At 66.1% G+C, this 57,390-nt stretch carries 53 protein-coding genes and 2 pseudogenes (1 of these 55 only partly in view); 18 read left to right on the top strand and 37 right to left on the bottom strand.

All coding sequences use genetic code 11. From position 1 onward, the window contains the following. From ABIB49_RS16640 to fabF, 4 genes are all read left to right on the top strand, one after another. Window positions 1-244, top strand: partial view of an ACP S-malonyltransferase gene (locus ABIB49_RS16640; protein WP_282360308.1) — the end only. It extends 686 nt beyond the left edge of the window; 244 of the gene's 930 nt are visible here — the last part of the coding sequence; the start codon falls outside the window, past its left edge; its stop codon occupies window positions 242-244. Next, complete coding sequence (locus tag ABIB49_RS16635) at window positions 241-1,302, top strand: beta-ketoacyl-ACP synthase III (protein ID WP_354157386.1); 1,062 nt, start codon at window positions 241-243, stop codon at window positions 1,300-1,302. Before ABIB49_RS16640 ends, ABIB49_RS16635 begins: the two co-directional genes overlap by 4 nt. Window positions 1,303-1,431: 129 nt before the next feature. Then, window positions 1,432-1,677 carry an acyl carrier protein gene (locus ABIB49_RS16630; protein WP_354157385.1) on the top strand — a complete coding sequence of 82 codons (246 nt, stop codon included), beginning with the start codon at window positions 1,432-1,434 and terminating at the stop codon, window positions 1,675-1,677. Window positions 1,678-1,832: 155 nt separating this feature from the next. Next, entirely contained in the window at window positions 1,833-3,068 is a 1,236-nt protein-coding gene (fabF, locus tag ABIB49_RS16625; protein ID WP_282360310.1) for a beta-ketoacyl-ACP synthase II, read from the top strand. 123 nt (window positions 3,069-3,191) lie between these two features. Here the strand turns inward: fabF and ABIB49_RS16620 are convergent, their stop codons facing one another. From ABIB49_RS16620 to ffh, 19 genes are all read right to left on the bottom strand, one after another. Continuing rightward, complete coding sequence (locus ABIB49_RS16620) at window positions 3,192-3,695, bottom strand: DUF3145 domain-containing protein (protein WP_056426723.1); 504 nt, start codon at window positions 3,693-3,695, stop codon at window positions 3,192-3,194. Window positions 3,696-3,993: 298 nt separating this feature from the next. Further along, the gene (locus ABIB49_RS16615) at window positions 3,994-4,920 is read right to left on the bottom strand and encodes a tyrosine recombinase XerC (RefSeq protein ID WP_282360311.1); all 927 of its coding nucleotides are present in this window, start codon (window positions 4,918-4,920) and stop codon (window positions 3,994-3,996) included. Window positions 4,921-5,019: 99 nt separating this feature from the next. Continuing rightward, on the bottom strand, window positions 5,020-6,210 hold the full coding sequence (gene dprA / locus ABIB49_RS16610; RefSeq protein ID WP_283479446.1) for a DNA-processing protein DprA: 1,191 nt from the start codon (window positions 6,208-6,210) through the stop codon (window positions 5,020-5,022). Window positions 6,211-6,277: 67 nt separating this feature from the next. After that, a complete protein-coding gene (locus ABIB49_RS16605) occupies window positions 6,278-7,825 on the bottom strand; it encodes a YifB family Mg chelatase-like AAA ATPase (RefSeq protein ID WP_282360313.1) in 1,548 nt (515 codons plus the stop codon). Next, the gene (locus tag ABIB49_RS16600) at window positions 7,826-8,182 is read right to left on the bottom strand and encodes a YraN family protein (RefSeq protein WP_282360314.1); all 357 of its coding nucleotides are present in this window, start codon (window positions 8,180-8,182) and stop codon (window positions 7,826-7,828) included. Window positions 8,183-8,318: 136 nt separating this feature from the next. Continuing rightward, complete coding sequence (locus ABIB49_RS16595; protein ID WP_226773354.1) at window positions 8,319-8,645, bottom strand: DUF2469 domain-containing protein; 327 nt, start codon at window positions 8,643-8,645, stop codon at window positions 8,319-8,321. Between the two features lie 127 nt (window positions 8,646-8,772). Further along, window positions 8,773-9,438, bottom strand: coding sequence for a ribonuclease HII (gene rnhB, locus ABIB49_RS16590; RefSeq protein ID WP_354157384.1), 666 nt, complete (start codon window positions 9,436-9,438; stop codon window positions 8,773-8,775). A gap of 11 nt (window positions 9,439-9,449) precedes the next feature. Beyond that, window positions 9,450-10,292: a signal peptidase I gene (gene lepB, locus ABIB49_RS16585; RefSeq protein WP_354157383.1), complete on the bottom strand. Its 843-nt coding sequence runs from the start codon at window positions 10,290-10,292 to the stop codon at window positions 9,450-9,452. Continuing rightward, window positions 10,293-10,973, bottom strand: a complete 681-nt coding sequence (gene lepB / locus ABIB49_RS16580; RefSeq protein WP_282360317.1) for a signal peptidase I — start codon at window positions 10,971-10,973, stop codon at window positions 10,293-10,295. A 101-nt stretch (window positions 10,974-11,074) separates the two neighbouring features. Continuing rightward, complete coding sequence (rplS, locus tag ABIB49_RS16575) at window positions 11,075-11,434, bottom strand: 50S ribosomal protein L19 (protein WP_226773358.1); 360 nt, start codon at window positions 11,432-11,434, stop codon at window positions 11,075-11,077. A 230-nt stretch (window positions 11,435-11,664) separates the two neighbouring features. Continuing rightward, entirely contained in the window at window positions 11,665-12,474 is an 810-nt protein-coding gene (gene trmD, locus ABIB49_RS16570) for a tRNA (guanosine(37)-N1)-methyltransferase TrmD (protein ID WP_226773359.1), read from the bottom strand. Next, on the bottom strand, window positions 12,475-13,110 hold the full coding sequence (gene rimM / locus ABIB49_RS16565) for a ribosome maturation factor RimM (RefSeq protein WP_354157382.1): 636 nt from the start codon (window positions 13,108-13,110) through the stop codon (window positions 12,475-12,477). Window positions 13,111-13,221: 111 nt separating this feature from the next. Next, a complete protein-coding gene (locus tag ABIB49_RS16560; protein WP_253032537.1) occupies window positions 13,222-13,464 on the bottom strand; it encodes an RNA-binding protein in 243 nt (80 codons plus the stop codon). A 1-nt stretch (window position 13,465) separates the two neighbouring features. Continuing rightward, window positions 13,466-13,888, bottom strand: coding sequence for a 30S ribosomal protein S16 (gene rpsP / locus ABIB49_RS16555; RefSeq protein ID WP_104175432.1), 423 nt, complete (start codon window positions 13,886-13,888; stop codon window positions 13,466-13,468). Between the two features lie 206 nt (window positions 13,889-14,094). Next, a complete protein-coding gene (locus tag ABIB49_RS16550; protein ID WP_283479441.1) occupies window positions 14,095-14,532 on the bottom strand; it encodes a hypothetical protein in 438 nt (145 codons plus the stop codon). 226 nt (window positions 14,533-14,758) lie between these two features. Beyond that, entirely contained in the window at window positions 14,759-15,634 is an 876-nt protein-coding gene (locus ABIB49_RS16545) for a VOC family protein (RefSeq protein WP_226773363.1), read from the bottom strand. Between the two features lie 102 nt (window positions 15,635-15,736). Continuing rightward, on the bottom strand, window positions 15,737-16,819 hold the full coding sequence (locus tag ABIB49_RS16540) for an amidohydrolase family protein (RefSeq protein ID WP_354157381.1): 1,083 nt from the start codon (window positions 16,817-16,819) through the stop codon (window positions 15,737-15,739). 38 nt (window positions 16,820-16,857) lie between these two features. Next, window positions 16,858-17,607, bottom strand: coding sequence for an alpha/beta fold hydrolase (locus ABIB49_RS16535; protein WP_282360324.1), 750 nt, complete (start codon window positions 17,605-17,607; stop codon window positions 16,858-16,860). A 58-nt stretch (window positions 17,608-17,665) separates the two neighbouring features. Then, the gene (ffh, locus tag ABIB49_RS16530; protein WP_354157380.1) at window positions 17,666-19,252 is read right to left on the bottom strand and encodes a signal recognition particle protein; all 1,587 of its coding nucleotides are present in this window, start codon (window positions 19,250-19,252) and stop codon (window positions 17,666-17,668) included. Window positions 19,253-19,404: 152 nt separating this feature from the next. On the opposite strand from ffh, the gene ABIB49_RS16525 reads away from it, so the two are divergent. After that, entirely contained in the window at window positions 19,405-20,793 is a 1,389-nt protein-coding gene (locus ABIB49_RS16525; protein WP_354157379.1) for a glucose-6-phosphate dehydrogenase, read from the top strand. 98 nt (window positions 20,794-20,891) lie between these two features. On the opposite strand, the gene ABIB49_RS16520 is transcribed toward ABIB49_RS16525, so the two are convergent. After that, window positions 20,892-21,230, bottom strand: coding sequence for a P-II family nitrogen regulator (locus ABIB49_RS16520; protein WP_175320845.1), 339 nt, complete (start codon window positions 21,228-21,230; stop codon window positions 20,892-20,894). Then, the gene (locus tag ABIB49_RS16515; protein WP_282360328.1) at window positions 21,227-22,594 is read right to left on the bottom strand and encodes an ammonium transporter; all 1,368 of its coding nucleotides are present in this window, start codon (window positions 22,592-22,594) and stop codon (window positions 21,227-21,229) included. The genes ABIB49_RS16520 and ABIB49_RS16515 overlap by 4 nt, the downstream gene beginning before the upstream one ends. Before the next feature lie 247 nt (window positions 22,595-22,841). On the opposite strand from ABIB49_RS16515, the gene ABIB49_RS16510 reads away from it, so the two are divergent. Both ABIB49_RS16510 and ABIB49_RS16505 read left to right on the top strand, forming a co-directional pair. Further along, window positions 22,842-24,089 (top strand): MFS transporter, encoded by a 1,248-nt coding sequence (locus ABIB49_RS16510; protein ID WP_226776238.1) that lies wholly within the window; start codon window positions 22,842-22,844, stop codon window positions 24,087-24,089. A gap of 104 nt (window positions 24,090-24,193) precedes the next feature. Next, window positions 24,194-25,885, top strand: a complete 1,692-nt coding sequence (locus ABIB49_RS16505) for a glycoside hydrolase 5 family protein (protein WP_226776178.1) — start codon at window positions 24,194-24,196, stop codon at window positions 25,883-25,885. Window positions 25,886-25,983: 98 nt separating this feature from the next. Here ABIB49_RS16505 and ftsY read toward each other — a convergent pair whose 3' ends face one another. Both ftsY and smc read right to left on the bottom strand, forming a co-directional pair. Next, window positions 25,984-27,195, bottom strand: coding sequence for a signal recognition particle-docking protein FtsY (ftsY, locus tag ABIB49_RS16500; RefSeq protein ID WP_226776179.1), 1,212 nt, complete (start codon window positions 27,193-27,195; stop codon window positions 25,984-25,986). A 77-nt stretch (window positions 27,196-27,272) separates the two neighbouring features. Further along, window positions 27,273-30,866: a chromosome segregation protein SMC gene (gene smc / locus ABIB49_RS16495; RefSeq protein ID WP_354157378.1), complete on the bottom strand. Its 3,594-nt coding sequence runs from the start codon at window positions 30,864-30,866 to the stop codon at window positions 27,273-27,275. 234 nt (window positions 30,867-31,100) lie between these two features. Between smc and ABIB49_RS16490 the strand changes: the two genes are divergently transcribed. Genes ABIB49_RS16490 through ABIB49_RS16480 form a run of 3 tightly spaced genes read left to right on the top strand, consistent with a single transcriptional unit; the run spans window position 31,101 to window position 35,811 of the window. Continuing rightward, window positions 31,101-32,123 carry a 3-oxoacyl-ACP synthase III gene (locus ABIB49_RS16490; protein ID WP_354157377.1) on the top strand — a complete coding sequence of 341 codons (1,023 nt, stop codon included), beginning with the start codon at window positions 31,101-31,103 and terminating at the stop codon, window positions 32,121-32,123. Continuing rightward, complete coding sequence (locus ABIB49_RS16485; protein ID WP_354157376.1) at window positions 32,117-34,843, top strand: alpha/beta fold hydrolase; 2,727 nt, start codon at window positions 32,117-32,119, stop codon at window positions 34,841-34,843. Before ABIB49_RS16490 ends, ABIB49_RS16485 begins: the two co-directional genes overlap by 7 nt. After that, window positions 34,840-35,811 (top strand): NAD-dependent epimerase/dehydratase family protein, encoded by a 972-nt coding sequence (locus ABIB49_RS16480; RefSeq protein ID WP_354157375.1) that lies wholly within the window; start codon window positions 34,840-34,842, stop codon window positions 35,809-35,811. Before ABIB49_RS16485 ends, ABIB49_RS16480 begins: the two co-directional genes overlap by 4 nt. A 72-nt stretch (window positions 35,812-35,883) precedes the next feature. On the opposite strand, the gene mutM is transcribed toward ABIB49_RS16480, so the two are convergent. From mutM to coaD, 5 genes are all read right to left on the bottom strand, one after another. Next, window positions 35,884-36,855 (bottom strand): bifunctional DNA-formamidopyrimidine glycosylase/DNA-(apurinic or apyrimidinic site) lyase, encoded by a 972-nt coding sequence (gene mutM / locus ABIB49_RS16475; RefSeq protein ID WP_226776185.1) that lies wholly within the window; start codon window positions 36,853-36,855, stop codon window positions 35,884-35,886. A gap of 9 nt (window positions 36,856-36,864) precedes the next feature. Next, complete coding sequence (rnc, locus tag ABIB49_RS16470; protein ID WP_354157374.1) at window positions 36,865-37,623, bottom strand: ribonuclease III; 759 nt, start codon at window positions 37,621-37,623, stop codon at window positions 36,865-36,867. Between the two features lie 21 nt (window positions 37,624-37,644). Continuing rightward, entirely contained in the window at window positions 37,645-37,848 is a 204-nt protein-coding gene (rpmF, locus tag ABIB49_RS16465; RefSeq protein ID WP_009356569.1) for a 50S ribosomal protein L32, read from the bottom strand. Between the two features lie 36 nt (window positions 37,849-37,884). Beyond that, window positions 37,885-38,409 (bottom strand): YceD family protein, encoded by a 525-nt coding sequence (locus tag ABIB49_RS16460; RefSeq protein ID WP_226776187.1) that lies wholly within the window; start codon window positions 38,407-38,409, stop codon window positions 37,885-37,887. A 173-nt stretch (window positions 38,410-38,582) separates the two neighbouring features. Beyond that, on the bottom strand, window positions 38,583-39,083 hold the full coding sequence (gene coaD / locus ABIB49_RS16455) for a pantetheine-phosphate adenylyltransferase (protein ID WP_226776188.1): 501 nt from the start codon (window positions 39,081-39,083) through the stop codon (window positions 38,583-38,585). A gap of 48 nt (window positions 39,084-39,131) precedes the next feature. Between coaD and ABIB49_RS16450 the strand changes: the two genes are divergently transcribed. Genes ABIB49_RS16450 through ABIB49_RS16440 form a run of 3 tightly spaced genes read left to right on the top strand, consistent with a single transcriptional unit; the run spans window position 39,132 to window position 41,976 of the window. After that, complete coding sequence (locus ABIB49_RS16450; RefSeq protein ID WP_354157373.1) at window positions 39,132-39,986, top strand: SDR family NAD(P)-dependent oxidoreductase; 855 nt, start codon at window positions 39,132-39,134, stop codon at window positions 39,984-39,986. Further along, window positions 39,986-41,194 carry an aminotransferase class I/II-fold pyridoxal phosphate-dependent enzyme gene (locus ABIB49_RS16445; protein WP_282360339.1) on the top strand — a complete coding sequence of 403 codons (1,209 nt, stop codon included), beginning with the start codon at window positions 39,986-39,988 and terminating at the stop codon, window positions 41,192-41,194. The genes ABIB49_RS16450 and ABIB49_RS16445 overlap by 1 nt, the downstream gene beginning before the upstream one ends. After that, the gene (locus ABIB49_RS16440; protein WP_354157372.1) at window positions 41,194-41,976 is read left to right on the top strand and encodes a spermidine synthase; all 783 of its coding nucleotides are present in this window, start codon (window positions 41,194-41,196) and stop codon (window positions 41,974-41,976) included. Before ABIB49_RS16445 ends, ABIB49_RS16440 begins: the two co-directional genes overlap by 1 nt. Here the strand turns inward: ABIB49_RS16440 and rsmD are convergent. The 4 genes from rsmD to ABIB49_RS16420 are packed head-to-tail and all read right to left on the bottom strand — an operon-like array spanning window position 41,973 to window position 47,029. After that, the gene (rsmD, locus tag ABIB49_RS16435) at window positions 41,973-42,602 is read right to left on the bottom strand and encodes a 16S rRNA (guanine(966)-N(2))-methyltransferase RsmD (protein ID WP_283479419.1); all 630 of its coding nucleotides are present in this window, start codon (window positions 42,600-42,602) and stop codon (window positions 41,973-41,975) included. The two genes, ABIB49_RS16440 and rsmD, sit on opposite strands and share 4 nt — an antisense overlap. 30 nt (window positions 42,603-42,632) lie before the next feature. Next, on the bottom strand, window positions 42,633-44,897 hold the full coding sequence (locus ABIB49_RS16430; RefSeq protein WP_354157371.1) for an ATP-dependent DNA helicase RecG: 2,265 nt from the start codon (window positions 44,895-44,897) through the stop codon (window positions 42,633-42,635). Continuing rightward, entirely contained in the window at window positions 44,887-45,960 is a 1,074-nt protein-coding gene (locus ABIB49_RS16425) for a DAK2 domain-containing protein (RefSeq protein ID WP_354157387.1), read from the bottom strand. Before ABIB49_RS16425 ends, ABIB49_RS16430 begins: the two co-directional genes overlap by 11 nt. A 22-nt stretch (window positions 45,961-45,982) precedes the next feature. Next, window positions 45,983-47,029: a thiamine-phosphate kinase gene (locus ABIB49_RS16420; protein WP_354157370.1), complete on the bottom strand. Its 1,047-nt coding sequence runs from the start codon at window positions 47,027-47,029 to the stop codon at window positions 45,983-45,985. 181 nt (window positions 47,030-47,210) lie between these two features. Between ABIB49_RS16420 and ABIB49_RS16415 the strand changes: the two genes are divergently transcribed. After that, window positions 47,211-47,789: a YdcF family protein gene (locus tag ABIB49_RS16415; RefSeq protein ID WP_354157369.1), complete on the top strand. Its 579-nt coding sequence runs from the start codon at window positions 47,211-47,213 to the stop codon at window positions 47,787-47,789. 77 nt (window positions 47,790-47,866) lie between these two features. After that, window positions 47,867-48,145, top strand: a complete 279-nt coding sequence (locus ABIB49_RS16410) for a hypothetical protein (RefSeq protein ID WP_354157368.1) — start codon at window positions 47,867-47,869, stop codon at window positions 48,143-48,145. A gap of 102 nt (window positions 48,146-48,247) precedes the next feature. Here the strand turns inward: ABIB49_RS16410 and ABIB49_RS16405 are convergent, their stop codons facing one another. Beyond that, window positions 48,248-48,448 (bottom strand): hypothetical protein, encoded by a 201-nt coding sequence (locus tag ABIB49_RS16405; RefSeq protein WP_354157367.1) that lies wholly within the window; start codon window positions 48,446-48,448, stop codon window positions 48,248-48,250. A 971-nt stretch (window positions 48,449-49,419) separates the two neighbouring features. Between ABIB49_RS16405 and wecB the strand changes: the two genes are divergently transcribed. Beyond that, complete coding sequence (gene wecB / locus ABIB49_RS16400) at window positions 49,420-50,562, top strand: non-hydrolyzing UDP-N-acetylglucosamine 2-epimerase (RefSeq protein WP_354157366.1); 1,143 nt, start codon at window positions 49,420-49,422, stop codon at window positions 50,560-50,562. 107 nt (window positions 50,563-50,669) lie between these two features. Here wecB and ABIB49_RS16395 read toward each other — a convergent pair. Continuing rightward, window positions 50,670-51,191, bottom strand: a pseudogene (locus ABIB49_RS16395) (transposase); the annotation flags it as partial. A gap of 496 nt (window positions 51,192-51,687) precedes the next feature. Between ABIB49_RS16395 and ABIB49_RS16385 the strand changes: the two are divergent. After that, a complete protein-coding gene (locus tag ABIB49_RS16385) occupies window positions 51,688-52,878 on the top strand; it encodes a right-handed parallel beta-helix repeat-containing protein (protein WP_354157365.1) in 1,191 nt (396 codons plus the stop codon). Here ABIB49_RS16385 and ABIB49_RS16380 read toward each other — a convergent pair. Continuing rightward, entirely contained in the window at window positions 52,859-53,623 is a 765-nt protein-coding gene (locus tag ABIB49_RS16380; protein ID WP_354157364.1) for an acyltransferase, read from the bottom strand. The two genes, ABIB49_RS16385 and ABIB49_RS16380, sit on opposite strands and share 20 nt — an antisense overlap. A 268-nt stretch (window positions 53,624-53,891) precedes the next feature. Here ABIB49_RS16380 and ABIB49_RS16375 point away from each other — a divergent pair, with 268 nt between their 5' ends. Next, window positions 53,892-55,529, top strand: a complete 1,638-nt coding sequence (locus ABIB49_RS16375) for a glycosyltransferase family 61 protein (RefSeq protein ID WP_354157363.1) — start codon at window positions 53,892-53,894, stop codon at window positions 55,527-55,529. Between the two features lie 359 nt (window positions 55,530-55,888). Here ABIB49_RS16375 and ABIB49_RS16370 read toward each other — a convergent pair. Then, window positions 55,889-56,596: pseudogene (locus ABIB49_RS16370) on the bottom strand (ISL3 family transposase). An 8-nt stretch (window positions 56,597-56,604) separates the two neighbouring features. Beyond that, window positions 56,605-57,390: IS3 family transposase (locus tag ABIB49_RS16365; protein ID WP_354157362.1), on the bottom strand; the 786-nt coding region annotated here is incomplete at its 5' end.

Here is a 57,390-nt window from a genome sequence, read left to right as displayed (position 1 = left end):
CACCGATGGTGCCGCCGCCGTCGAAAGCCTGATCGCACAGGTTTCCCGCCCGGTCCGCTGGGACCTCTGCATGGAAACACTCGTGAAGCGCGGCGTGACCGGCGTGATTGAACTGGCTCCGGCCGGAACACTCGCCGGACTCGCCAAGCGGGGTATGCCGGGTGTGAAGACCGTGACCGTCAAGACCCCGGACGACCTCTCCGCCGCCCTGGCCCTATTCGCAGAACTGGAAGGACAGGCATGAGTGTGCCCACATTAAAGCAGGCCCCGCTGCACGAGAACACCCGCGTTATGGGAGTCGGAGCCTACCGTCCCGACGTGATCGTCACCAACGAGGACGTCTGCCAGTGGATCGATTCCTCCGATGAGTGGATCCGCCAGCGGACCGGCATCATCACCCGGCACCGCGCCTCCGCTGACATCAGCGTGATTGACATGGCTGAGGGCGCTTCCCGAGAAGCCCTGCAGAAGGCCGGCATTGAGGCCTCCCAGCTTGGCGCCGTCATCGTCTCCACCGTGACGCACCCCTATGCCACCCCGTCCGCTGCGGCGAGCCTCGCAGACCGTCTGGGTGCCACACCGGCCCCCGCCTTCGATATCTCCGCCGCGTGCGCCGGCTACTGCTACGGCATCGCCCAAGCCGATGCGCTGGTGCGGTCCGGCGCTGCCGACTACGTCCTTGTGGTCGGCGCGGAAAAGCTCTCTGACGTCATCGACAACACCGAGCGAACCATCTCCTTCCTGCTCGGCGACGGCGCCGGCGCCGTCGTGATCGGCCCGTCCGAGACCCCGGGCATCGGCCCGTCGGTTTGGGGCTCGGACGGCAGCAAGTGGGACGCAATCGGCATGACCGGTTCCATGCTGGATCTCCGCGGTCCGGCCTCGGCGGGAGCGGAGGGCGGTGCTCCCGGTACCGGGGAAGCCGCCGTCGCGGATCCGGCGCTTTGGCCGACGCTCCGCCAGGACGGCCAGACGGTGTTCCGTTGGGCAGTCTGGGAGATGGCCAAAGTCGCGCAGCAGGCGCTGGACGCCGCCGGCATCACCGCCGACGATCTCGCGGCCTTCATTCCGCACCAGGCGAACATGCGGATCATCGACGAGATGGCCAAAAAACTGAAGCTTCCCGGGACGGTCATCATCGCCCGGGACATCGCCGACGCCGGCAACACTTCCGCAGCGTCCATCCCCCTGGCCACCCATCGGCTGCTGCAGGAAAACCCGCAGCTCAGCGGCGGCCTGGCACTGCAGATCGGCTTCGGTGCCGGACTGGTCTTCGGTGCCCAAGTCATCGTGCTTCCCTGAGCCCCCGGGTTCCGCCACATTCCCCCGTCTTCACATCCCGCAACAAGCCGAACCCTCGGTTTGAGTCATTCCCGCCCGAAGCTGCCGGCACAACGGCAGCCCACGGCAATAACAAGAAAAGGAGCCATCATGGCTAGCAACGAAGAGATCCTGGCCGGCCTGGCTGAAATCGTCAACGAAGAGACCGGCCTCGCCCCTGAGGCTGTCGAAATGGACAAGTCCTTCACCGAGGACCTGGACATCGACTCCATCTCGATGATGACGATCGTCGTCAACGCCGAAGAGAAGTTCGGCGTGCGCATCCCGGACGAAGAAGTCAAGAACCTCAAGACCGTCGGCGACGCCGTCAGCTTCATCGCGAACGCACAGGCCTAGTTCCGGCCCCGGCCGGTCCGGGGGCGCAAGTGCACCCCCGGACCGCGCCATGTGCACCACCACCCGCTCCACCCCCCAACGTTTTTCGCAACGCAGGCCCCGGCAGCCTTACCCAAGTCCCGGACACGGCAGGCGCACCGACAGAGAGTGATCCCATGGCACGCAAAGTAGTCATTACCGGTCTGGGTGCCACCACACCCATTGGCGGCGATGTCCCCACGATGTGGAAGAACGCGCTGAAGGGCGTCTCCGGCGCGCATACGCTCGAGGACGACTGGGTGGCCAAGTATGAGCTGCCCGTCCACTTCGCCGCCCGCGCCTCCACCCCCGCCACGGAGGTCCTGAGCCGGGTCGAGGCCAAGCGCATGGACCCGTCCACGCAGTTCGCTGTTGTCGCCGCCCGCGAAGCGTGGGCCGACTCCGGCATCACCGAAATCGACCACGACCGCCTGGCCGTGGCATTCGCCACCGGCATTGGCGGCGTCTGGACCCTCTTGGACGCCTGGGACACCCTGCGCGAAAAGGGCCCCCGCCGCGTACTGCCCATGACCGTGCCGATGTTGATGCCCAACGGCCCGGCCGCCGCCGTCAGCCTTGACTTGGGTGCCCGCGCCGGCGCCCACACTCCGGTCTCCGCGTGTGCCTCCGGCACCGAAGCTGTTCACATGGGCCTTGACCTGATCCGTTCCGGCAAGGCTGACGTCGTTGTGTGCGGTGGCGCCGAAGCCGCCATCCACCCGATGCCGATTGCCGCATTTGCCTCCATGCAGGCCCTCTCGCGCCGCAACGACGATCCCGAGCACGCCTCACGCCCCTACGACCGTGACCGCGACGGCTTTGTGATGGGCGAGGGCGCCGGCGCCCTCGTGCTCGAAGCCGAGGAACACGCGCTGGCCCGAGGTGCCCGCATCTACGCAGAACTCGCGGGCACCTCGGTCACCGCAGACGCTTACCACATCACCGCCCCGGACCCCCAGGGCCTCGGCGCCACCCGCGCGCTGAAAGCTGCAATGTTCGACGGGCGTATCCAGCCCGAGGACGTGGTTCACGTGAACGCGCACGCCACCTCCACTCCGGTCGGCGATAAGCCCGAGTACGCGGCCCTGAAGGCGGCTTTGGGCCAGCAGTTGGACAGTGTCGCGGTCTCGGCCACCAAGTCGCAGATGGGGCACCTGCTGGGCGCCTCCGGTGCGGTGGAAGCCGTGCTGACCGTGATGGCCGTGTATGACCGCAAAGCCCCGGTCACCATCAACCTGGAGAACCAGGACCCGGAAATCCCCCTCGACGTAGTTACAACAGCCCGCGACCTGCCCTCCGGCAGCATTGCGGCACTGAGCAACTCCTTTGGCTTCGGCGGCCACAACGCCGTGATCGCGGTGCGGAGCGTCTAGCTCCAACTGCCCGCACTACGCCGAAATGACAGATGGCGGCAATGTTCTTAGTGAACGTTGCCGCCATCTGTCATCTCGGCGGAGCTATGGGGATGTGGTGCGGTGACTCCTGGCTGGCGGGTCTTAGCCGACTTGGTGCAGCCAGCGTACCGGTGCACCTTCGGCGGCATGCCGGAAGGGTTCGAGTTCTTCGTCCCAGGCTTCGCCGAGGGCCAGGGAGAGCTCATGGTAAACCGCAGAAGGGTCGCCGGCACCGGATTCGTAGGCGTAGCGGATTCGGTCTTCGGAGACCATGATGTTTCCGTGCACGTCGGTGACGGCGTGGAAGATGCCAAGTTCGGGTGTGTGTGACCAGCGGCCGCCATCAACGCCTTGGCTGGGTTCTTCGGTGACTTCGTAGCGCAGGTGCGCCCAGCCTCGAAGAGCTGACGCCAATTGCGCCCCCGTGCCCGGGTTTCCGGTCCACGAAAGTTCAGCCCGGAACATTCCGGGCGCTGCTGGCTGAGCAGTCCACTCAAGATCCGTCCGCTTGTCCACAACGGAACCTATGGCCCACTCAACGTGGGGGCACAGGGCAGTTGGGGCAGAGTGAACAAACAACACACCGCGGGTTAGTGCAACAGACATTCCATCCTCCATAGCTGTAGGTACGTCTTCCCCAACGACCTCTGCCTGGATGTGTGTGTCCCTTGCTCGGTTCCGCGCTGCGGATGGTCCTCGCCAGACTATTAAATTAGGGCCCGGTTCCTGGTGCTGCTGGAGGCTAAGAGCTTCAAGCGGCACTTGAAAGTTGCCGGGCGTGAGTCTCATTCTGCCGCACGCTACCGCATTACGCCAGTGCACCGCGGCGCGTCTTTCCCGGCGCGCCGCGCAGCGTAACCTCAGGGACCGGTCCCGCTAGCCGGGCCGACGCGCGGCGGCGGGATCAGGCGCGCGGATGGGCCTGCTGATAGCTCTGCCGAAGCCGCTCGACGGAGACATGGGTGTAGATCTGGGTGGTGGCCAGGCTGCTGTGTCCCAGAATTTCCTGCACGGCGCGGAGGTCGGCCCCGCCGTCGAGCAGGTGCGTGGCGGCAGAGTGCCGGAGGGCGTGCGGTCCGGTGGCTGCGGTGTCCCCCAGAGCTTCCAAGAGGTCGTGGACCACGCTGCGGACCTGCCGCTGGTCGACCCGTTTACCGCGCGCCCCCAGGAACAGCGCGGGACCGGAGGCGTCAGTGGCTAGGACGCGACGGCCGCGGCGGAGCCAGTCGTCGACGGCGAGCGCAGCGGGAAGCCCGTACGGCACTGTCCGTTCCTTGTTGCCTTTGCCGAGTACCCGCAAGGTCCTGCGGTCGGGATCGAGGTCGTCCACGTCCAGGCCTGCCAACTCACCGACCCGGATGCCGGTGGCGTAGAGCAGCTCAACCATGGCCCGGTTGCGCAGCGGTACGGGTCCGCCCTCGGCTGCCGCTGATTCCGCATTTCCAACCAGCCGAAGGACCTGCTGCTGGTGCAGCACCCCGGGCAGCGACTTCTCCCGTTTGGGCGCCTTCAGCCGCAGCGCGGGGTCAGCGACGATGAGTTCTTCCCGGACAGCCCAGGCGGTGAAGGCGCGGGCCGTGGCGGACCGGCGGGCCAAGGTGGCACGGGAGATGCCCGCTTCGCTTTGGGCTCCGAGCCAGCGCCGCAAAGTGCCAAGCTCCAATCCTCGCAGCTCCTCCACTCCTTCAGAGGCGGCATACTCCAGAAGAGAACCGACGTCGGAGAGGTAGGCGCGCACCGTATGGGGAGATCGCCCGCGTTCGGCCTCCAGGTAACGGCCGAAGCGCTGGCCGGCGGTGGCCAGTACGGCCGGGATCTGCTGAGTGGACACTCCCCTACTCTCGCAGTAATCGCCCGGTGGTCAGGGAGCCCGACGGCGAGCCGTTGGTCGGCTGCCCTCCGTGGCACTCCCGGCCATGTCCCCGGACCCTCACCCGGCCTTCCCGGACCGCTTCCAGCCGCCGCGGTGCGCTTCGGCCAGTCCCAGGAGCCCGAGCCGGCCCAGGCCCGCGCGGACGGAATCGAGGCTGAGTCCCGCGACGGTGGTGAGCTTGTCCACCGAGGTTGTGGTTCGCAGCGGCAGCGCGTCGAGCAGGATCAGGTCCTCCAGAGTCAGCCCATCCTGGACTGCTGCGTGGCCGGTCTTGTCCTCTGGCAACGATTCGCCGCTGGGAGAGGCAAGCTCCGCAATCTCTCCCGCGTCAGTGACGCAGACTGCACCGCCTTCCCGGAGCAGCCGATGGCACCCTGCGGAGTTGGCGCTGTGCACCGAGCCGGGAACTGCCCCGACTGCCCGGCCCAACGCTTCCGCGTGGTGTGCCGTGTTCAGCGCGCCCGACCTCCACCGGGCCTCCACCACAACCGTGACCGAGGCCAGCGCGGCGATCAGCCGGTTCCGTTGCAGGAATCTGTACCGCGTCGGGGCAGAACCGGGCGGAACCTCGGCCAGGACTGCCCCCTGGTTCGCGACGGTCCGCAGCAGGTCCTCATTTCCGGCGGGATAGAAGCGGTCCACTCCCCCTGCCATCACGGCGATGGTAGGCAGGCCGCCGTCGGTTCCGCCGGCGAGGGCGGCTCGGTGGGCGTGTGCATCGATCCCGTAGGCGCCGCCCGAGATAATCGTGAACCCCCGCTGCGCCAGTGAATACGCGAGATCGCCTGTTACGGAGGCGCCGTAGGAGGTGCTGTCCCTCGAGCCAACCAGTGCAACGGATGTGGCAGGCGGCGGCAGCTCCTGTTCATTTCCTCGCCACCACAGACAGATCGGCTCCTGCAGTCCGAGGTCTGCCAACTGGCGGGGCCATAGTTCGTCGGAGGGGATGACCAGGCGCCCGCCAAGCCTCAGGATGGTGGCAAGGTCGCGTTCGGGGGCCAGGTCCTGGACTCGAGGTGCCCAGCGCTTCCGGGCCGTCGCCAGCCCCGTCCAGCCGCCGGCGGACCCGGTCTCCTCCAGGAGGAGAAATATGTCACGTTCCAGTTCCGTGCCGGCGTGAATCTCACCGGTAGCAATTCTTAGCGCATCCGCAGCGCCGGCGATGCGCACCAGAGCCAGGCCGGTGCAGTCCTGCGGCTCAAAAAGCCGCGACAACGCCGCCCGGGCGGTCCGTTCATTCTCTGTCATGGTGGCGTCCTTTTACACGATGGCTGGATAGGGGCTGCCGCTTGACCGTGCCGGCAGGCAGGGGCGCTCAGGCAGCAGGGGTTGCCTGCCGGAGGCTGAGTGCCAGCCCGATGTCGTCTGCTGCCGGGATGTCGTGGTCGGCCAGATCCGCCACGGTCCAGGCCAGGCGCAACACCCGGTCGTAACCGCGGGCGGTCAGCATCCCGCGCTCCAGGGCATGGTCCAGGATCCGGGTTGCGGGAGCACTGAGGCGGAGGGCGCCCCGGAGTACACGACCGGGCACTTGGGCGTTAGTCTCCAAGCCGAACGGCAGCAGCCGCTGAAGCTGCCGTGTCCGGGCAGCCCGGACACGGGACGCAATGGTGGCGGTATCCTCCTCCACCCCGGGCTGGCCAAAATCGGCCAACGACACCCGCTCCACCTGCAGCTGGATGTCGACCCTGTCCAGCAGTGGCCCGGACATCCGGGCCAGATACCGCCGGCGCATCGTCGGGGTACAAATGCAGTCAATTCCTTTGCCTGTGGCCTTGCCGCAGGGACACGGATTAGCCGCGAGAACAAGCTGGAAGCGGGCAGGGTACGCCGCTGTCCCAGCCGAGCGGTGCAGTACGAGTTCGCCGCTCTCCAGCGGCTGCCGGAGCGCATCCAGGACCCGGCGCTCGTATTCCGGCGCCTCATCGAGGAACAGCACACCTCGGTGCGCCCGGGAAGCGGCCCCGGGCCGTGGGAGCCCGGAGCCACCGCCTATTATGGCCGCTGAGGTGGCGGTGTGGTGGGGGTTCTCATACGGCGGCCTGCGCACCAGTTGCAGGGAGGACGAGGCCAGTGAGCAGAGCGAATGGATGGCAGTGACTTCCATTGCCTCGGCGTCACCAAGGTCCGGCAGGAGGCCGGGAAGCCGCTCGGCCAGCATCGTTTTCCCGGCTCCCGGCGGGCCGGTCAAAAGCAGATGGTGAGCGCCGGCGGCGGCGACTTCCAGGGCCCTGCGGGCATCCGCCTGGCCGGAAACGTCGCACATATCCGGTGGTGTGAGGCTCGGCCCCTCTGCTTCGGCCCGAGGTTCGCCGGTCCCGGGATCGGGCTCGAAGTCGAGGGCCAAATCCTGCGGATCAGCACCGAAATCGAAGGCCAGCCGGGCCAGGGTGGCGTAACCATGCACCCGCGCGCCGGGCACGAGTTCAGCTTCGGCGGCGTTTGCCCGCGCCACAACAATGTCGCAGTAGCCTGCCCGCACCGCAGCCATCACGGCGGGAAGAACCCCGCGGACGGGCCGCAGCCGGCCATCCAGCCCCAGTTCCGCGATGAACACTGTCCGGCCGGTGGAACGCACATCATTGGAAGCCAGCAGGACCGCCATGGCGATGGCTAGGTCGAAGCCGGAGCCGCGTTTTGGCAACGACGCCGGGATGAGGTTGGCCGTGATTTTCCGCCGGCTCAGCGGAATGCCCGAGTTCTGGGCGGCGCTGCGGATCCGTTCCTTCGCTTCGTTCAGGGACGCGTCGGGCAGACCCAAAATGATGAACGCCGGGAGGGTCTGGCCGATGTCGGCTTCGACTTCAACGATGTAGCCGTTGAGCCCCACAAGCGCCACGGAGTAGCTCCGCCCGAGAGCCACCTACCCCACCCCTTTGAGGTGTTCGATAGTGGGCTCGCCGATGCCGTCGTCGAGGACGGCAATCACATCCAGTCGGCGCAGCGGTGCCCGCCGGCTGTGGTCGCGGCACCACGCGGAAGCGAGGCGGTGCAGCCGGGCCAGTTTGTCCACGCCGACGGCTTCGAAAGGATGCCCATAGTCCAGGGAGCTGCGAGTCTTCACCTCTGCGATGACCAAGGTGTCGCCGTCGAGGGCAACAATGTCTACTTCGCCCTCGGAACACCGCCAGTTGCGGTCCAGGATCCGCATGCCGCGGGCTTCCAGGTATCCGGCCGCGAACTCCTCGCCCCGCCGGCCCAGCACGTCTTTAGCTCTCATGTAACCAGCGTGCGGCGGCGGCGCGGGGCAGCCTAGGGCGTCAGGACGCTATGTGGAAAACCACGGCGGCGAAAGCGTTGGCCAGAGGAGTGCGCTGCCGCCCCGGCAGTACCGCGGTCATCGCCGGTAAACCGGGTCAGTTCCCCAGGTCGCCGACCTTGGGAAGGCCGAGCTCCTCGTTGCGCGGGAGCTCTTCGACGTTGACGTCCTTGAAGGTAATTACGCGGACGCTCTTGACGAAGCGGGCGGAGCGGTACACGTCCCAGACCCAGGCGTCCTGGAGCGTCAGGTCGAAATAGACCTCGCCGTCGGCACTGCGGGCCTGCAGGTCAACATGGTTGGCCAAATAGAAGCGCCGTTCGGTCTCGACCACATAGCTGAACAGGCCGACAACGTCGCGGTATTCGCGGTAAAGCTGCAGCTCCATGTCGGTTTCATAGTTTTCAAGGTCCTCGGCACTCATGGTTCCATCTTGCACCATCCGGCGTGGCCCGCGCGCCACGGTCCGTCCCGCGGCGGGCCCCGGCCCCTCCCCGGCGGTCCCGCAGTCGCCCCGGCGGCAAGTTTGATAACCGGCGCCGGGGCGGTGACTAGAGCAGCTGCCAGCTCACCCGGTGGTACGGCGTGGGCCCTGCGACTCGGAGCGCATCCTTGTGTATGGCCGTGCCGTAGCCCTTGTTGACGTCCCAGCCGAAGGCCGGGTATTCGCTGTGCAGCCCGCGCATGATGCCGTCGCGTTCGACTTTGGCCAGGATGGATGCGGCCGCGACACTCAGGCACTGCATGTCCGCCTTGACCAGTGTGTGCACCGGCGCGTCGCAGCCCGGTTCCACCGGGCCGTCCTCGAACAGGGATGGCTGGGCCACCGGCGAGAGCCAGTTGTGGCTGCCGTCCAGCAGCACAACGTCAGGGGTGACCCCGGCGGCGAGGACGGCGAGCCAGGCACGGGTGCCGGCGAGCCGCAGCGCCGCGACGATGCCGACGTCGTCGATCTCTTTCGCTGTGGCGTGCCCAACGGCGTTGGCCACACTCCAGCTCCGGACCAGCGGCACCAGCCGCTCACGGTCCGCCACCTTGAGCAGCTTGCTGTCCCTAACGTCGGCGAGCAGCACCTGCCGCTCGAGGTCCACCACAGTGATTCCCACACTGACGGGTCCGGCGAGGGCACCGCGGCCCACCTCGTCAACGCCCGCGACGAGTCGGGCGCCCGCATTTCGGAAGCGGCGCTCGTAGTCGAGGGTGGGGGCTTGGGACATCGCTGCTGCCGCTACTTTCCGGCCGGCGCGGGTACGTCGCGGAACACGTCGGGGTAGTTGTCGAGGCCGCCGATGCGGTTCAGCGGCCACGCAATGACGGCCGCCCGTCCTTCGATGTCGGCGATGTTGACGAAGCCTCCGTTGCTGTCCGGGTGGGCGCGCGAGTCGGCGGAATGATTCCTGTTATCGCCCATGACCCAAACCTTGCCGTCGGGAACCACAACATCGAAGTCGCGGGCCTGGGGCACCTCGGCGGGGTTGATGTAGGACTCGTCCAGCGGCGCGCCGTTAACCATCAGCCGGCCCCCGGCGTCGCAGCAGACCACGTGGTCGCCCGGAAGCCCCACCACGCGCTTCACCAGGTGCTGCTCCGAGTTGTCCGGCAGCAGACCGATGAATGTCAGGCCGTCCTGCGCCCAGCTGAACGGACCAGCCGCCTTCTGTGCCGCAGGAACCAGCCAGCCCTGGGTGTCCTTGAACACCACGACGTCGCCGCGCTCCAGGGCGAACGGTTCCGGGACCAGAAGGTTCACAAAGATGCGGTCGTTGACGTCCAGGGTGTTGACCATTGACTCGGACGGAATGTAGAAGGCCCGGAAGAGGAAGGTCTTGATCAGGAAGGAGAGCACAATGGCGACGAGCACCACGGTGGCCACTTCCTTCACCCAAAGGAACAGCGGACTGTGCCGCTCCTGGGCTTTCGCCTTGCGGGCACGCTTCGACGCGCGACCCGCATGGGCGGGTCCGCCCGCGGCCGGAAGATCCGCAGCGTGCTCCCTGGCTGGGATTGCCGAGGAAACCCAGGGCTCGTCCTGGCCCTGCGGATCGGGATTCCGGGGTCCGGTCTCGGGCATCTACTGTCCGTTCTTCGCTGTCGTGGTGGTGGCCGCGGACGGCCGAGCTACTGCTGCAAATCTATCAAGCGGCCAAATGATCTGAACCGGCCTGCCAATCACGCGCTCCAGCGGCACCATGCCCCCGCCTGGGGCGCCCAGAAGGCTGCGGGAATCGGCGGACAGGGAGCGGTGGTCCCCCATCAGCCAGAGGCGGCCGGGCGGAACGAGCACGGAGAATTTCAGTTCGCTTGGGGCGTCCCCCCCGTACAGATAGGGTTCCGCAACTTGCTGGCCGTTCACTGTGAGGTGGCCGCCGGCGTCACAGCAGACCACGTGGTCACCGGGAAGGCCGATGACGCGTTTGACGTAGCTTTCATCTGCACCTGACACGCCGACCCAGTGCCCCACGCCGCTGAGAAAGTCCAGCACCGGGCCGTTGCCGCTGTTGAGCGGGGCGAAAGAGCCGCGGCCGTCGAAGACAACGACGTCGCCGCGGCCCACCGGCTCGGCCCGGAAGTCCGTTCGGGACACCAGGATCCTGTCCCCCTCGCGCAGGAGCGGCTCCATCGACGCGGAGGGGATGTAGTAGACGTCGAGCCAGACCGAGCGGACCAGGCCGCTGATGAGCACGGCCAGCAACACGGCCAGCAACACAAAACGCCAGCCGAGTTTCCTGGGCTGGCGTTGTGTGTGTTCCATGATCCGTATCCTCCAGCGCATTTATGACGCAAACAGCGCTGTCAAGGATGTTCCGGCGCTGGCCGGACACGGTCGGTGGACCACTAGTAGTCCAGAAGGACTTACTTTGCGGGCTGGAAGTCGCGCTTTTCCTTGATCTTCGCGGCCTTGCCACGCAGGTTGCGCATGTAGTACAGCTTGGCGCGGCGCACGTCGCCCTTGGAGACGAGCTCGATCTTGTCGATGATCGGGGAGTGCACCGGGAAGGTACGCTCCACACCGACGCCGAAGGAGACCTTGCGGACGGTGAAGGTTTCGCGGAGACCGTCGCCGTGGCGGCCCAGGACAAAGCCCTGGAATACCTGGACACGGGAGTTCTTGCCTTCGATGATGTTCACGTGAACCTTGAGGGTGTCACCCGCGCGGAACGTCGGAACATCGGTGCGCAGCGAGGCTGCGTCTACGGAATCGAGGATATGCATTGATTCACTCCTGGTGAACGCCACAGGTCCTTCACGTTAGGTCACGGCGGCCAAGCCCGGGCGCAAGAGCGGCCCGGAAATTCCCGCCGAAAAAGTGTCGCTCCGGCCCTGTCAGGAATTGACGGAGCCGGGGTGCCGCGCTGTTGGTGACGCTCCCCCTGTGGCAGGTTCGCAACCCAGCAGGCACAAGGACTAATTTTGCCACACCCGGGGCCATCCAGCCAATCCGGTTAATCGGATTGGCCGCCGGCGTCGGCGCGGCGCAGCAGGCGGCCGTCGACGACGTTGTATCCGAGGTCCGCGAAAGCGGTACGGTCCGCGCGCGGCAGCTTGCCGGCGTCGAACTCCGCAAGCAGGTCCGGACGGCGTTCGGCGGTACGCCGGTACTGTTCGTGCCGGCGCCACTGGGCGATCTTGCCGTGGTTGCCGCTGAGCAGCACCGCCGGAACCTCACGATCCCGCCAGCTGGCGGGCTTGGTGTAGACGGGGTACTCGAGCAGCCCGTCCGAGTGCGATTCCTCGACGAGGGATTCGGGGTTGCCGACGACGCCGGGCAACAGGCGTCCGATGGCCTCCACCATCGCCAGTACCGCCACTTCGCCGCCGTTGAGCACGTAGTCGCCCAGGCTCATGGGGCGTACGGCGAAGTGTTCGGCGGCCCATTCCATCACGCGCTCGTCGATGCCCTCGTAGCGTCCGCAGGCGAACACCAGCCGGTCTTCCTCCGCCAGCTTGTGGGCCGTGGCCTGGCTGAACCGCTCCCCCGCCGGCGATGGCACGATCAGGACCGGCTTCGCTGCGCCGACCGGCCGGTCCGCAGCGACGGCGGCCAAGGCCTGGGCCCAAGGTTCGGGCTTCATGACCATGCCGGCTCCGCCGCCGTACGGGGTGTCGTCAACGGTTCGGTGCCGGTCCGTGGTGAACCCGCGGAGGTCGTGGACGTTGAGCTCCAGCAGCCCGTCCTGGCGGGCCTTGCCAATCAAGGACAGTTCCAACGGTGCCAGGTACTCGGGGAAGATGCTGACGACGTCGATCCTCATTTAGGCTACGTCTCCTGCGTCGTCGGACCCGGCGGCAGCGGAAGACGCGGGGGCGGTGGCGGACCCGGCAGCATTGGTCGACGCGGGGGCGGACGCCGGCGTGTCGCCGGTCTTGGCCTCGTCCTCGGCATTGACCTCAAAGAGTCCCGGCGGCGGGGTGACCAGGACGTAGCCTTCCCCGACATTGACCTCGGGGACAATCTGCTCCACAAACGGGATCAGCACTTCGGTGCCGTCGGCAGCGGTGACTACGAGCAGGTCCTGGACCGGAAGGGTCCGGAGACCGGAGACCTTGCCGACCACCGCGTCCCCGACGCGCACCTCCAGGCCTTCGAGTTCGTGCTCGTACCAGCCTTCATCATCGTCATCATCGTCGAGTTCTTCGGTTTCAACAAAGAGTTTGGCGCCGCGGAGGGTCTCCGCCTCATTGCGGGTCTCGATTTCTTCGAACGCCAGCAGCAAAATGTCCTTGTTCCAGCGGGCACTGAGGACGGTGAGCGTCCCTGTTGTGGCCGGCTCCACCACAAACTGGGTCCCGGGGACGAAGCGGTCGCCGGGCGCATCGGTGAGCACCTGGACAGTCACTTCGCCGCGGATGCCGTGGGGCTTGCCGATTCGTGCCACCTGAAGCTGCATCTGTTCCTCTGTTCGGGTAAATGGGGATGTGGATCTAGGGGGAAAACAGTCCGGCCCCTCCACCATTATCTGGTGAAGGGGCCGGACTCAAGACAAATGCTGCTGAAAGCGTTACCGGCGGCGGTCGGTATCGACGACGTCGACCCTGACCGGTTCGCCGTCCGTCAGCGCCGCCACCACAGTGCGCAAGGCGCGTGCGGTGCGGCCCTGGCGGCCGATCACCCGTCCGAGGTCGTCCTGATGAACGCGCACTTCGAGGGTGTCCCCGCGGCGGTTGTTCTTCGCACTGACCTTGACATCCTCAGGACTGTCAACGATCCCGCGGACGAGGTGTTCGAGCGCTTCTGCCAGCAATTTACTCAGCCTCGGTGGTCTCTGCTGCTGCGTCGGCGGGGGCCTCGGCTGCGTCGTCCTTCTTGGCCTTCTTGGTGATGGCTTCCGGGATAATCACGGAACCCTTTTCCGGGGTAACGAAGGCAGCCTTGGGAGCCTTGGTCTTCAAGGTGCCCTCCTGGCCCGGGAGACCCTTGAACTTCTGCCAGTCACCGGTGATCTTGAGGATCGCGGCGACCTGCTCGGACGGCTGTGCGCCGACGCCGAGCCAGTACTGGGCACGGTCCGTGTCGACCTCGATGTACGAGGGCTCTTCGGTCGGGTGGTACTTGCCGATCTCTTCGATGGCACGGCCGTCACGCTTGGAGCGTGCGTCCATGACGACGATACGGTAGTACGGTGCGCGCATCTTGCCAAAGCGCTTAAGGCGAATCTTTACGGCCACTTTTGTGGTCACTCCTGTTTCTGAAACGGGGTCGAGCCCGGCGTTCTGCACCCGTGGGGCGGGCCATACTAGGGGGTTCTAAAAGGACAAGATCCGGACGCGGAGAGAGGGGCCACGCAGATCAAGTACCTGTCCATTGTGCCAGATCAGCGCGGGGATTTCGACTTGACACCCGCAACCGGTCCGGCCAAAGGACATCCGGCGCGTCAGGACGTCCAGACGTAGAGCCCGGACTTGCTGGCGGGGTCGACGGCGGCGGCAAGGTCGGCGAGCTGGCGGACATAGCGGACGGCTTGCTCCGCACCAAAGGGCATGTCCTCCTCGGCCGCCCAGCTTTCGGCGACGTCGTCGAGGATTTCGCCTTCACCTTCGGTCTCATAGCTGAGCAGTTCCGCCAGCGCGCGGACCATCGCCGGCGGGACCCCGAGCAGGGAATCGCTGGCGACGTCCACCATGGCCAGCTCGTAGTCGGCGCCGGCTGCGTGGACGGCGGTTCCTGCCAGGTCGCCGAGGCGCTCTATTTCAAAGTCGGTAATCTCGGCGATCCGCACCGCCGCGGGAATGGCTGCAGCCCCGCCGTCGAGTGCGGCTGCACGTTTGAGGGCTTCATCGTGGGTGGAGACAAAGACTTCGGTGAATCCCATGGAGCTCGTCCTTAGTTGTCTGGCGGCGCCGGGCCGCATTGCTGGCGTCTCTTCAGCCTAACCGCTTCACTGCAGCCGCGCCCGGGATGGACATGCCCTCCGCCGCCCGCAGCCACTGGACATATCCCCGCTATGCCCACTTCCGGCCGCGACCAGTGGACATGTCCAACTCCCCTGCCGGCCACCAGTGGACATGTCCAGAGCCTTGCCCAGCCCGCTTCCGCGCTCAGCGCACGGCGACGCGGATCCGGTTCCGCCACGGGTCCTCGAAGCGCAGTTCAGCCCCGGTGTGGTGGGACTGGACCCCTGCGGCCTTGAGGCGGTCCGCGAGGGCCCCGACGTCGTCTCCGGCCGGTACTTCGATCAGCACCTCGCCGAGCCCCAGGGTGTCCCGGCGGGGTCCGGCGCCCCGGCTGTTCCAGACGTTCATGGCCATGTGGTGGTGGTAGCCGCCGGCCGAGACGAACAGTGCTTGGCCGTGCATGGCCAGCGTTTTTTCGAATCCGAGGGTGCCGACATAAAAATCCTCGGCGGACCGGACGTCGCCGACCTGCAGGTGGACATGCCCAACGCCGGCGCTGGCCTCGCGCTGCCCGGCCACGGACTCCTCGGTGAGGAACTCTTCCAGGTAGCGCTGTGGCGGGAGGGCCAGGCTGTCCATCATCACGTTTTTGCCGTCCCAGGACCAGGCGTCACGTGGGCGGTCCCAGTACAGCTCGATCCCGTTGCCCTCGGGATCCGTGAAGTAGAAGGCTTCGCTGACCAGATGGTCGGCGCTGCCGCTGAAGGACTGCGGCTGGTACTGCGCGGCGCTGGCGACGGTGGCGGCGAGGGACTGCTGGTCCTCGAACAACAACGCGGTGTGGAAGAGGCCGGCCTCGCCGCGGGACGCGGCCCTCAGTCCGGGCGCCGGCGCGAGGTGGACCAGCGGCTTCTGCCGGCGCCCGAGGTAGAGGCCGCCGTCCTGCTCGGCCACGATGTCCAGGCCGAGGGCGCGCTGGTAGTAGTCGGTCATAAGCTTCAGGTCGCCAACCTTGAGCATCACGGCGCCCATCGTCAGGGCGGCCGGAAGGAGATCCTGGGTGCTGGCTTCTGCGGTCATGTGATCACTCCGGTGCTTTGAGGGCCACCGACGCTCGATGACCTAGATATATATCTAAAGTACTTGAAGCTTCAACTTATTCCAAGTGAGCCGGGTTTATCCCTAACGGACCGGTTCGCCGCGCAGCACGATGTGCCTCAGCTCCTGCAGTGCGGCCAGGTTGCCGCGTGGATCCTCTGTGCAGACCAGGACGTCGGCGCTGGCGCCGTCGGTGATACCGGGCGCGCCCAGCCAGTCCCGGGCGGCCCATGCGCCGGCGTCGAGCGCCGCAAGGGCCGGCAGCCCGGCTGCGTGCAGCGCCTGGATTTCATCAACGATGCGCCCATGTTTAATAACGCTTCCGGCGTCCGTCCCGGCATAGATGGCTACGCCGGCTTCGAAGGCCTCAAGGACACGTTCTGCCCGGCGCTCCCATAAGGCGCGCATATGCTCCGCGTACCGGGGAAACTTCGCCTCGGCCTGTGCGGCGATGTCGGGGAAGGTGGCGATGTTAATGAGCGTGGGGACGATCGGCACACCCTGTTCGACGAATCTCGGAAGATGCCGCGGCAGCAGGCCCGTGGCGTGTTCGATGCAGTCGATTCCGGCGTCCAGCATGTCATCCAGGGTGCTTTCGGCGAAGCAATGGGCCGTGACCCGGGCGCCTTCATCGTGGGCGGCCCAGACGGCGTCCTTGAGCACCGCCGCGGGAAACGAGGGGGCGAGGTCGCCGTCGTCGCGGTTGATCCAGTCCCCCACCAGCTTGACCCAGCCGTCGCCGGCGCGCGCCTGCTTGCGCACGGCTTCCACCAGCTCCGGGGGCTCCACCTCGACGGCGAAGCCACGGAGGTACCTCCGGGTCCTGGCGATGTGCCGGCCGGAACGGATGATGCGCGGTAGCTCCGTCCGGTGTTGGAGCCAGCGGGTGTCGTGGACGGCTCCGGCGTCGCGGACCAGCAGGGTGCCGGCGTCACGGTCGGTCCTGGCCTGTTCCTCCGCCAGCTGCGCCGGCACGTCCCCGCCCGGACCCAGTCCGATGTGGCAGTGCGCGTCAACCAGCCCGGGGATGACCCAGCCGTCGAGAACGAGGTCCGGGGCGAGTGCGGGACGGTCAAAGGTCAGCAGGCCGTCGACCGACCAGAGGCCCCGGCGTTCCCGGTCGGGGCCGGTAAGGATGGGTCCGGTGAACTCGATGATGCGGGTCATGGGATCAAGCCTATTGCGCAGGGCGCTTCCGGAAACGGCTAGGAGGCATGGGCGTGCTGTTGCCGGCCAACATCGGCGATAAACGCCCGGATCAGCCGGTTTCCCTCCGCCGAGTCCTGGGGCCTGTGCCCGCCCGCCGCTGTGCGGTGCACGGCACCGGTGTCACGCAAATAGCCTGCGATCTCTTCATACAGCGGTTCCCAGCCGCCGGTCAGCACCAAAGTGGGGACACCGGGGACGATCTGCAGCGGAGCTTCCCAGGCCGGAGCCTGGAGACGCAGGCGGCACGCCTCACGCTGGTCTTCCGGGTTCGGGTCACCGAGGCCCGCCTGGGCCGGGCTCTGGGCCGCAAACACCCGGCGGACGAATTCGCGGTGGAAGTCCTCATCGCTTAGGTGCTGGCGGACCTCGAAGAGCGGCTGCATCAGCGCCCGGTGCGCTGCCGTCGCCGGCAGCTCCGCGGTGAGTGACAGACAGGCCGGCTCCACCAGGGTCAGCGAGTGCACCAGCTCAGGCCGTTCGACGGCGGCCATCATCGCGGCGATGGCCCCCTGGGAGTGTGCCACAACGTGTCCGCCGGCCTGGCCGCGGCCGTCGTCGGCCAGGGCCCGCAGCACAATGGCGGCATCGGCGCAGAAGTCCGTTTCCAGCGGCTCCTCGACCGGGTCATACCCGTGCCGGCGCAGGAACAGGGCGTCGTAGCTCAGCGCCATACCATGCTGTTTCGGCCACGCGGCAGCGCCGAAGCTGCCCGCCCCGTGGACGAAGACTACGCGCTGCTTGAACATGGTCTAACCCTATGGCACCGGTCCGACAACGGGCCGCCGACATCGCTGCCGCCAGCGCCTATTTGCCGCCGCCGAGGAACTTGTCAAAACCCTTGGGCAGGTTCAATTGGGAGGGGTCGAAGTCTGTGCCCTGCTGCCCGAACGAGGCACCGGTCGGCAGTGCCTTGGCACCCTCGGTCCGGCGGGCCTGGGCGTCCTTGAGCTCCTGGGCGGCCTTGGCCGGGTTGCCGGAGCGGGCTTTTTTCTTGGGCGCGCTCTTTCCGCCCTTGCGGGCCCCGCCGCCACCCATCCCCGGCATCCCCGGCATTCCGGGCATGCCGCCGCCGGCAGCCATCTTCTTCATCATCTTCTGCGCCTGCATAAAGCGTTCCAGCAGGCCGTTGACCTCGGACACGTGCACACCGGATCCACGGGCAATCCTGGCCCGGCGGGAACCGTTGATGATTTTGGGTGCGACACGTTCGTGCGGCGTCATGGAACGGACGATCGCCTCGACGCGGTCGATCTCGCGCTCGTCAAACTGCTCGAGCTGCTGCCGGATGTTCTGCGCTCCCGGCATCATCATGAGCATCTTCTTCATGGAACCCATATTGCGGATCTGCTGCATCTGGGCCAGGAAATCGTCCAGGGTGAAGTCTTCCTGGTCGGCGAATTTCTTCGCCATCCGGGCAGCTTCGTCCTTGTCCCAGGACTTCTCCGCCTGCTCAATCAGGGTCAGCACGTCACCGAGATCAAGGATGCGTGAGGCCATCCGGTCCGGGTGGAAAAGCTCGAAGTCGTCCAGGCCTTCACCGGTGGACGCGAACATCACCGGCTTGCCGGTGACGGAGGATACCGAAAGCGCGGCACCGCCGCGGGCGTCTCCGTCGAGCTTTGAGAGCACAATACCGGTGAAGTTGACGCCTTCGTCGAAGGCCATGGCCGTGTTGACGGCGTCCTGGCCGATCATGGCGTCGACCACAAACAGCACTTCATTCGGAACGATGGCCCGGCGGATCTGGCGTGCCTGTTCCATCATCTCGGCGTCGACGCCGGTCCGGCCGGCGGTATCCACGATCACAACATCGTGCAGCGTCCGCTTTGCTTCTTCGACGCCGGCACGGGCGACGGCGACCGGGTCGCCGGCCGGGTGGTCCAGCTCGGTGGAGGTGGCGCCGGGGTGCGGGGCGAAGACCGGCACCCCGGCACGCTGGCCCACCACCTGGAGCTGCGTGACGGCATTGGGGCGCTGCAGGTCGCAGGCCACCAGCATGGGGCTGTGGCCCTGCGCCTTGAGGTGCTTGGAGAGCTTGCCTGCAAGCGTTGTTTTGCCGGCACCCTGGAGACCGGCCAGCATGATGATCGTGGGGCCGGTCTTCGCGAGGCGGATCCGGCGGGTTTCGCCGCCCAGGATCTCGACGAGCTCCTCGTTGACGATCTTGACGATCTGCTGGCCCGGGTTCAGCGCTGCGGAGACTTCCGCTCCGAGGGCCCGCTCGCGGACCCTGCCGGTGAATTCGCGGACCACCGGAACGGCGACGTCGGCGTCCAGGAGGGCGCGCCGGATTTCGCGGACCGTAGCGTCAACGTCCGCCTCGGTCAGGCGGCCCTTGCCACGGAGGTTCTTGAAGGTTGCTGTCAACCGGTCAGAGAGTGAATTGAACACGCGCCGTGCACTTCTTTCAGTGGATCTACAGTTGGCGGCCGGTCCGGCTCGCCAGTGTCGCGACTGAGGTTCGCCTGAACGAACCGCCTCGACAACGGGACTCGACTATCTAGGGTACCAAGACGCGCCTTGATGATGGCATGCTGACGTAGGTGACCAGTCAAAATTCAGTAAAGACCCTGCTCATCCTGGGCGCCTCGGGCGACCTGACCGGCAGGCTGCTGCTGCCGGGTCTCGCCCGGCTCGTCTCCCGGGGACGTGCCGGCGGACTGACCCTGGTGGGCGCCGGCTCGGATCCCTGGACCCCGGACCAATGGGCCGAACGCCTCGAAGAGTCCTTCGCCGACGCGAACTCCCAGGCCGGTGCAGATGGCCGGCGGGAGCTGAAGCGCATCCGCGGCACCACCAGCTACCGCCGGATCGACGTCACCGCGGCCGGGCAACTGGCCGGCCTGCTGGCGGAGCTGCAGGGGCCCGTGGCGGTCTACTTCGCCCTGCCGCCGCATATCAGCCAGCTGGCGTGCGAGGCGCTGGATCCCGGCCAGGTGCCCGCGGGGACCCGCCTGGTGATGGAAAAACCGTTCGGTTCCAGCGAGGAGTCAGCCCGGCACCTCAACGAAACCCTGGCCGCGCTGGTCCCGGAGGACCACATTCACCGGGTGGACCACTTCCTGGGCAAGGCGACGGTTCTAAATATCCTGGGGCTCCGGTTCGCCAACGCCTTCCTGGAGCCGGTTTGGAACCGCGAGCACATCGAACGGGTCGAGATTGTCTTCGACGAGGACCTCGCGCTGGAGGGCCGGGCCCGCTACTACGACGGCGCCGGCGCCCTGCGCGACATGATCCAGAGCCACCTGTTGCAGATCATGGCATTGATGGCGATCGAGCCACCGGCCTCGGTACATGAACGCGATCTCCGCGATGCCGTGGCGACGGTGCTGCGGGCCAGCAGCATCAAGGCGCCCTTCGCGAAAAGCACCCGCCGCGCCCGTTATACCGCGGGATCGATCGACGGCCGGAAGGTACCGGACTATGCCAAGGAGGACGGCGTAGACGCGTCCCGGGGCACGGAGACGCTGGCCGAGGTCGAGGTGCAGATCGAGAACTGGAGGTGGCAGGGTGTCCCCTTTATCCTGCGCTCCGGAAAGGCCCTGGGCACCCAACGCAAGGAAGCCGTGGTGACCTTCCGCCCGGTCCCGCAGCTGCCCAAGGGCTTCAGCGGGGTGGCTTCCCCCAACCAGCTCAGGATCGGCTTCGGACCGGACACACTCCAGTTCGACGTCGATGTAAACGGCCCCGGCGACGTCCTCAGCCTGGACCGCGCCACCCTCAAGGCTGAGCTCAGCGCCTCCGATCTGCTGCCGTACGGGGAGGTGCTCGAAGGGGTCCTGACCGGGGACCCCCTGCTTTCGGTCCGCGCCGATACTGCCGAAGACTGCTGGCGCATCCTGGGGCCGGTCTTGAAGGCCTGGGACCGGGACAGCGCACCGCTTGAAGAGTACGCAGCCGGAAGCGGCGGACCGGCGGGCTGGCTGGCCTGAGGGCCGCCGCTGTGCTTCCCGCCGGAGCCACCGGGACAGAGAAGAAGCGGGCCGGGTACCCTTCCAGGTTCCCGGTCCGCTTCTTGTTGAGCGCCCGGCTAGATTGCCGCCGCTCCGCGTTCCCCGGTGCGGACCCGCACCGCTTCGAACACATCCATCGTCCAGACCTTGCCGTCACCGGCGCGGCCGGTGTTCGAGCTGGCGATGATGACATCGAGGATGTCGTCTGCCTGTTCGTCGGTCGCCAGCACCTCTACCCTGATCTTGGGCAGCAGGTCCACGTTGTACTCGGCGCCGCGGTACACCTCGGTGTAGCCGCGCTGCCGGCCGTAGCCGCTTGCTGCGCTGACCGTGAGGCCCTGCACGCCGTAGGCTTCAAGCCCTTCACGGATAGTGTCGAGTTTTTCCGGCCGGACAATTGCTGTGATCAGTTTCATGCCTCCACACTTTCCTTACCCGCTGCTGCGGTCGTTTTGCCGTTGGCTGCCGGGTCCACAGTCCGGGCGGCGGGGGCCGCTGCGGCCTGGGCCTTGCCGGTAATGAGTTCGTGCAGCGGCGTGAAGCTTCCGCCGTGGCCGCCGACTCCGAATTCGTAGGCCGTTTCGGCGTGCAGGCTCAGGTCCACGCCCACCACTTCCTGTTCCGGGGAAACCCGGAAACCCATGGTCTTGTGGATCGCAAACGCAATAATCGAAGTCATCACTGCGGAGTAGGTGATGGCGATGCCGGCCACTGCGAGCTGGGCCCAGAGCTGGGTGAAGCCGCCGCCGTAGAAGAGGCCGCCGCCGACACCATCAGCCGGGAGGGCGATAAAGCCCAGGGCCACGGTGCCGATGATGCCCGAGACAAGGTGGACACCAACAACGTCAAGCGAATCGTCGAAACCCCAGCGGAATTTGAGACCGACGGCGAGCGCGGAGGCCACACCGGCCACAACGCCGAGGCAGAGCGCACCAACCGGGCTGACATTGGCGCAGGCCGGGGTGATGGCGACGAGGCCGGCGACCACACCGGAGGCTGCGCCGAGTGAGGTGGGGTGACCATCGCGGATCCGTTCCGTGACGAGCCAGCCGAGCATTGCCGCGGCGGGGGCCGCCAGGGTGTTGACCCAGATCAGGCCGCCCTGTTCCGCCGTCGTTGCTGCGCCGCCGTTGAAGCCGAACCAGCCGAACCACAGGATGGCGGCACCGAGCATCACAAAGGGGATGTTGTGCGGGCGGTGGTTGGGGTCCTTGCCGAAGCCCTTGCGGTTACCGATGATCAGCACGAGGATCAGTGCTGCTACACCGGCGTTGATGTGGACCACGGTGCCGCCGGCGAAGTCGATTGCCGGGCCGAGGGCCTTGCCGATGGCGCCGTCCGCGCTGAACAGCCCGCCGCCCCAGACCATGTAGGCCAGCGGCGCGTACACCAGGGTGACCCAGACGGGGACGAAGACGGACCAGGCGCCGAACTTGGCGCGGTCAGCAATTGCGCCGCTGATCAGTGCGACGGTAATGATCGCGAAGGTGGCTGCGTAGCCGACCTTGATGAGCCCGTCAGGGGTGTTGATGCCCTCCAGACCGAAAGTGGCAAAAGGATTCCCTACTATTTGCAGGAAGCCCTCGCCGGAGCTCATCGAGGAGCCCCAGAGCACCCAGACGACACCAACCATGCCGATGGAGATAAAACTCATCATCATCATGTTCAGGGCGGCCTTGGCGCGCGTCATGCCGCCATAGAAGAATGCGAGTCCGGGTGTCATGAACAGCACGAGTGCTGCTGCCACCATTAGCCATACGTGACCTGCGGTAAGTTCCATGGTGCACGTCCTCCTTGCTTGGATGCGGTCGGAAAGTTAATGTTGCGGAATTCTCCGCGTGCCTCAACGCGGTTTGCGTTCTAAGAAGATCTTGGCGGGAGCGTGTTTCGCCGGCAGAGGATTTAGATTGCCGGCGCGTTACAAGAACCTCCCGGAAGTAAATGGTGCAAATCCTTCTTGTTACGGTTATGTTTCACGCGTTCCACCGCGCGCCCTCCCCCGCCCGAATCCCCAGGAAGCCACCACCATGAGTAAGTCCCCCCGCCCCGCGGGATCACCGCCCCGGGCCGACACCCTGAACAGCGGCAAGGCGGTGCTGCCCCGGGACATCAAGGTGATGCTGGTGGCCGCTTTCCTGATCGCCCTGGGCTTCGGCCTGGTGGCGCCGGTACTCCCCCAGTTCGCCACCACGTTCGACGTCGGCGCGACGGCGGCCGCTGTGATCGTGAGTATTTTCGCCTTTATGCGGCTGGTCTTCGCACCTGCCGGCGGCGCGTTGATCGTGCGCCTCGGCGAACGGCCGGTCTATGTGGCCGGACTGCTGATTGTTGCAACGTCGACGGCGGCGTGCGCCTTCGCGCAGGACTACTGGCAGCTGCTGGTTTTCCGGGGCCTCGGCGGCGCCGGCTCGGTGATGTTCACGGTGGCCTCGATGGCCCTGGTGGTCAGGCTGGCGCCGCCGGAGAGCCGTGGCCGGGTTTCCGGCGCCTACGCCTCGGCGTTCCTGATCGGCAACGTGTGCGGCCCGGTGGTGGGCGGGCTGCTGGCCGGCTTTGGTCTGCGGGTACCGTTTCTGGTCTACGCGGCTGCCCTGATCCTGGCAGCCCTCGTGGTGCAGACCCAGCTAAGTCATGTGCCGGCCGCCGCACGCCGGGACGGGAACGCGCTGCCGGCGATGGAGCTCGGGGCGGCGCTTCGGGACAGCGCCTACCGGGCCGGGCTGTTCTCCAGCTTCGCGAACGGCTGGGCAACCTTTGGCGTCCGGATGGCCACGGTGCCGCTCTTCGCTGTCGCCGCCCTGAACGCCGGCCCGGAATCTGCGGGCTGGGCGCTGGCAATGTTCGCCGGCGCCAACGCGGTGGCGTTGACGTTCTCCGGCAGGCTCGCGGACAGCCTGGGCCGCAAACCGATGATGATCGCCGGCTTGCTGGTCACCGGGACCGCCACGGCAACGATCGGGTTCACGCACGAGCTGCCGTGGTTCCTCGCCGCCACCGCGGCCGCCGGAATCGGGTCAGGCCTGCTGGGCCCGGCCCAGCAGGCCGCCATGGCCGATGTGATCGGCAACGAGCGCTCCGGCGGAAGGGTCCTGGCAATCTTCCAGATGACCTCCGATAGCGGCGCGATCATCGGCCCGGTCCTGGCCGGTCTCCTCGCGGACCGGTTGGGCTACGGCTGGGCGTTTGGGGTCACCGGCGGTGTCCTCATCGCGGCTGCCGCAGGCTGGCTGCTGGCCCGCGAAACGTTCCAGCGGCCGGCGGCGCGCGGCGCCTGATCCCAGCTAGGGCTTCCGGACCGCTGCCGGGTCCGCGTCAACGCTCACCGGCGGACTTCGTTAGGCTGGTGCCAGTCCCCACCCAGAAGCCGGAGAAGTTTGTTATGCCCCCCCAAGAACATTCGACCGAGAACGCCCCCGACGACAGACCTGAGGCCGGCGCCGGGAGCAAGCACAGGAAAATCCGGCCCGCTGCCGTGGTGTCGGTCATCGCGGTCCTGGCCGTAATCGCCTCGCTGGTGCTCTTCCTCAGGCCGGCTGGGGACGGCGACGCGGCGGCGGCACCTTCCCCGACAGCCAGTTCGGCGTCGACACCCTCGACTAGCTTGCCGCCGGCTCCGGCCGTCACCTACTACAAACAACCCGGACCCGGCGCCGGGTCACCGCTGGAAGCGGTGGAACCCTTGAAGGTGACGGTTGCCAAGGATCAGGTGGGCACGTCCCTGAGCAAGGGATTGGTCGGCATCTCACTCGAGGCCACCGACCTCGGTGATCCCGTCCTCAGCGGCAGCAACGCCTCGATCGTCAAGCTGTTCAAAGAGGCCGACCAGCCGGTGCTGCGATTTGGCGGCAACGCCGTCGACCGGCGGTTCTTTTGGACCTCCAGCAACGAGCCGGTTCCCGCCAGCTACCAGGGCGATGCCGCCCACCCGGTCCGTGCCGTCGGACCCGCGGACCTCAGCCGCCTGAATACGCTGCTGGTGGCCGCAGACGCAACGGTCAGCCTCACCGTCGATCTGGGCCACTACGACCCGAACCGCGCTGCGGATATGGCCAAGCACGCGGCGCAGATCTTCGGACCCCGGCTGCTGAGCTTTACTGTCGGCAACGAACCCAACGGCTTCGGCTCCAACGGCGTCCGCCCGGGGGACTACAACGTTCAGAAGTACGTCACGGAGCTCAAGGCCTACGCCAACGCGATGAACGCCGTGGCGCCGAACGTTCCGATTTCCGGTCCGGGCGCTTACGACCAGAAGTGGTGGCAGCCCTTCATTGATGCAGACATTCCACAGAAGAAGATCCTGTCCTTCCACAACTATCCGATGTACAGCTGCGACGGAAAAGTGGATCCGTTGGCGTCGCCCACCATGGCCAACCTGATGAACAAACTGATGCATGACCGCGCGGCAGACTACCAGCAGGCCGCGCTCAAGGCCGGCCGCGATGCGGGCCTGGAAGTGTGGCTTCCGGAGACCGGTATTGCCGCCTGTCCCGGGTCCAACGAGACTTCCCGCACCCACGGCTCGGCCCTCTGGACCGCTGACTATGCCCTGAACGCCGCACAACTGGGCATTACCCGGATCGGTTTCCACAGCTCGCTTCAGACGTGCAAGGGTGGTCCGCCCATGTCCGTCATCTGCAGCGGCGGCCCCTACCTGAAGCCGGACGGCGTCATCACCGGCCGGGCCAACTTCTTTGGCCTGTCCATGGTTGCCGAGATGGAAGGCGGGAAGTTCCTGAAACTGGACTCGACGGGCGGCGGCCTGATGTTCAGCTACGCCCTGCAGAACGCTGACGGGAGCACCACAGTGGTCCTGGTCAACGAGAACAATCCGGAGAAGGCCGCCCAGGCAGCCGTCACCCTCACCCTGCCCGGGAAGGCGCTGACCGGAACCATGACCCAGCTCTCCGGGCCGAGCTTTGGCGCTGAGGACAGCACAGTGATCGACGGCGCCAAGTCCGAGCCGGTTCCGATTGCAGAGCGCGCCACTGTCGAAGGTTTCGCGTACGGCTCACCGACCCAGCAATTCAAGCTGACCGCGGGCACTGTCACGGTCCTGAACTTCACGTACTAGGTCCACAAAAAAACTGGCTCCCAGCTGGTGTCGTTGCCGGAACCCGGACGACACCACCTGGGAGCCAGTTGGATTTAAGCGGCGTTGTGGCTGCGGGACTAGTTCAGGATGGCGTCCACGAAGCTCTCGGCGTCGAACGGGGCGAGGTCATCCGCTCCCTCGCCGAGGCCGATGAGCTTGACCGGGACGCCCAGCGACTTCTGGATGGCGACCACAATTCCACCCTTAGCCGTTCCGTCCAGCTTCGTCAGGACGATGCCGGTGATGTTGACGACCTCGGCGAACACCCTGGCCTGGTTCAGGCCGTTTTGTCCGGTGGTGGCGTCGAGGACGAGCAGTACCTCATCGACCTCGGCAAGCTTCTCGATGACGCGTTTGACCTTCCCCAGTTCGTCCATCAGGCCGGTCTTGTTCTGCAGGCGCCCGGCGGTATCGATCATCACGACGTCGACTTCCTGGTCGATGCCTGCCTTGACCGCCTCGTAGGCGACGGAGGCCGGATCGGCACCATCGACGTCGGACTTTACCGTGGCCACGCCGACCCGCTGGCCCCAGGTGGCGAGCTGCTCGGCGGCGGCGGCGCGGAAGGTGTCCGCCGCGCCGAGGAGGACGTCCTTGTCTTCGGCCACAAGCACCCGGGCGAGTTTGCCCACCGTGGTGGTTTTGCCAACACCGTTGACGCCCACGACCAGCACAATGGCGGGCTTGTCGGCGTGGCGTTCGACGCGGAGCGCCCGGTCCATGGTCGGGTCGACGAGCTTGATGAGTTCCTCGCGCAGCAGGGCTTTGACCTGCTCCGGCGAGCGGGTGCCGAGCACCTTGACGCGTTCGCGGAGCGCGTCCACGAGCTGCAGGGTCGGCTCGGTGCCAAGGTCGGCGAGCAGGAGGGTCTCCTCCACCTCGTCCCAGACGTTCTCATCGATCTTGTCGGCGGAGAGCAAAGCCAGCAGGCCCTTGCCAAGGATGTTGTTGGACTTCACCAGTCGTTCGCGAAGGCGGATCAGGCGGCCTGCCACCGGCAGGGGGGTGTCTACCGGAACGGTTTCCAGCCCGGCGACGTTGTCCGGGACGTCGACCGTCTCCGGGCCCGCCAGGTCCACCGAGTCCGGTGCACTGCGCTCAGCCGGGGGTGCGGGACGGTCCTCGAGGAGGGTTCCACCGCCGGCACCGGGCTTCACAGGATCGTTCTCATCCCGCTTCCCGGGGTAGCTGGTGACGTTCTTCCGGGTCTTCATCAGGACCGGAATGAGCCCGCCGAGGACCACCAGGGCGGCGAGAATGGGCAACAGAATAGGGAGGATGTCGTTCACTCCCCTAGCTTCTCACAAACCCCACAGCCCCAGCGGGGACCGAAAAAAGGGGCCGGCACCGTTCAGGTTCGGGCCGCTCAGACCTCGGCGCCGAGCCGCTGGCTGATCACTGTGGAGACTCCGTCGCCTCGCATGGTGACGCCGTACAGGGCGTCGGCAACTTCCATGGTGCGTTTCTGGTGCGTGATGATGATGAGCTGGCTGGATTCGCGCAGCTCCTCGAAGACCGTGATCAGCCGGCCCAGGTTGGTGTCGTCCAGGGCTGCCTCCACCTCGTCCATCACGTAGAACGGCGAGGGCCGGGCTTTGAAGATCGCGACGAGCAGGGCCACCGCGGTCAGCGAACGTTCGCCGCCGGAAAGCAGCGAGAGCCGTTTGATCTTTTTGCCGGCCGGACGCGCCTCGACCTCGATGCCGGTGGTGAGCATGTCCGAGGGGTCGGTAAGGACCAGCCGGCCCTCGCCGCCGGGGAACAACCGAGCGAAGATCCGGATGAACTGCGCCGAGGTGTCCTCGAAGGCTTCGGCAAAGACTTTCTGGACGCGCTCGTCGACTTCCTTGATGATGTCCAGCAGGTCCTTCCGGCTGGACTTAAGGTCTTCGAGCTGGGTGCTGAGGAACTGGTGGCGTTCCTCCAGTGCGGCGAATTCCTCCAGTGCGAGCGGATTGACCCGGCCCAGCGCGGAGAGGTCCCGCTCCGCGCGCTTGAGCCGTTTCTCCTGCTCCGCGCGGACGTAGGGCTTGCCGGCCACGATCTCACGGCCGTCCTCGTCCACCGGGGCGCGCAGGGCAGCCCATTTGTCCGCCGATTCCCCGGCGGGCGCGGGAACGGGCTGCCCGGGGCCGAAGTCCGCGACCAGCTGCTCGGCGGTGAGTCCGAGTTCCTCAACGCTTCTGAGCTCAAGGGCTTCAATCCGGAGGCGCTGCTGGGTGCGTGCCAGCTCGTCGCGGTGCACGGAGTCCGTCAGGTCGGCCAGTTCGCGGGCGAGGGCATCGTTGCCGGTGCGCACGGCCGCGAGTTCGCCGTCGAGCTGTTCCTTGCGTTCCTCCGCGGCGTCCTGCTCCTGCCGGGCAAGTTCCACGGACACGTCGATGAAGCCCATCACCTGGGTGACCGCGGCGCGGACGGCGGCGGCGCGTTTGGCCTGGATCCGCCGGCGGCGTGCCCGTTCGGCTGCCTCTTCGCGGGCGCGGCGCTCGGTGGCGGCTGCGCGTTCGAGCGCCGTTGCCCGGTTGCCGGTGGCCGTGAGTTGTTCCTCTGCGCTGCGCAGGGCAAGCCGGGCCTCCATTTCGGTGCTGCGGGCCAGCGACGCTGCCAGGGCCAGGGCGTCCCTGTGCGCCGGAGAGGGTTCCTCCTCGGCCGGCGCCTCCTGGGCGGCGGCGAGGCGGGCGGCTACGGCTTCCAGCGCGAGTTGTTCGCTTTCGATGTTGGACTCTGCCTTTGCGAGGGCGGCGGCGAGGCGTTCGCTTTCGCCGACGGCGCTGCGCAGCACGGAGTTCAGGTGTCCCAGCCGTTCGGCGACTGCCGCCAGCCGGGCGTCCGAATCGTGGAGTTTTTCCAGGGCGGCATCGGCGCGGTCCTGCGCCGCTGCCCGCCGGGCCTGCGCGGCGGCGAGGGCGAACCGTTGGCGCTCCAGCTCGGCGGTGACGCTCTCGAGGCGAGCGGCGGCGTCGTCGACGGCGGCCTGCACCTCAATCAGCGACGGTGCCGTTGCGGAGCCGCCGCTGACGGTCAGCGCGGTGAGGACGTCCCCGGCAAGGGTCACCGCGGTCAGTTCAGGGCGGCCGGCAATCAACTGCGCTGCATCCGCCAGGGACTCGACGACGGCGATGCCCGCCAGCAGCTCCGTCAGGGGCAGGCCGGTGGCGGCGTCCGCGGCGCCGGAGGCCGATACCATCCGGGACGCCCACCGGGCACCCTCGGGCAGCTTCCCGTCGGATTCGTTGCGGGCGGTGCGTTCCCCAACCAGCAGCAGGGTGGCCCGGCCAGCGTCGTCGTCCTTCAACAGCTGGACGGCGGTGGCCGCAGCAACGCTGTCCTGCACCACAACGGCGTCGGACGCGGCGCCCAGCGCGGCCGCGATGGCGGTCTCGAAGCCTGCTTCCACAGTGATCATGGACACCAGCGAGCCGATCACCCCGGAGGCTCCCGAACCGAGGACGTGGGCCGAGCCGTCTTTGCGGTTCAATCCGAGCTGGAGGGCCTCTCGACGGGCCAGCAGGGCACCGCGTTCCCGTTCGCCGTCGCGTTCGGCCGACGTCAAGGCGTTAATCTCCGCCGTGATGTTGTCCAGCACTGTGCTGGCATCCTCGTACTCGGCGTCGAGGCGCTCCTCCCCGTCCTCCACGCCGGCTACCTGGGATTCCAGGGCGGCGAATTCGCTGTGGGCATGCCGGCGGCGTTCCTCCCCTGCCGTGAGGGAGTCGCGGAGCCGGCCGAGTTCGGCCTGGGCGGACTCGACCCGGGAGCGGGCCGCGCCGACCTGCCCGGCCAGCTTGGCCAGGCCCTCTCGGCGGTCAGCGGCGGCCCGGAGCAAGGCTGCGAGCCGTTTGTCTTCGACGGAGGCGGCACTTTCCGCGCCGATTTTGGCGGCGGTGGCGGCGTCCAGGGTGCTGCGGCGCTCCACAATCTGGTGCTCCAACCCGGTTTGTTCGGCGCGGACGCGGGCGGCCTGGCGGTCGAGCTGATCCGGGTCCCGCCCGGTGTCAGGCACTGTGTCGGAATCGCCGAGCAGCCGGCGCCGTTCCTCGGCGAGCGAACCCAGCGAGCGCAGCCGTTCGCGCCCGGCGGAGAGCTGATACCAGGTGTCCCGGGCGGCGTTGAGCGCGGGTGTGGCTTCGGCTGCGCGCTGTTCGAGGCCGGCCTGCCGCTGCCTGCCGAGCTCGAGTTCCTGTTCGATGACGCCCCGACGGGCCTTCAGTGAGCTCTCGTCCGCGATATCCCGGGCCAGGGCCGACTGCAGCTGGACGAGGTCGTCGGCGAGCAGCCGGGAGCGCGCGTCCCGGACCTCAAACTGGACGGTCTGGGCGCGCCGCGCCACCTCGGCTTGTTTTCCCAACGGCGTGAGCTGGCGCCGGATCTCGCCGGTGAGGTCGCTCAGGCGGGCCAGGTTGGCCTGCATCGCTTCGAGCTTGCGGACCGTTTTTTCCTTGCGGCGCCGGTGTTTGAGGATACCGGCAGCCTCTTCGATAAAACCTCGCCGGTCCTCCGGGGTGGCGTGCAGCACCTTGTCCAGCTGCCCCTGGCCCACGATCACATGCATTTCGCGGCCCAGTCCGGAGTCGGAGAGCAGCTCCTGGATGTCCAGGAGCCGGCAGCCGGCGCCGTTGATGGCGTACTCCGAGCCGCCGGTGCGGAAGAGCGTGCGCGAAATCGTGACTTCGCTGTATTCAATCGGCAGGGCGCCGTCGCTGTTGTCAATGGTGAGCGAGACGTGGGCGCGGCCCAACGGCGGGCGCCCGGACGTCCCCGCGAAGATCACGTCTTCCATCTTGCCGCCGCGGAGGGTCTTGGCGCCCTGCTCGCCCATCACCCAGGCCAGGGCGTCCACCACATTGGACTTGCCTGAGCCGTTGGGGCCAACCACGGCAGTGACGCCTGGCTCGAATTCGAAAGTCGTCGCCGAAGCGAAAGACTTGAATCCCCGGACGGTCAGGCTTTTCAGGTGCAAGGTGTTTCGGGTCTCCTGCTCGGCGGACGCGGATGGTGGGGACAGCCGCGGATACCTACAATCTACTGCGGGGCCGTGACATTTCCGTGCAGCGGCCCGCAACCACGGCGCAGATGCCTCTCAATCTGCAGATGCAGGAATGGATTGACACCGGACGTAGTTAAGCTCTTGGGCTTGCGCTTGAAGGTGCACTCACCCGCCTGAGCGCAGGACACACACGAACAGAGGCTTGAATTGATAGGGAATGCAACATTCCGGCACCGCAACACCGCCTTGCTTTCGGTGACCAGCGTCGAAGCTCCGAGGATCATCAGTTCCACGGATTTCGACCACAAACTGTCCGCCACACTGCGCCGGTTGAAATTCCCGCCAAAGCTGCTGGAACGCGTTGCCGGCGTCACCCACCGGCGGTGGTGGGCCCCCGGGACATCGTTCGACGACGCCGCCATCGAGGCGGGCGCAAAGGCCTTGGCCGAGTCCGGCATCGAAGCAACCGAGGTGGGCCTGCTAATCAATACCTCCGTGACGCGGCGGAACCTCGAACCGTCGGTCGCGGTGAAAATCCACCATGGGCTCGGCCTGCCGTCGTCCGCGATGAACTTCGACCTTGCCAACGCCTGCCTCGGCTTTGTCAACGGCATAACACTGGCGGCCAACATGATCGACTCCGGCCAGATCAAGTACGCGGTGATTGTCAACGGAGAGGACGCCCAGGCTACGCAGGAGGCCACCCTGGCCCGGCTGCAGCGGCCGGAGACCACCCGCGCGGACTTCAACCGCGAGTTTGCCACCCTGACCCTCGGTTCCGGCGCCGCTGCGGCAGTCCTGGGCCCGGCGGACGAGCACCCCGGGGCGCACCGGATCCTTGGCGGCGTGATGCGCGCCGGAACAGAGCACCACGAGCTGTGTGTGGGCGGCATCGACGGTATGACAACGGATACAAAGGGCCTGCTCGACGGCGGCCTGCAGCTGGTAGTCGACGCCTGGCATGAGGCGCAGCCGGAATGGGACTGGGGCTCGATGGACCGTTATGTCACGCACCAGGTGAGCACCGCCTACACCCAGGCCATCATCGACGCCATCGACCTGGATCCGGATAAGGTGCCCATCACGTTCCCGCACTGGGGCAACGTGGGACCGGCTTCCCTCCCGATGACCCTGGCCGCCGAGGCGCAGAACCTTGGATCCGGTGACCGTGTGCTGTGCATGGGCGTCGGTTCGGGCCTCAACACCGCGATGGTGGAAATCGTTTGGTAGCCGGCGGCTGGCCCGGCGTCGACCCGGAATGGTCGCGCGAAATCGAGGTGGCGTCCGGCTCAGCTGCTGATCCGCCCGGAACGGTGCGCCGCTGGCACCTGCTCGACAACGGCGCGCAGCTCTCCCGCCGCGGGCTGACACCGGCCGGGACCGTGCTGTGTGTGCACGGCAACCCCACCTGGTCCTACCTGTGGCGGACCCTGCTGGCCGCCGGATCTGACCCCGCGCACCCCTGGCGGGTGGTCGCGGTGGATCAGCTGGACATGGGCTTCTCCGAGCGCACCGGCACGTTCCGGCGGCTGGCGGACCGGATCAGTGATCTCGGCGACCTCACCGCCGCGCTCGGCCTGGACGGTCCGGTGGTCACCGTCGGCCACGACTGGGGTGGTGTGATCAGCCTCGGCTGGGCCCTGGCCCATCCGCAGCAGCTCGCCGGCGTTGTCCTGACGAACACCGCCGTGCACCAGCCCGCGGACTCGCCCATCCCGCCGGCGCTGCGGCTTGCCCTGCACCCGGCCGTGCACCGCTGGGGAACCACAACGTCGGACGCCTTCCTGCGGGTGACGCACTCCCTGGCGCACCCGCCGCTGGCCGCGGACGTCCGCAGCACCTACCTGGCCCCCTATCGCGGCGCCGGCCGCCGCGACGGCGTGGGAAACTTCGTCGCGGACATTCCCGTCGACGCGTCCCATCCCAGCTTTCCCGCACTCAACCGGGTTGCCGAGGGCCTGCGCGGGCTGAGCGTGCCGGCACTGATGCTCTGGGGACCCCGGGACCCGATCTTCTCCGACCGGTACCTCAAAGACCTGCTGGGCCGGCTGCCGCACGCAAAAGTCCACCGCTTCGAGGGCGCCGGCCACCTGGTCGCCGAGGACCGGGACATCGCCACGCCCATCTTCGAGTGGCTCGCCGGGCACTGCGCCAACAGCGCTCCGGCAGACGCTGAGGCGACTGCCCCGTTCGGGGCTGGCGCGGCGCAGGCTGCCCCGATCGGGGCTGGCGCTGCGCAGCCTGCCCCGACGCCGGCCCACGGCATCCCGGCCCCGGCCCTGTGGGCGCCGCTCACGGAGCTTGCGGCGGGACCCGACGGCGCCGGGACCGCCGTCGCGGAGATGGCCGCGGACGGCACCGTGGCACGGGCATTAAACTGGCGGGACCTGGAACAGCATGTTGCAGCCACCGCCGCAGGACTGGCGGACACCGGCGTCCGGGTTGGCAGCCGGGTCAGCCTGATGGTTCCGCCGGGCGTGGACCTGACGGTGGTGCTGTACGCCTGCCTGCGGCTGGGCGCCGTGGTGGTGGTGGCCGACGCGGGCCTCGGCACCCGCGGCCTGAGCCGCGCCGTCAAGGGCGCTACCCCGGATTTCCTGATCGGCATCGAGAAGGCCCTTGCCGCCGCCGCCGTGCTCGGCTGGCCTGGACGGCGGATCAGCGTGCGTGACCTGCCGGCTGCCCGCCGCCGGCTCCTCGCCGTGGAAACCTCCCTCCCTGCGCTCACCCGCCGGGGCAATGCACTGTCCGGGATGCCAGCACCGCAGGCACCGGATGCGGACGCGCCAGCGGCGGTGCTCTTCACCTCGGGCTCCACCGGCCCCGCCAAGGGCGTGCTTTACACGCACCGGCGCCTGGCCGCGATGCGGGACACCGTGGCCAGGACGCTGGAGATCCGCCCGGGCGCGCGGTTGGTGGCGGGTTTTGCGCCGTTCGCACTGTTGGGACCAGCCTTGGGAGCCGTCTCCGTAACGCCCGCCATGGACGTCACGGCTCCGGGCACGCTGACCGCCCAGGCACTGGCACACGCCGCGGCGGCCATCGACGCCACAGTGGTCTTCGCTTCCCCGGCGGCGCTTCGCAATGTCCTCGCCACCCGGAACGGCCTGGGCACCGCGGGGCACCGTGCGCTGGAGCGTGTGGAGCTGCTGCTCTCCGCCGGCGCCCCCGTTGCCGAAGCCCTCCTGGCCGGCGTGCAGCGGCTGCTGCCGCACGCCTCGCTGCATACCCCGTACGGAATGACCGAAGCGCTGCCCGTCACGGACATCAGCTTCGAACAGATCCGCGACGCCGGGTCGGACGCGGCTGCCGGAACCATGACCGGCGCCGGCAACGGCGTGTGTGTGGGACAGCCGGTTTACGGCGCCCGGGTGGCCCTGATCCCGCTCGCCGCCGACGGCACCGCCCCCGGAGACAACCCGGTCACGGAACCGGGAGTCACCGGCGAGATCCTGGTCAGCGCCCCGCACGTAAAAGCGAGCTACGACAGGCTCTGGCTGACCCAGCGCGAGAGTGCCCGCACCGCCGGGTGGCACCGCACCGGCGATGTGGGGCACTTCGACGCCGCGGGCCGGCTCTGGGTGGAAGGACGCCTCGCACACGTTGTGACGGGCCCGGATGCCGTTCTCACCCCCGTGGGCACCGAGCAGTCCCTTGAACGGCTGGACGGCGTCGGGCCCGCCGCCCTCGTCGGAGTGGGCCCGGCGGGAACGCAGGCAGTTGTGGCCGTCGTCGAGACCGTCCCGCCCGCGCGCCGCTCCGGCCCCGCCGCACCGGAACTGGCAGCGCGGGTCCGGGCGGCCGCCCGGGCAGACGGTGTGAACGTCGCTGCCGTGCTGGTGGTCCGGGCCCAGCCGACGGACATCCGCCACAATGCCAAGATCGACCGCACCCGCCTGGCCCGGTGGGCGTCCGCAGTCCTGGCCGGCGGCCGGGCAGGCACACCGTGAGGGTGCTCGTGACCGGCGCGAGCGGCCTGCTCGGCGGGGAAGTGGCCCGGCAGCTGGTGCGCCAGGGCCACGACGTCACCACCTTCCAGCGCCGCCCCTCGGGCATCGCCGGCGCGGCCGACCTGACCGGCTCCATCACGGACCCGAGCGCCGTCCGCTGCGCCGTCGCCGGCGCCGAGGGCGTCATCCACTTGGCCGCGAAGGTCTCCTTCACCGGACGGGCCGCAGAGTTCGACGCGGTGAATGTCGCGGCCACCGGCAGCTTGCTCGGTGCGGCCCGCGACGCCGGGGTCCGGTCAGTGGTGTTCGTCTCCTCCCCTTCCGTGGCAAATTCCGGCGCTGCAATCGCCGGGCTGGGCGCCGATCCGGCCGACCCGGCCCGCGCGCACGGCGACTACTCCCGCACCAAGGCCGCGGCCGAGCTGCTGGCACTGGCCGCGGACTCAGCGGAATTCAGGGTCGCGGCGGTGCGCCCGCACATCGTCTGGGGTCCCGGGGATACACAACTGGTGGAACGGGTCCTGGACCGCGCCGGCCGCGGCCGGCTGCCGCTGCTCGACTCCGGGGCGGCCCTGATCGACACCACGTACATCGATAACGCAGCGTCGGCGATCGTCGCCGCGCTGCATCGGATGGAGCACATTCACGGCCGGGCGCTGGTCATCAGCAACGGGGAACCCCGGCCGGTCGGTGAGCTGCTGGCGGGCATTTGCGCCGCGGGCGGCGTCCCGGCCCCGTCGTGGAAGGTCCCGGGCGGCCTCGCGCGGGCGGCCGGATCGCTGGTGGAAAAGCTCTGGACCCGGGCCGGCCGGACCGCGGAACCTCCCATGACAAGGTTCCTTGCCGAGCAGCTCTCCACTGCCCACTGGTTTGACCAGCGCGAGACCCGCAAACTCCTCGACTGGACCCCGGCCGTCACGCTGGACGAGGGCCTGGCGCGGCTGGCCCGGCACTACGGCCGGCACTAGACCGCGCGGTGTCCAGGTGCCCGCCCGCCCGCGGGCTCAGTTACCAGCGGGCTCAGTTACCAGCGGGCTCAGTTACCAGCGGCCGTTCCGTGGCCGCGGTTGGCAGACGGGGCAGGTGTAGGAGGAACGGTTCATAAACTGTTCGCGCTTCATCAGGCTCACCAGGCCGACGGCGGCGCAGCGCTTGCACTCCTGGCCTTCGCGGCCGTAGGCGTTGAGCGCGCGGTCGAAGTACCCGGAGGCCCCGTTGACGTTGACGTAGAGCGAATCAAAACTTGTCCCGCCGGCGGCCAGGGCATCCGTCATGACCTCGCGCGCGGCGTCCAGGACCCGCAGGGCGTCGGCCCGGCGCAGGGTGTCGGTGGGCCGGGCATAGTGCAGCTTCGCCCGCCAAAGAGACTCGTCCGCGTAGATATTGCCGATCCCGGAGACCAGCCCCTGATCAAGCAGTGCACGTTTGAGGCCTGTCTTCCGGGCCCGCAGACGCCGGTAGAACTCCTCGAAGGAGAACTCCGGGTCCAGCGGGTCCCGCGCGATGTGGGCGGCTTCCGCAGCAATCAGCGGCAGCGGCGTTTCGGCCAGGCCGCCGGGACCGCCGTCGGCCGTGGGGATCAGCGAGGTGAGGAACAGGCCGCCGAAGATCCGCTGGTCCACAAAGCGGAGCTGGTCGGGCATACCGTCGGCCGGGCTGAGCTGCAGCCGCACTTTCAGGTGCTTCTCGTCGGCACTGGAGGATTCCTGCATCAACAGTTGCCCGGACATCCCCAGATGCGCCATCAGCGCTACAGTGGGCCTGCCGCTCTCGGACCGGCCGACGTCGGGCGGGGCCCCGGGCGTGTCCGCCAGCGGCAGCCACAGGAACTTGCCCCGCCGGACGACGTCCAGGACGCGGGCGCCTTCAAGGTTTCCGGCGAAGTCCTCCGGACCGAGCGTGTGCCGGCGGATGGAGCGCGGGTCCACCACTTCGACGGCGGTGATGGTCCGACCCCGGACCCAGTCCACCAGTCCGCGGCGGACCACTTCAACTTCGGGCAGTTCAGGCACGGTGCGTGCCTAGGCGCCGGGCTGGGACTGCAGTTGCTGCCCCTCGGGCATCGCGGGTTCGACGGGCGCCGCTGCCGGTTCACCCGCCGGCGGTGCGGAGAGCCTGCGCCAGGCGTCCGCTGCAGCTTCCTGCTCGGCCTCTTTTTTGGAGTTTCCGGAGCCGTTGCCGTAGTCGTTGCCGCCGATCCGCAGGATGGCCTCGAACGTGCGGGCGTGGTCCGGCCCGGAACCCTCCACTGCATAGTTGATCGTCCCGAGCTGGCGGGCGGCCGCCAGCTCCTGGATGTTCGTTTTCCAGTCGGTCCCCGCGCCGAGCGCAGCGGCGTCCTTCAGCAACGGCCCGATCAGCCGCATGACCAGCTGGCGTGCGGTTTCAATGTCATTGGAGATATAGGTGGCGCCGATCAGCGCTTCCATGGTGTCCGCGAGGATGGACGCTTTGTTTTTACCCTCGGTGAGCTTTTCGCCCTGCCCCAGGTAGATGAACTCCCCGAGTCCGATGCTGCGGCCGATGCCCGCGAGGGCACGGGTGCTCACGACGGCGGACCGGCGCTTGGCCAGGTCCCCTTCGGGCAGTGTGGGGTTGTCACGGTACAGCGCATCGGTGACCGAGAACCCCAAAATGGAGTCGCCCAGGAACTCGAGACGTTCGTTGGTGGGGATACCGCCGTTTTCGTAGGCGTAGGAACGGTGTGTGAGCGCAAGACGAAGCGTCCCGGCGTCAATAGAGACACCGAGACGCTTCAGAAGCTCTTCAGTTGAAGACATCTTAGTCAGCCAGTTGGCGGATTAGACGTCTGCGACCTTGCGGCCCTTGTATTCAAGGAACAGCGCGGTGCCAGCCGAGTCGGTAACGACCTTTGCCTGGTGCGGCAGGCTGTATGTAACCTGGCCGTTCTCGACAGTCTTCACCAGGTGGGGGGCGGTTGCCTTCCACTGGGAGCGGCGGGCGCGGGTATTCGAGCGAGACATTTTCCGCTTCGGGACAGCCACGGCTAACTCATTTCTCTCTAGTCCAACACTTACAAATCAGTTTTGCCGGTCAGGCTTAGCCAAGTCAGCTAGGGCAGCCCAGCGAGGATCTACCACCTCGTGGTGATGCCCCGGCTCGTCTTCCAGGCGAACTCCGCATTCGGAGCAAAGGCCCTGGCAGTCTTCCCGGCACACCGGCTGGAACGGCAGTATGGTAACAACTGCGTCCCGCAACACCGGTTCAAGATCGATCAGATCGTGCTCGACTCGACGTTGCTCTTCTTCGTCTTCTTCATCCGAGAACTCTGCGTCCTCGTAGAAGAAAAGTTCTTGCACATCGACCTCTTGGTCATACGCAAGGGGATCCAGGCATCGGCCGCATTCGCCAGTAACTTCTACGTGCGCGGTTCCTGATACCAAAATTCCTTCGTGTACGGCCTCCAGCCGCAGATCCAGCTCAACATCCGAGCCTTGCTGCACACCAATGAGCGCCACACCAAGATCTTCTGGTGCGGGTACATGTTCCTTCAGCGTCCGCATGCTTCCCGGACTGCGTCCGAGGTCCTTGACGTCGAACGCCAAGGGCGAACTAGCATCTCGTTTAATGAGAACTCCTGTTGAACATATGACCGACGTACTATCTTAGCCTGATCTTCCGGGCGGACTCAAACCGGGGGCACACCCGCGGTTCACACCGCAGGCCGCTTAGGTTTCGGCCGCGCAACCGGCAGCAGGCCGCCGAGTACCGATCAAGCTTACCCTCTGCGCGGCTGGTCCTGGACCGGGTCGCCGCCGCGCAGTCGTTTCAGCACGGAGCGGGGCACAAACTCGGACACATTGCCGCCCAGGGAAAACACTTCCTTGATCAGCGTCGAAGACAAGTGCAGGTAGTGGCTTTCGGCCGGAAGGAAGACCGTCTCGACGCCGGTGAGTTGGCGGTTCATCGTCGCCATCGGCAGTTCGTAGTCGAAGTCGGAGGAGGAACGCAGGCCCTTGACGATGGCGGACACCCCCCGCTGGCGGCAGTACTCCGCGAGCAGTCCCTCCCCTACCGGTTCCACAACTATGCCGCGCAGGGACGCCAGGGTTTCCCTGGCCATATCAAGGCGTTCCTCGAGGGTGAAGCGGTATTTCTTGGCGTAGTTTGTGGAGACGCCCACAATAACCTCGTCAAAGAGACCGGCGGCCCTGGCGATGACTTCCAGGTGGCCGTTGTGGATCGGATCAAAGGAGCCAGGGCATACGGCGCGTCTCATGCTCCGAACCTACCGTATTGCCGGCACCGGCCGGGATAGCATGGCTGAATGTCAGCATCAAGCATTCCATTTACCGTCTCCGGCGGCGCGGTTCTCGTGACCGGGGCCGCCATGGGCATGGGCCGCCTGTACGCCCTGCGGGCGGCCCGCGAGGGCGCCGCCGTCGTAATTCTCTGGGACGTCGACGCCGACGGCCTCGCCAAGACCGCCGCCGAGGTAGCCGCCCTCGGAGCGCGCGCCGTCGTCCGGGAGGTGGATCTCGCCGACCGCGCAGCGATTGCCGACGCCGCCGAGGCGTGCCGGGAGGAAGGCCCGCTGACCCTGCTGGTCAATAACGCCGGAATCGTTCGCGGCGCGCTCTTCTGGGACCACAACCCGGAGCGGGACATCGCACTGACCATGGATATCAACGCGCTGGCACCGATGTACGTCACCCACGCGTTCCTGCCGGCCATGATGGCCGACGCCGGCCGGCCCCGCCGGATCCTCAACATCGCCTCGGCCGCCGGCACCGTCTCCAATCCGCGGATGAGCGTGTACGCCGCGTCCAAGTGGGCTGTCATCGGCTGGAGCGATTCGCTCCGGCTGGAGCTCGAGCAGCAAGGCTTCCGCCACCTCGCCGTCACGACGTTCTGCCCCAGCTACATTTCCACCGGGATGTTCGAGGGCGCCCGCGGACCGCTGCTGACGCCGCTGATGACCCCGGACGACGCCGTTGACCGCGCCTGGCGGGCCGCTGCCGCCGGCCGGCCGCAACTGATCGCCCCGGCGGCTGCGCAATTGGGCAAGGTGCTGCGCGGCATACTGCCGGTGCGGGCCTGGGACTTCGTGGGCGGGAAGGTGTTCGGGATCTACGCCACAATGGACAAGTTCACCGGGCGCGGCCAGAAGACGGGCAGCTGATGAACTTCCCCCAACCGTCCCCCTGGCAGCGGACCGCGTCAGGAGCGAACCTGCTCTCCCCCGACGGCAGCCTCGGCGTCACCATCTTCGAGGAAATGACCACCCTCGCCCTGCAGACGGGTGCCATCAACCTCGGCCAGGGTTTCCCGGACGAAGACGGCCCGGTGGAAATCAAGGCTGCCGCGCAGGCCGCCATCGCTGCCGGCGCCAACCAGTACGCCCCCGGGAAGGGCATCCTGGAGCTGCGGGAGGCGATTTCCCTTCACCAGGAACGCTTCTACGGGCTGGCCCCGGATCCGCAAACCGAAATTATTGTCACCACCGGCGCCACCGAGGCCATCGCCGCCTCGCTGTTGGCGCTCGTGGGGCCGGGCGACGAGGTCCTCACCTTCGAGCCGTTCTACGATTCCTACGGTGCGATTATTGGCCTCTCCGGTGCCCGGCACGTCACCGCACCGCTGCTGGCCCCTGACTTTATGCCGGACCTGGACGCGCTCGAGGCAGCGTTCAGCAGCCGCACCAAGGTGGTGCTGGTGAACAACCCGCACAATCCCACCGGTGCGGTGTTCCCGCTCGAGGTGCTCGAACGCGTCGTCGAGCTCGCCACCAGGCACAACGCCGTGATCATCACCGACGAGGTGTACGAGCACCTCACCTTTGGTGCCCGACACATCCCGGTGGCCACGCTGCCGGGCGCCGCGGAACGGACGCTGACCATTTCTTCCGCCGGGAAGACCTTTTCTTTTACCGGCTGGAAGATCGGTTGGCTCAGCGGACCGGAGCATCTGGTCGCCGCCGCCCGCACGGTCAAGCAGTTCCTGAGCTACAGCTCCGGTACGCCGTTCCAGAGCGCCATTGCGGCCGGGCTGGGCCTGCCGGATGAGTTCTACACCGGAATCGCCGATACCCTCCAGCTCAAACGGGACGTCCTGAGTGACGGCCTGCGGGCCGCGGGCTTCGACGTGCTGACACCGCAGGGAACGTACTTCGTCAACGTGGACACGGCTCCGCTCGGCATCTCCGACGCCGTGGAGCTGGCCCGCCGCCTGCCGTCCCTGGTGGGTGTCGCAGCCATTCCGGTCGCGGTCTTTTGCCACCCGGTCGGCGCCGAACGCACCCGGAGCCTGCTGCGCTTCGCGTTCTGCAAGAAGATTAGCGTCCTGCAGGAAGCCGCCGAACGGCTTGCGACCCTCCGCGACCGGCTCTGATGCGGGACACTCCCGCGGCCACCCGCTTCCTGCGGACCACCGGCCAACACGCCACGATCGAACCCGATGCCTTTACCGACGGCGGCTTTGTGCTCAGCATCGGCGGGGCGGAACAGTCGCACGTCAACCTGGCCGAGCCCGCGGATATTTTCTACGAGTACCTGCGCCGGATCGGCCACGTGGTGGACCTCGCGGCACCGTGGGGCGAACCCATCACAGCGCTCCATCTTGGGGCCGGGGCGCTGACGCTTGCCCGCTACATCCAGGCCACCCGGCCGGGCTCGGTGCAGTACGCGGTGGAGCTGGAGCGGGAGCTGTTGGACTTTGTGCTGCAGCAGCTCCCGCTGCCGGACGGCACGGAGCTGCACCCGCTGATCGGCGACGCCAGGGCGGCCTTGGCCGAACTGCCGCCGGAACTGAGCTTCGACGTTGTGATCCTTGACATTTTCTCCGGGCCCGAGGCACCCGAACACCTCGCCTGCACCGAGTTTTACCGGGAGGCCGCGGCGAAGCTCACTGCCCGCGGCGTCCTGGTAGTCAATGTGGGCGACGAACCCGGGCTCACCCTGGTCCGCAGCCAGGTGGCCGCGCTGCGCCGGGCCATGACCGACGTCGCCGCTTGCGCTGAGACCGGCATGTTCAGCGGCCGCTATCCCGGCAACATCATCCTGGCCGGCACCCAGGGCCCGTGGCCGGAGGTGTGGACTGCAGCGCTTACCGCCCGCGGGCCGCACCCGGCGAAGGTATTGTCCGGGATCGCGCTGGACGCAATGTCGGACTAGCCGTCACGCTCCGCTCCTTCCGCTGGTTCTGCCCCCAATGCGTCCGCCGGGACTTCTTCCACGCCCGGTTCGGCGAACCAGAGCTTCGTCTCCCCGTACTTGCGTTCCGCAAAGCGTTCCATCCCCGCCGGCCAGGACGGCTCGGGGGTCCGCGATGAACGCTCCACCACGACGACGGCACCTTCGGCCAGCTGCGGGACCAGCTGCGCGAGCACCGCGGCCAGCCCCGGCTCGTCCAGCGGGTAGGGCGGATCCAGGAAGACGAGGTCCCAGCGGGCACCCTCCTGGGTCCGTTCAAGGAACGAATCGACTTTCGAGCGGTGCACGGAAACCACTTTGCGCCCCACCACGGTATTAACGAGGTCGGCGTTGCGCTGGCAGACCGCGCTGGCCTTGCCGTCAAATTCCACCAGGTCCACACTGTGCGCGCCCCGGCTGGCACTTTCCACACCGAGGGAACCGGATCCCGCGTAGAGGTCCAGCACGCGGGCGTCCGCTATCACCTCGAAGGCGTCCAGCCGCGAGAAGAGCGCTTCCTTGACCCGGTCGGTGGTGGGCCGGGTCAACGATCCCGGGACACTGACCAAGGTGCTTCCACCGGCGGCGCCGGCGATGATGCGGCTCATGGCCGTGCCGCCGGGGACGCCTGGATTTTCTTAGCCGCGTTCAAGGAACGCCTCCTTTTCCGGATTGAGGTATTCGTCGATTGCCGCGGCGAGGTCGGGGTGGGACTCCAGCGACGGGTCGGCGCCGACAATGCGCCACGCGTCCTGCCGCGCCCGGGCGATCACGTCCTCGTGTTCCAGGACCCGCAGGAGCTTCAGCGTGGAACGGCCGCCGGACTGGGAGGCGCCCAGGATGTCGCCCTCCCGGCGCAGCTTGAGGTCCTCCTGCGAAAGTTCAAAGCCGTCGGTGGTCGCGGCGACGGCGTCGAGGCGGCGCCGGCTCGGATGGCCCGGTTCCAGCGTGGTCACGAGCAGGCACATACCCGGGAGCCCGCCGCGGCCCACCCGGCCGCGGAGCTGGTGGAGCTGGGAGATACCGAAGCGGTCCGCGTCAAGAATGACCATAAGGGTGGCGTTGTGCACGTCCACACCCACCTCGATCACTGTTGTGGAGACCAGCAGCTTGGTTTGGTTGGCGGTGAAAGAGGCCATGGTGCCGGACTTGAGCACCGGGTCCTGCCGGCCGTGCAGCGGCGCCACGCTGACCCCGGCCAGGGCCGGTTCGTCGCGGAGCTGTTCGACGACGCCGGTGACGGATGCCAGTTCGCGTGCGCCGTTGTCGCCCGCGAGGTCAGCGTCGGACGGTTCGGCTTCGCCGGGGCTGAAGTCGCCGTCGTCGTCCGAGCCGATTTTGGGACAGACGATATAGACCTGGTGGCCGGCGTCGATCTCTTCCCGGGAGCGCGTCCAGATTCGCGTGGCCCAGGCCGGGTGCTCGGCGAGCCCGACGACGTGCGTGGTGATCGGCGCGCGGCCGGCCGGTAGTTCGTCGAGGACGGAGGTTTCCAGGTCGCCGAACACTGTCATGGCCACTGTCCTCGGGATGGGCGTGGCGGTCATTACCAGCAGGTGCGGGGGTTTGCTGGCTTTGGACCGGAGCACGTCGCGTTGTTCGACGCCGAAGCGGTGCTGCTCATCGACCACGATCAGGCCCAGGTCGTAGAAGGAGACGTTATCGCTGAGCAGGGCATGGGTGCCGATGATGATCCCTGCGTTCCCGGAGGCGGCATCCAACATGGCTTGTTTCCGGGCGGCCGTGGGCATGGAGCCGGTGAGCAGCGTGACCTGGACGGCGTCCGTGCCACCCAGCAGCCCATCCCGGGACAGCGGGCCGAGTGTGCGGCGGATCGAATCGAAGTGCTGCGCGGCGAGGACCTCGGTGGGCGCCAGCAGGGCAGCCTGTCCCCCCGCATCAACAACCTGCAGCATGGCGCGCAGGGCCACAATCGTTTTTCCGGAGCCGACTTCGCCCTGCAGCAGGCGGTTCATCGGCGAGTCCTGGGCGAGCTCCGCGGCCAGCGTCTTGCCGACGGCGGCCTGGCCGGCGGTCAGCGTGAACGGCAGCTGCCGGTCAAAGGCTGTCAGCAGGCCGTCCGCGAGGGGCCGGCGGGCGGTGGCTTCCTCCGCGGCGAGCTGGGCGCGGCGCCGGGCGAGCGCGGACTGGAGCACCAGCGCTTCCTGGTAGCGGAACCGGTCCTGTGCGTGCTGCCAGTCCGCGTTCCCTTGCGGGGCATGGATGAGCCGGTAGGCCTCCGCGATCGGCAGGAAGTGCTCCCGGTCCGCGATCGCCGCCGGCAACGGGTCCGGAACTGCATCGAGGTCTGCGGTGTCCAGCAGCGTCTCGATGACTTTCTGGATGGACCAGCTGGTGAGCTTGGCAGTGGCCGGATACACCGGGATAGGCATGGCGGCGAGCTTTTCCGGATCCTTGCCCGGAGCTTCCGGGTCCTCGTCCAGCAGCAGGAAATCAGGGTTGGTCAGCCCCAGGGCACCGGCGTAGCGGGTGACCTTGCCGGAGAACAAGGCGCGCCGGCCCGGCAGCAGTGCGGCCTTGGCCCGGAAACCGTTGAAAAAACTTACCTTCAGGGTGCCGGGGAGCCCGGTCCCGGCGTCGTCGGAAATCACGACGTCGGTCAGGGAACCACGGCGGGCGCGCATCGACCGGGTGCTGCTGGAGACGACCCGCGCGATGAGGGTAACGTCCTCGTCGAGCGGGACCTCACTGATCGGGGTGAGTTCGCCGCGGTCCAGGTAGCGGCGGGGGAAGTAATTCAGCAGACCGCCAACCGTGGTGATGCCGAGATGCTTTTCGATCACCGTCGCCGAACGCTTGCCGATCCGGCGTTCCAGGCCCAGCCCCAGTTCGGTGGCGCCCAGTTCGGTGGTGCCCGGTTCGGTGCCGGGTTTAGCGTTCATATCCGTCGGCGGCCTGTCCTGCGGGTTCCCGGGGACCTGCGTCGTGCGATTCGGCCTCCAATTCGGCCTCCGGCAGGGCGAGTTCTGACACGCTGATATCCGAGGGTTCGCCGAGGGCCCGGATCAGGGCCATGGCAAGTGCTGCCTCGGGCACATGGACGTGGACCCGCCAGCGGTATGCCCCGTTTGCGTCGGCGGTAGCGCCGGCCTGGCTCATGATGACGGACTCGCCGATTTCGTCGAGCCGTTGCCGCATCGTTGCAGCGTCGAGCGGCGAGAGCGTGATGGTGCACATAACTTCCACACCTTCGTCCCGCGGCATACCGGCATGGATGTGCGGGTCCTGCACGTCGTAGCCGTGCAGGCCGTCCAGGAGCTGGTCCTGGAGTTCCTCGCCGAGCACGGCGGAACGGAGGCAGTCGAGGATCAGCAGCATCCCCACGCCGCCGGCGTCCACCACGTGCGCTGCGTGCAGGGCCTCCAGCTGCCCTTCGGTGCGCACCACGGCCGCCAGCGCCGCTTCGACTGCGGCATCCAGGGCCAGGCCCAGGGCGTGGTTGCTGTCGTCACCGTTATGCTCGGCGTCCACTGTCGCGGCCGCGCGGGCGGCGGCTTCCATCACGGACAGCATGGTTCCCGGAACCGGATCACTTAGCGCGGACCAGGCCCGGAGCTGGGCGCGGTTCAACGCAGCGGCAAACAGCGGTGCGCTGAGCCGGTGGTGGCCGGCAAGCGGTTCGGCTGCGGCGCAGAGGAACACGGCGAACAGGGTGCCTGAGTTGCCGCGGGCCTGCTCCATGGCCGCCAGGCCGGCGCGGGACAAAACGGCCCCGACGTCGTTCTGCGCCGGGTCCGGCGGGCCGAAGGAGTGGATCGCCGGATCCGCGCTGATCACGGGCAGCGCGGAGGTGTCCAGGCAGTGCAGTGCCTGGGCCGCGGCCCGGACCGTGAGGTAGAGGTTAGTGCCGGTGTCGCCGTCGGCGACCGGAAAGATGTTGATGGCGTTCAGGCGGTCGCTGTGGTTTCCAAGCGTCGTTTCTGCCTTGCCCAACCACCGCTTCATCGCTTGCGCGTTGGCGGCAATTTTAGTCTGCAAAGTGATCCCATCCCACAGTGTCAGCGGGCCTGCCCGCTATTGTCACGCCCGTGCTGTCCGTTGGTGCAAGGGCCTCTACCGAGCCTAGCGCAGTGAAACCGTGAGGCAGCTGAACGCCCGGCGGGAATGTGGCAAGCAATCCGTGATCCTCTCCGCCGCCCAGCACCCAGTCCAGCGGATCTGTGCGGAGCAGGTCGGCGGCCGGCCGGAGCGGGCCGGCCAGGACCTTCAAAACGGACGCGTCCAGGTTCAGCATCACGTGGCTGGCAGCTGCCAGCCGGTTGCCGTCGCGGACCAGCCCATCGGAAATGTCCAGCATGGCCGTGGCCCCGCAGTCCCTGGCCAGCGGTCCCGCCGCGAGCGGCGGCAGGGGCCGGCACTGGGTGTCCACCAAATCGCGTTGGTCCCGGCTCAGGTCGCCGACCGGGACTGCCGATTCCAGCAGCGCAAGGCCCGCTGCGGCGCGTCCGAGGGTGCCAGCCAATGCCAGGGTGTCCCCCGGTCGGGCGCCGGAGCGCAGCACCGGAGCATGTCCGTCGAGGGTGCCGAGGATGGCGACGCTGACGGCGAGTTCCCGGCCCCGGCCCAGGTCTCCCCCGGCCACGGCGCAGCCCGGGGCGCCCAGTTCCCGGATGCCGGCGCTGATTCCGTCGGCGAAGTCCTCGACCCAGGCGACACGGGTTCCCGGGGGCATCGTGAGGCTGACGACGAGGGAGGTGGCCCGGGCCCCCATGGCGTTGATGTCGCTGAGGTTTTGCGCGGCGGCCTTCCAGCCGACGTCGTAGCCGGTGGTCCGGTAGCCGTTGTTCCACTCCAGGCGGAAGTCCTGGTCCACCACCTGTGTGTCGATGCTGAGGACCGTCCGGCCATCCGGCGCGGCCACAATCGCGGCGTCGTCGCCGGGGCCCAGGATCAGGGATGGGTTGTGCGCCTGGCCGTAGTGCAGGCGCGGGAAGATCCGCTCCAGGAGCTGGGACTCGGAGAGCTCCGCGACGGTCAGCGGGTCAGGGACGTGGTCAGGGAGGTGTTCAGGCACAGCACAACGCTACCGCGGGGGTCCGACGGCGGCGGGCGCGTGTCCGGGTCAGCGGGACGCAAGGTACTCCCGGAGCCGCTGAGCGGCTGCCGCGAATCCCGGCGGCTGGAGTGCCATTCGCCGGCTGCACGATCTCCGCCCGTTTTCCCTGCCACACCGGCCGCATGGAAGACTCATACGCATGCCCCTGCCCTTGCCCGCCCTGAATCCCCTGGGCGCCCGGATTCTTGGGTGGATTTCAGGGGCTGTACTACTGTGGCTGGTCCTCGCCTTTCAACTCTTTGTGAACGTGGATCCCTTGACTGTCCACCGCACCGATGCCGTTATTATGCTCGGCGGAGCCGCGGCAGAGCGCCTGCCGGTCGCGGAGCAGCTGCAACACGACTACGGCATCCCCGTCCTGGTCCTCTCCCACACGGACACCCCCGGCAATACGGCCGCCGATGCCGTCTGCAACACCGCCGCTTTTCCCAGCGCCCGGCTCCTGTGTTTCCGCCCCGATGAGTACGACACCCGCGGGGAGGCGCGTGCCATCGGCAAGATTGCCGCGGAGAACGGCTGGAAATCCATCACTGTTGTGTCCTCCAGCTACCACGTCGCCCGGGCGCAGCGGCTCCTGGAGCAATGCACGACGGCGGCCGTCCAAGTGGTGAATTCACACCCTGACCTGAGCGTGGGACAGTGGCTGCGGCGGTTTGTCATTGAGACCGGGGGCCTTATTGATGTCTCCCTCCGGCCGGAATGTTCGGATCAGCGCTGAGGAATGTAAGAATTGAAGCCGATCAGGCTGAGTCTCTCAGCCTACTGACGAGATATCGAGGCGAGGAGGACCGGCTGTTGGGTGATCCTGCCGACGATGCTCCCCCGCTGGTTGCCGCCCCGCGACACCTGCGGCGCCGCACCTTCCACGAGGAGGTTCCGGACACGCTGCTGGTTCCGGATGCAGAGCCGTTGCCTCTTACATGCGCCGAGCCTGCTGCGCCCAAACGGGCTGCTCTGGCAACTGATTCTAAGGAATCCGAATACCGGCGCAAGCGCCTCGTGGCGTTGCTTGCGGTCATCGCGGTGTCGTTGAGCATCCCTATCCTGATCATCGCCCTGGTGTTCGCAGGCTGAGCTGTGGCATCAGCCCTGCTTCGAGTAGAACGCGTCGCTCCTAGCGCTCCACCCATTTGTTACGTTCACCATGTAGTACTTGCCGACGCCGAGCGCCGTCCCCTACGTTGACGGTGACCGACTGCAGTCCGTGACCCCATGCTGCTGGCCGTGGGACGGGTTGTAGGCAGCCGCGGCCACGGTCCTGTCCTGCACTTGGCCTGCCGCGGTAGTCCATTTGAGCTGGACCTGGCCGCCATTGAGGTTGTAGCCGGTGACGAAAGAGGAACCCGCGGCGGCGTTGAAGCTTAAGTCCATAATCACCGGAGTAGTCCTTACCGATGTGATCCTGTTCACCAATGGCGCCCCGTACCCACGCAGGTATCGTAGGTGTCCCACATGAACGAAATGACCTTGGCGGGTGCATTACCCGGTCGGTGAACTGGGAGAATGTGCCCTGGTAGGAGAGGTCTGGCAGGTACGCGAAGTCGGTTCCGTTGACCGGAATCGGCACTCCTTCGAAAAACTTCGTGTCTTTCGCAGTCGCCGCCTTGGCCAGGGATCCGGTTGCTCTCACCCGCTGGTGCGCTTGCGCCGCTCACCACTATGACGTCGTAGCCGTTGTCGGCAGCGATGCACCCAGAGCCCTGTGCCGGCAGCAATAGTATGGTGATGAGCTTGTTGTTGCTGCTGCTCCGGCCCCGCAGGCATTTGACCGCAGCAGCGCCCCACAGACTGGAGTCTGAGTGGTAAACACCCTGTTCAGCAACACACCGCCTGCGGCCGACTGGGCGAAGTTGACCGCGGCGATCTGGCAGTCGGCGGGAATGCCAGCCAGCTGGACGGCGTCGGACGCGACCCAAAAGTGACGACGGTGTCGCCACCCAGCGCCTTGATGGCCGCCAATTTGCTTTTGTTGATGGAGTCATCCGCACCTGCTCGGACGAAGTACCCTCCGACGGGGAGAGTGCAACTTTCGACTGCAACAGCCGCTGGCGGGCTGGCCGTGATGAGAGTTACGGCCAGATGGTCGTCAAAATCACGAGATGCGCCCGAGCCACCAACCCCTTGATTCGTTGCCGCCGGCAGGTAGCTACTTAGTGTCCTATGGTTCATCCCTAGCTCGCTGGCTGATACCTTGGCCTACGCAAAGAATGGCGTGGGGTCGGGAGTACGCATTACCGCGGCGTAGAACTTTTGCAGTGAATGTGCGGACTCTGGAAACAGATTCACTTCGCGGGGCCTCAGTCCCGTAAGCTTCATGGGTCCGCGGCCTAAATCTTTGGGGGAACCCTGTGCCCAGCATCATGCCGATTTTCGGCACCAGACCAGAAGCCATTAAAATGGCTCCCATTGTTGCGGCATTGCAGCAATCAGAGCACTTTGACTGCGTCATCACGGTTACAGGTCAGCACCGCGAAATGTTGGACCAGGTTAATGAACTCTTCGGGATTGTGCCGGATCATGATCTGAACATTCTCCAGCCGCGCCAGTCTCTTTCCGCCATCATGACGCGGACTATCGACGGCTTGGACAAGCTCTTCACGGATAACAAGCCCGACGCCGTCATCGTTCAGGGCGACACGACCACTTCCACAGCGGGCGCCATCGCAGCCTTCTACCACGGAATCCCAGTGGTACATGTTGAAGCGGGTCTTCGCAGCGGAGACCTGTTCTCCCCGTTCCCGGAGGAGGCTAACCGCAAGTTGACGAGTCAGATCGCAAGCCTCCACCTAGCCCCCACAAGTGTAAGTAAAGCCAATCTCGTCGCCGAGGGAATCGACCCGGCGGACATCGTTGTCACAGGGAATTCGGTCATCGATGCCTTGCTCACCACGGTAGGCAAGAAGATCCCATTTACCGATCCGCAGTTGGAGGGGCTGGCTACCAGCGGCAAGAGGATCCTCCTGGTAACAACGCACCGGCGCGAGAACCAGGGCGGCGCCATGCAGGGAGTGGGACGCGCTCTGGCGAGAATCGCGGCTGCCGAGCCTGGTTTGGTAATTGTGCTCCCCGTCCACAAGAATCCCGCGGTGCGAGAAGCGGTCCTGCCGGCACTGGCCGGCAAATCCAACGTCATTGTGACCGAACCACTCGCCTACGGTGAATTCACTCGGATGCTTTCCCTCGCGCACATTGTTCTGACAGATTCGGGCGGCGTCCAGGAAGAAGCCCCGAGCCTGGGTAAGCCTGTCTTAGTGATGCGGGACAACACCGAGCGTCCTGAGGCGGTCGATGCCGGCACCGTCACCCTGATTGGCACGGACGAAGAACGGATTTTCAAAGAAGTTGATCGGCTCCTCCACGATCAGGAGCACTTTCACTCGATGGCCAACGCCGTCAATCCGTATGGCGACGGCAACGCGGCCGCCCGCACAGTGGCGGCAGTTGGTCATCTTCTTGGTATTGGCGATCGCATCGAGGAATTCACCGCCTAAGCACACGCCTGGCCTGACAATCATTGCCAGTCTCCGGGAAGTCGCGAACGCTCCCGATGCGGCTTGTTCTTCCCGTCCCACACAGGGCCGATCGGGCCGAGGCGCTATCCTCCGCCCGATCTGAGGTGTCCGCTGAGCTTGTCGTTGACGTAATCACGGAGGCACTCGTTCGTGATCAGCTTCGCGGTCTTGGGCCAGCGGGCCCGTCGTCCGACATGCCACTGCGCCGTCGACGCCTTGTAGTCCAATCGATACGTTCTCGTCGACGCGTTCCGGCGCAGCTCCCGCGAGATCGTCGACGGGCTTCGCCCCAACCGACGAGCGATCTCTCGTACCCCGCAGCCCTGCGCCCGCCACAACGCGATGTCCTCACGGTTGCTGGAGGACAGATACCGCCCGGACAGTGTCGGGGCCAGCTGAGGATTCACCCCGCCAGCGTGCAGGAACCAACGATGCGCGACGGGCTCTGACACGCCCGCGGCGACGCCTGCATCTCGGGCCTTCGCACCCGAGGCGATCGCGACCCAGAACCGTACCCTGTCCTCACGCCACGCCACCGACGGCCGACCTGGCGAAGGGATCTGCCCTCGATACGCCCGTACCTGCTTCTGACGATTTTGAAGGGGCATCCAACACCCCCGTAATCAGGTGTTGCTTCGACCGGTTGAATACGGCCAATAAACCTCCGCCGAGTTCTAGGGCTGGTGCGCCGGGAACAACGTCACCCAATCCGTGGGCAAGGTCGGCGTGTGCTGGGATAACGCCGTCGCGGAAAATTTCCACCACCACAGCTTCACCAGCCGGCTCGCCGCCCGAACCTCGGTCCAGGACTATATCGAGCCCTGGTAAAACCGCAAAAAGGCCCAACGCCCGGGCGGGCTGCCGAACCCCGATCGTAGCCCTCACCGCCCACCAGACCCCCGACCAGGAACCTCTGGCCGCGTAACCGAAAAACAACGATGAAACTGTTTCTGAAACTTGACGTGCGCAGCATATCGACGCCTCAAGCAGGTACCGACCCCGCAGAATCGGGGTACCAGCTACTCGTGTGGGGCGGCATGAGTGCGTGTTCAACTGTGGTTCCAAGCGAGGAGACCATCCCTCTCTTTGAGGATCGGAGGCACCGTGCGTATCAACCCAGTGAAGCAAAGCGCCGCGGGACTGGTCGCCATCGGCATTGTTGCGGCGGCCTTGTGCGGAGCTGGAAACCCGTCGGTTCTCAACGCAGGTGCCAGTGCCCAGGCACTGTCGAGGGTGGGGGCCGCTAATGAGTTCGCCAGTACTTCAATAACGGTCTCGGCGGTGTCGAACGCCAAAGCCGCCCCCTATAACGCAAAGGGTGACGGGGTCACTGACGACTCCGCAGCGCTCCAAGCTTGGCTGAACGCGGGCGGCACCCGGCTCGCGGATGGTACTTACCGCATCACCAAGGGGCTGATCCTGAATGGCGACAACCGCCGGTTCCAGACCGAGAACGCCAAAATCGTAGCGGACGGCACAAACATCACGGCACTGACAGTGACCGGCCGCAACGCCATCGTTAGCGCTTACATCGACGGGAAGAACAAGGCATCAGACGGCGTCAAAGTCACCGGGCCCGGAGCCGTCCTTGAAAACGGATGGTACGAAAACTTCCGCTCAACCACGCAGTCCGCCCGCGGCATCGAAGCGAGGACCACAGGCGGCATTACCATCAGGAACAACGTCATCCGCAACGTGGTGAGTGTGGGTGACACGACCTTGGGAAACGGCGATGGTGCCTCCAGAGGCATCGTACTCAGTGGCCCGGCAGCAGCAACCGCGGCGTCGGTCATCTCGGCCAACCTCATCCAGAACATCACCGGTGAGGAAGGCGATGCGATCCAGGTGCTCTTCTTCGACGGCAAAACATCCACCCCTTTCAGCTCCGGCAGGGTGGCCGTTAGCGACAATACCATTTGGAATGTCTCGCGCCGCTTCATCAAAATCCAGGCATCGGACGTCACCGTGCAGCGCAACAAGCTGAATTTCTACCTCACGACGAGCCCCACAAACCCGGCTACATCAATCGACGTGATTCACTCAGAGAATGTCAAGGTCATCGGCAACGAAGTGAATCCTAACTTGCTGGGACCCGTCGTCATCGCTGTGAGAGGACCAATGGGTGTGCCTCTTCGCGGCATCGAAGTGAGCTCCAATATTATCCGACAAGCGGCGACGAAGAAGTCAATTGGCATTTATCTGACTTGGACTACCGACCCGATCATTCAGGAAAACCTCATCTCCGTTAACGGCACAGCCGTGCAAATGAGCTACACTACCGGCGCCCTCCGCTGATCTTTTCAGCGGCGAGACTTAGTCTCCTCGCGATTATGGTACGGACACGCAGCCACTTTGCCGGGTTACCGTGATTCACTTCGTAAATTGTGTGGGCATCGGGGTAATGGGAGACGTCGATGGTATCTGCCGGCGGGTTTCCATTCTTCGCGAACGTGACGTATCGTTTCACAACTCTTGCCGGTTGCCCAACGGCCAAGGTATGACGTTCTAGCTTGCTCGTGGCGGTGACAATTGAACGCAATCCGACTATGCATCCGTCTGGCACGACACCTCCGGCCATAACGGCAGCCTCGAAGCCGAGCCAGACATTTGACCCGATCGAGATTGGTCGCGAGTAGTTGGTTCGCTTGCCTGTCCGCAAGTCGTAAATCGGGTGGTTGTCGTACGCCCGAAGGTTCACCCCGGCAGCGAAGAGGCAGTCGTCTCCAATAGATACCGTCTGTCCGTCGTCGACGACAACGATCAGATTCCCCGTGACGTCCAATTTACGGCCAATAACGATACTCGCTCCGCGTCCCAGCTGAAAGGCCCCCCGGACGACGCATCCAGGTCCGATCTCCACAACGGCATCGTCCTGCAGAAACTGGATCCCGGCCTGAAACACGACACCTTCGTGGATGATGAGCTTGCAATTCCTACCGCGGAAGTCGACGCTTGCCGAACCTCCAAACGATCGTGGAGTGCCTACTATTTGGTTTCCCGACGCATCGATGAGTGGTTCGACCACTGTCACTTTAGGCATGCCCCCAACCTTATGGCAGGTCCAGAGATCGACAGAATCCCGATGCTTACGGATTTGGGGCCGCGAAGGACTCGGAGGTAGCATCACGAGGTACCCGCCGTCGAGCATCAAAAGGATGTTGAAGTAAACGATGTCACTGCCCACCCGGGAGACCAGCCACAGTGGCGTCGGCTCTAGCAGTGAAGCCGGTCTGGAAGCAAGCTCCCCCAGCCTCTCTGATGTTGCACTTGGATTGGGGTCGCCGAGAGGGCGACGAAGTCGGCAACTAATGCAAGCAATCGAGCATCATACTGCATCGATGCGCTCGTGCGGTCAGATCGAATTGCTCGACATATGCGCGGAACCGCACCAAGAATTGCCCGTATGGAAAGAGTATTTACCGAACGGCGAATGCTTCGGTGTCTACTCGAGAAACGCTGATACGATCGCCTTCGAGATTCCCAAAAACACCTCTGTTTCCGCGGGGTTCGGTGAGAAATTTTGGTTACAGATTGCGACGGAGCGGTCGCCTCATCTAGTTCTCAGCGATGGGAAGCTTAGCCATTATCACCAGCTCGAGCTCTTTACGCATTTGTTTCCGGCCATGCAGCCGGGAGGCGTCTTTGTCCTCGAATGCAATGCCAGCGCGACTGGCAATGTGATGCTCGCATTGCTGGCACAGATTGCCGAGAGTGGTTTTTCATCCTCATCATCGCTGACCGCCAAAACTGACTTCGTCGGGTATTGTGCCCGGAATATAGTTGCCATCGAATACTCAGAGGCCGCGGTCATAGTTCGTAAGAGATTTTTCGAGCAACGGAAACTCACCACAGCACCTTTGCGAGACTTAGCTAAGAGTTTTAAGCAACTTGATTCGCCCGGGCTATACAGCAGAGTGACCCCTAAAATATACGGCTCGGCCGACATTGAGCGGCGCACAAGTAGTCTGATCAATACTTTCAGCGACACCCCCCACCCTGGGGCTGAGGTCGGTCGTCTCGAGAACGTTACTGTAGTTGACGGCGGCGTTGTGGTGACCAGTGACGGTCGTATCGTTGAAGAGTCGTTCATAAATGCTCGGCACACGTCAAAGCGCGGGCCGTTCTTTCGCGTAGGAAAAGGCAACCTTTACGTGTCGGAACGTCCGATATCTGCGCAGGCAAGCCTGCTCGGTGACAGTTATGCAATTATTAAACAAACTTGGGATTCAAATTTTGGTCACTGGATTGTTGACACTCTCCCGCGCGTGGCGAACATTGTGGAGGAGTTTCCGGGGGCTGCTCTACGGTTCATTCTTAACGGTGCAGCCCCTTCTGCTATAAAGGATCTACACGCTGCGAGCCTCGGTCTTTTCGGTATCAATGCTGACCAGATTGATTTCGTCGATCGTCGTCCAACTTTCGTTCGCGAGGCGCTCTATGCCACGCCCATGACTATTCCGCCGTTTATAAAGTCGCCGCGAACCGTGTCTATCCTTGAACAGCTTGTTGATCGCTGTTCTCCTCAGGTGCGAGCTCTTTATGCCAGCCCACGGAAAATCTATTTGACGCGAAACAGGTATCCGCGGCGTAACCTTCTCAATGAGTCCGAGATCCTGCCGGAGATTGAGGAGGCGGGCTACGAAGTTATAGCACCAGAGCATCTTTCTCTTGAAGAGCAAATATGCTTATTCGCTTCCGCCAGCCACGTGATCGGCAATATGGGGGCGGCGTTTTCTAGCTTGGTATTCAGCCCACAAGCTGTGAAAGTTCTGGCCTTAGCCACGGAACAAATGGTTCACGATTATTTCTACGATATTGTGTGCCACAAAAGCGGCGAGTACTGGGCTCTGCAAGGACGGGCTTCTCATCCAGATGCTGGAATTGGCTCGGATTTTTCTATCAATACTGACGATTTTAGTCGCATATTCGCGGAATTCGACCGGTAGAGGGTCCTGGATCACCAATTTTTGCCCGGAGGCGACGAGAGGCACGGCTGCCGTAGACCTGCTTGGACGTCATGTCGCCGACGCGCCTATCGTCCCGTTGCACTCACTTAGGGCGGGGCTATGGATACGATACGCTGACGGTCACGTTTGCACATCATGAAGACGCCCAGTTCGTTATCGTTGACGATGGAGCGCCGTCCGAGCAGACCGAGGCCGACTAACGAGTCCACGGTGTATCATGCGTACACCCCGCAGCATACGACGCCGAGGCCAACTGGACGCCTTAGTTGTACTGCCCAGGCAGGTTGGTTAATCGGGCTCTCCGCGGTTCGTGGTGATTTCCGGTGTGCGGTGAATGTTCAGGCCGCCGTTCTGGCGGCGCTTCTGAGCACAATGCGGCTGGTGGAGTTCCGGCTATTGACGAATCCCCGTCCTGTCCGTTTCAGGTGTTTGATGGCGGTGTTGTTCGCTTCGACTTTTGCGGTGGTGGCGCCGGTGACGATGAGGACTTCGATTTCCTTCCACTAGCGGCAGACCGTGCGCCAGAGCCTGGTCGTCTCGGGCTGGGCGGCTCGTTCGACGAGTTCCCCGAGCCTGGCCTTCGCCGCGGCGGCGTCTTCGAGTGAGCCGGTGCGCAGCAGGGCGTGGAGCTGCTCCTTGACGTTCCATGCCGCCTGCAGCTTGCCGGTCGGGTCATCGGGGTCGAAGACTTGCCGAAACCGGTCGTTGCCTCTGTCCGAGAGTGTCTCACCGGCCCGCAGCAGCAGTCGGCGGTTGGCCCAGACCGGGTCGGTGGTGCGTCCACGCCGGCCCTTGGTTTCCTGTGTCAGTCGCTGCCGGACTTCGGTGAGCATGTTGTTGCCGCGCAGGACCAGGTGGAAGGCGTCGACCGAGACGGCTGTGCGCGGCAGCCACATCCGCAAGGCCTTCCGGAAGGCTGCCGACGGGTCGATCGCCACGACCTGCATACCGAGGCGCCATTCCAGCGGGCGCTTGAACAGCCACTCGCCGACGCCCTTGTGGTCGCGGCCATCGACCACACCAAGTGGTTGGGCCCCCGTTAGCAGTCCAGCGTCTATGCGATAGCTAATTGGTTTTCTTGCGTCCAGGTTTCCCAGTAGCGCTTCGGCGTCATGCCGTCCAGGGATCCGTGGGGCCGTTCATGATTGTAGATAGCTTTCCATTCCTCCGCCAAATACTTGGCTTCGGCCATGCTGTCCATGATTTCTCCGGAGAGTTGTTCCCTTCTGAATTGGGCGTTGAAGGATTCGATGAAGCCGTTCTGCCAGGGTGATCCCGGGTCGATGAATGCGGTGTCGACCCCGGCGGTGTCGCACCAGCTGACCAGTGCCTCAGCAGTGAACTCGGGCCCGTTGTCGCACCGGACGTAGGCCGGGGCGGTGCCGGTTTCGGCGATGATGTTCTCCAGCACCGCGACCACGTCGGCGGCTTTGAATGACCGGCGGGGGATGATGGCCAGCGCGGTGCGGGTGTATTCGTCGATGACGTTGAAGAACCGGATGTGCCGGCCGCAGGAGGTCACGTCGGACTGGAAGTCGAAGCTGACCACGTGCATCGGGTACTCGGCTGTGAGCCGTTTCTGCTCCCCGGCGCCGGGCCCGGTGCGGCGCTTCTTCCGCGCCCTGGGTTTGCAGGTCAGCCCCTCGTCGCGCCAGAGCCGGCGCACCCGCTTCCTGTTCAGTGCCACGCCGTCCCACTCGGGCTGTGCCAGCAGGTGCCAGCGGGCCTTCCGCCAGCCCCACGCCGGATGCTTCACCGCCACGGCGCGCAAGGCTGCGCGGAGCTGGATTTCCTCGAAACCCATGTCGGGTTTCTTCTTGCGGAACGCTGACCGGTTCTG

It is taken from the genome of Arthrobacter sp. UYCu512 (assembly GCF_040547075.1).
Taxonomy (GTDB): Bacteria; Actinomycetota; Actinomycetes; order Actinomycetales; family Micrococcaceae; genus Arthrobacter.
This window is presented reverse-complemented; position numbering and strand designations above follow the sequence as displayed.

Excerpts from the sequence above, each read along its gene's own strand:
- ABIB49_RS16635 (WP_354157386.1), top strand. The coding sequence starts at position 241 with ATGAGTGTGCCCACATTAAAGCAGGCCCCGCTGCACGAGAACACCCGC.
- ABIB49_RS16630 (WP_354157385.1), top strand. The coding sequence starts at position 1,432 with ATGGCTAGCAACGAAGAGATCCTGGCCGGCCTGGCTGAAATCGTCAAC.
- fabF (WP_282360310.1), top strand. The coding sequence starts at position 1,833 with ATGGCACGCAAAGTAGTCATTACCGGTCTGGGTGCCACCACACCCATT.
- ABIB49_RS16620 (WP_056426723.1), bottom strand. The coding sequence starts at position 3,695 with ATGTCTGTTGCACTAACCCGCGGTGTGTTGTTTGTTCACTCTGCCCCA.
- dprA (WP_283479446.1), bottom strand. The coding sequence starts at position 6,210 with ATGACAGAGAATGAACGGACCGCCCGGGCGGCGTTGTCGCGGCTTTTT.
- ABIB49_RS16600 (WP_282360314.1), bottom strand. The coding sequence starts at position 8,182 with ATGAGAGCTAAAGACGTGCTGGGCCGGCGGGGCGAGGAGTTCGCGGCC.
- ABIB49_RS16595 (WP_226773354.1), bottom strand. The coding sequence starts at position 8,645 with ATGAGTGCCGAGGACCTTGAAAACTATGAAACCGACATGGAGCTGCAG.
- rnhB (WP_354157384.1), bottom strand. The coding sequence starts at position 9,438 with ATGTCCCAAGCCCCCACCCTCGACTACGAGCGCCGCTTCCGAAATGCG.
- lepB (WP_354157383.1), bottom strand. The coding sequence starts at position 10,292 with ATGCCCGAGACCGGACCCCGGAATCCCGATCCGCAGGGCCAGGACGAG.
- lepB (WP_282360317.1), bottom strand. The coding sequence starts at position 10,973 with ATGGAACACACACAACGCCAGCCCAGGAAACTCGGCTGGCGTTTTGTG.
- rplS (WP_226773358.1), bottom strand. The coding sequence starts at position 11,434 with ATGCATATCCTCGATTCCGTAGACGCAGCCTCGCTGCGCACCGATGTT.
- trmD (WP_226773359.1), bottom strand. The coding sequence starts at position 12,474 with ATGAGGATCGACGTCGTCAGCATCTTCCCCGAGTACCTGGCACCGTTG.
- rimM (WP_354157382.1), bottom strand. The coding sequence starts at position 13,110 with ATGCAGCTTCAGGTGGCACGAATCGGCAAGCCCCACGGCATCCGCGGC.
- ABIB49_RS16550 (WP_283479441.1), bottom strand. The coding sequence starts at position 14,532 with ATGGGATTCACCGAAGTCTTTGTCTCCACCCACGATGAAGCCCTCAAA.
- ABIB49_RS16545 (WP_226773363.1), bottom strand. The coding sequence starts at position 15,634 with ATGACCGCAGAAGCCAGCACCCAGGATCTCCTTCCGGCCGCCCTGACG.
- ABIB49_RS16540 (WP_354157381.1), bottom strand. The coding sequence starts at position 16,819 with ATGACCCGCATCATCGAGTTCACCGGACCCATCCTTACCGGCCCCGAC.
- ABIB49_RS16535 (WP_282360324.1), bottom strand. The coding sequence starts at position 17,607 with ATGTTCAAGCAGCGCGTAGTCTTCGTCCACGGGGCGGGCAGCTTCGGC.
- ABIB49_RS16520 (WP_175320845.1), bottom strand. The coding sequence starts at position 21,230 with ATGAAACTGATCACAGCAATTGTCCGGCCGGAAAAACTCGACACTATC.
- ABIB49_RS16515 (WP_282360328.1), bottom strand. The coding sequence starts at position 22,594 with ATGGAACTTACCGCAGGTCACGTATGGCTAATGGTGGCAGCAGCACTC.
- ABIB49_RS16510 (WP_226776238.1), top strand. The coding sequence starts at position 22,842 with ATGAGTAAGTCCCCCCGCCCCGCGGGATCACCGCCCCGGGCCGACACC.
- ABIB49_RS16505 (WP_226776178.1), top strand. The coding sequence starts at position 24,194 with ATGCCCCCCCAAGAACATTCGACCGAGAACGCCCCCGACGACAGACCT.
- rnc (WP_354157374.1), bottom strand. The coding sequence starts at position 37,623 with ATGTCTTCAACTGAAGAGCTTCTGAAGCGTCTCGGTGTCTCTATTGAC.
- coaD (WP_226776188.1), bottom strand. The coding sequence starts at position 39,083 with ATGAGACGCGCCGTATGCCCTGGCTCCTTTGATCCGATCCACAACGGC.
- ABIB49_RS16450 (WP_354157373.1), top strand. The coding sequence starts at position 39,132 with ATGTCAGCATCAAGCATTCCATTTACCGTCTCCGGCGGCGCGGTTCTC.
- ABIB49_RS16445 (WP_282360339.1), top strand. The coding sequence starts at position 39,986 with ATGAACTTCCCCCAACCGTCCCCCTGGCAGCGGACCGCGTCAGGAGCG.
- ABIB49_RS16440 (WP_354157372.1), top strand. The coding sequence starts at position 41,194 with ATGCGGGACACTCCCGCGGCCACCCGCTTCCTGCGGACCACCGGCCAA.
- rsmD (WP_283479419.1), bottom strand. The coding sequence starts at position 42,602 with ATGAGCCGCATCATCGCCGGCGCCGCCGGTGGAAGCACCTTGGTCAGT.
- ABIB49_RS16430 (WP_354157371.1), bottom strand. The coding sequence starts at position 44,897 with ATGAACGCTAAACCCGGCACCGAACCGGGCACCACCGAACTGGGCGCC.
- ABIB49_RS16425 (WP_354157387.1), bottom strand. The coding sequence starts at position 45,960 with ATGAAGCGGTGGTTGGGCAAGGCAGAAACGACGCTTGGAAACCACAGC.
- ABIB49_RS16415 (WP_354157369.1), top strand. The coding sequence starts at position 47,211 with ATGCCCCTGCCCTTGCCCGCCCTGAATCCCCTGGGCGCCCGGATTCTT.
- ABIB49_RS16380 (WP_354157364.1), bottom strand. The coding sequence starts at position 53,623 with ATGCCTAAAGTGACAGTGGTCGAACCACTCATCGATGCGTCGGGAAAC.
- ABIB49_RS16375 (WP_354157363.1), top strand. The coding sequence starts at position 53,892 with ATGCAAGCAATCGAGCATCATACTGCATCGATGCGCTCGTGCGGTCAG.